At 63.0% G+C, this 56,539-nt stretch carries 53 protein-coding genes, 1 tRNA gene and 1 pseudogene (1 of these 55 cut by a window edge); 27 read left to right on the top strand and 28 right to left on the bottom strand.

The window, feature by feature from the left end:
- Positions 1-713, top strand: the 3' portion of a protein-coding gene (locus tag VG320_RS23580; protein WP_327202486.1) for a zinc-binding alcohol dehydrogenase family protein. Its footprint begins 301 nt before the window's first position; the window shows 713 of its 1,014 coding nt (coding positions 302-1,014); its start codon lies beyond the left edge, outside the window; the stop codon is at positions 711-713.
- Between the two features lie 150 nt (positions 714-863).
- Complete coding sequence (locus VG320_RS23575; protein ID WP_327202476.1) at positions 864-1,787, top strand: LysR family transcriptional regulator; 924 nt, start codon at positions 864-866, stop codon at positions 1,785-1,787.
- 30 nt (positions 1,788-1,817) lie between these two features.
- Here VG320_RS23575 and VG320_RS23570 read toward each other — a convergent pair whose 3' ends face one another.
- Positions 1,818-2,225, bottom strand: coding sequence for a nuclear transport factor 2 family protein (locus VG320_RS23570; protein WP_327202475.1), 408 nt, complete (start codon positions 2,223-2,225; stop codon positions 1,818-1,820).
- Between the two features lie 138 nt (positions 2,226-2,363).
- The gene (locus tag VG320_RS23565; RefSeq protein WP_327202474.1) at positions 2,364-3,869 is read right to left on the bottom strand and encodes an oligopeptide:H+ symporter; all 1,506 of its coding nucleotides are present in this window, start codon (positions 3,867-3,869) and stop codon (positions 2,364-2,366) included.
- A gap of 362 nt (positions 3,870-4,231) precedes the next feature.
- Between VG320_RS23565 and VG320_RS23560 the strand changes: the two genes are divergently transcribed.
- The gene (locus tag VG320_RS23560) at positions 4,232-4,807 is read left to right on the top strand and encodes an XRE family transcriptional regulator (protein WP_327202473.1); all 576 of its coding nucleotides are present in this window, start codon (positions 4,232-4,234) and stop codon (positions 4,805-4,807) included.
- A 499-nt stretch (positions 4,808-5,306) separates the two neighbouring features.
- Positions 5,307-6,827 (top strand): OprD family outer membrane porin, encoded by a 1,521-nt coding sequence (locus tag VG320_RS23555; protein WP_327202472.1) that lies wholly within the window; start codon positions 5,307-5,309, stop codon positions 6,825-6,827.
- Positions 6,828-6,901: 74 nt separating this feature from the next.
- On the opposite strand, the gene VG320_RS23550 is transcribed toward VG320_RS23555, so the two are convergent.
- Genes VG320_RS23550 through VG320_RS23540 form a run of 3 tightly spaced genes read right to left on the bottom strand, consistent with a single transcriptional unit; the run spans position 6,902 to position 9,793 of the window.
- Positions 6,902-8,083, bottom strand: coding sequence for a transporter substrate-binding and LysM peptidoglycan-binding domain-containing protein (locus VG320_RS23550; protein WP_327202471.1), 1,182 nt, complete (start codon positions 8,081-8,083; stop codon positions 6,902-6,904).
- 17 nt (positions 8,084-8,100) lie between these two features.
- A complete protein-coding gene (locus VG320_RS23545) occupies positions 8,101-9,123 on the bottom strand; it encodes a hypothetical protein (RefSeq protein ID WP_327202470.1) in 1,023 nt (340 codons plus the stop codon).
- Positions 9,116-9,793, bottom strand: a complete 678-nt coding sequence (locus VG320_RS23540; RefSeq protein ID WP_327202469.1) for a hypothetical protein — start codon at positions 9,791-9,793, stop codon at positions 9,116-9,118. The genes VG320_RS23545 and VG320_RS23540 overlap by 8 nt, the downstream gene beginning before the upstream one ends.
- Before the next feature lie 599 nt (positions 9,794-10,392).
- On the opposite strand from VG320_RS23540, the gene VG320_RS23535 reads away from it, so the two are divergent.
- Complete coding sequence (locus VG320_RS23535) at positions 10,393-11,490, top strand: aromatic ring-hydroxylating dioxygenase subunit alpha (RefSeq protein ID WP_327202468.1); 1,098 nt, start codon at positions 10,393-10,395, stop codon at positions 11,488-11,490.
- A 6-nt stretch (positions 11,491-11,496) separates the two neighbouring features.
- Here the strand turns inward: VG320_RS23535 and VG320_RS23530 are convergent, their stop codons facing one another.
- The 5 genes from VG320_RS23530 to VG320_RS23510 all read right to left on the bottom strand — a co-directional run bounded on the left by VG320_RS23530 (position 11,497) and on the right by VG320_RS23510 (position 14,456).
- Positions 11,497-11,913, bottom strand: a complete 417-nt coding sequence (locus tag VG320_RS23530; protein WP_327202467.1) for a DUF1801 domain-containing protein — start codon at positions 11,911-11,913, stop codon at positions 11,497-11,499.
- Between the two features lie 81 nt (positions 11,914-11,994).
- Entirely contained in the window at positions 11,995-12,573 is a 579-nt protein-coding gene (locus VG320_RS23525; RefSeq protein WP_327202466.1) for a hypothetical protein, read from the bottom strand.
- Between the two features lie 100 nt (positions 12,574-12,673).
- Positions 12,674-13,036 (bottom strand): copper resistance CopC family protein, encoded by a 363-nt coding sequence (locus tag VG320_RS23520; RefSeq protein WP_327202465.1) that lies wholly within the window; start codon positions 13,034-13,036, stop codon positions 12,674-12,676.
- Positions 13,037-13,059: 23 nt separating this feature from the next.
- Entirely contained in the window at positions 13,060-13,950 is an 891-nt protein-coding gene (locus VG320_RS23515; protein WP_414696105.1) for a hypothetical protein, read from the bottom strand.
- 113 nt (positions 13,951-14,063) lie between these two features.
- Entirely contained in the window at positions 14,064-14,456 is a 393-nt protein-coding gene (locus VG320_RS23510; RefSeq protein ID WP_327202484.1) for a DUF2946 domain-containing protein, read from the bottom strand.
- A gap of 141 nt (positions 14,457-14,597) precedes the next feature.
- Between VG320_RS23510 and VG320_RS23505 the strand changes: the two genes are divergently transcribed.
- The 3 genes from VG320_RS23505 to VG320_RS23495 all read left to right on the top strand — a co-directional run bounded on the left by VG320_RS23505 (position 14,598) and on the right by VG320_RS23495 (position 17,703).
- Complete coding sequence (locus VG320_RS23505; RefSeq protein ID WP_103705335.1) at positions 14,598-14,897, top strand: ArsR/SmtB family transcription factor; 300 nt, start codon at positions 14,598-14,600, stop codon at positions 14,895-14,897.
- 20 nt (positions 14,898-14,917) lie between these two features.
- The gene (locus VG320_RS23500; RefSeq protein ID WP_327202464.1) at positions 14,918-16,270 is read left to right on the top strand and encodes a pyridoxal phosphate-dependent decarboxylase family protein; all 1,353 of its coding nucleotides are present in this window, start codon (positions 14,918-14,920) and stop codon (positions 16,268-16,270) included.
- Positions 16,271-16,524: 254 nt separating this feature from the next.
- Positions 16,525-17,703 carry a porin gene (locus VG320_RS23495; protein WP_327202463.1) on the top strand — a complete coding sequence of 393 codons (1,179 nt, stop codon included), beginning with the start codon at positions 16,525-16,527 and terminating at the stop codon, positions 17,701-17,703.
- Between the two features lie 13 nt (positions 17,704-17,716).
- Here VG320_RS23495 and VG320_RS23490 read toward each other — a convergent pair whose 3' ends face one another.
- Positions 17,717-18,616: a LysR substrate-binding domain-containing protein gene (locus VG320_RS23490; RefSeq protein WP_327202462.1), complete on the bottom strand. Its 900-nt coding sequence runs from the start codon at positions 18,614-18,616 to the stop codon at positions 17,717-17,719.
- A 209-nt stretch (positions 18,617-18,825) separates the two neighbouring features.
- On the opposite strand from VG320_RS23490, the gene VG320_RS23485 reads away from it, so the two are divergent.
- Genes VG320_RS23485 through VG320_RS23475 form a run of 3 tightly spaced genes read left to right on the top strand, consistent with a single transcriptional unit; the run spans position 18,826 to position 21,786 of the window.
- The gene (locus tag VG320_RS23485) at positions 18,826-19,989 is read left to right on the top strand and encodes a branched-chain amino acid ABC transporter substrate-binding protein (protein WP_327202461.1); all 1,164 of its coding nucleotides are present in this window, start codon (positions 18,826-18,828) and stop codon (positions 19,987-19,989) included.
- 17 nt (positions 19,990-20,006) lie between these two features.
- On the top strand, positions 20,007-20,540 hold the full coding sequence (locus VG320_RS23480) for an L-2-amino-thiazoline-4-carboxylic acid hydrolase (RefSeq protein ID WP_327202460.1): 534 nt from the start codon (positions 20,007-20,009) through the stop codon (positions 20,538-20,540).
- Complete coding sequence (locus VG320_RS23475; protein WP_327202459.1) at positions 20,533-21,786, top strand: Zn-dependent hydrolase; 1,254 nt, start codon at positions 20,533-20,535, stop codon at positions 21,784-21,786. The genes VG320_RS23480 and VG320_RS23475 overlap by 8 nt, the downstream gene beginning before the upstream one ends.
- 8 nt (positions 21,787-21,794) lie before the next feature.
- On the opposite strand, the gene VG320_RS23470 is transcribed toward VG320_RS23475, so the two are convergent.
- Positions 21,795-22,760 (bottom strand): PDR/VanB family oxidoreductase, encoded by a 966-nt coding sequence (locus VG320_RS23470; RefSeq protein ID WP_327202458.1) that lies wholly within the window; start codon positions 22,758-22,760, stop codon positions 21,795-21,797.
- Positions 22,760-23,794, bottom strand: coding sequence for an aromatic ring-hydroxylating dioxygenase subunit alpha (locus VG320_RS23465; RefSeq protein WP_327202457.1), 1,035 nt, complete (start codon positions 23,792-23,794; stop codon positions 22,760-22,762). The genes VG320_RS23470 and VG320_RS23465 overlap by 1 nt, the downstream gene beginning before the upstream one ends.
- Before the next feature lie 157 nt (positions 23,795-23,951).
- Here VG320_RS23465 and VG320_RS23460 point away from each other — a divergent pair, with 157 nt between their 5' ends.
- Positions 23,952-24,455 (top strand): MarR family winged helix-turn-helix transcriptional regulator, encoded by a 504-nt coding sequence (locus VG320_RS23460; protein ID WP_327202456.1) that lies wholly within the window; start codon positions 23,952-23,954, stop codon positions 24,453-24,455.
- Here the strand turns inward: VG320_RS23460 and VG320_RS23455 are convergent.
- Complete coding sequence (locus VG320_RS23455) at positions 24,452-25,474, bottom strand: aromatic ring-hydroxylating dioxygenase subunit alpha (protein ID WP_327202455.1); 1,023 nt, start codon at positions 25,472-25,474, stop codon at positions 24,452-24,454. The two genes, VG320_RS23460 and VG320_RS23455, sit on opposite strands and share 4 nt — an antisense overlap.
- A 237-nt stretch (positions 25,475-25,711) precedes the next feature.
- Between VG320_RS23455 and VG320_RS23450 the strand changes: the two genes are divergently transcribed.
- The 4 genes from VG320_RS23450 to VG320_RS23435 all read left to right on the top strand — a co-directional run bounded on the left by VG320_RS23450 (position 25,712) and on the right by VG320_RS23435 (position 31,595).
- Entirely contained in the window at positions 25,712-26,230 is a 519-nt protein-coding gene (locus VG320_RS23450; RefSeq protein WP_327202454.1) for a MarR family transcriptional regulator, read from the top strand.
- A gap of 400 nt (positions 26,231-26,630) precedes the next feature.
- Positions 26,631-27,911, top strand: coding sequence for an MFS transporter (locus VG320_RS23445; protein WP_327202453.1), 1,281 nt, complete (start codon positions 26,631-26,633; stop codon positions 27,909-27,911).
- Between the two features lie 41 nt (positions 27,912-27,952).
- Positions 27,953-29,149, top strand: a complete 1,197-nt coding sequence (locus VG320_RS23440; protein WP_327202452.1) for a porin — start codon at positions 27,953-27,955, stop codon at positions 29,147-29,149.
- A gap of 31 nt (positions 29,150-29,180) precedes the next feature.
- Positions 29,181-31,595 (top strand): glycoside hydrolase family 31 protein, encoded by a 2,415-nt coding sequence (locus VG320_RS23435; RefSeq protein ID WP_327202451.1) that lies wholly within the window; start codon positions 29,181-29,183, stop codon positions 31,593-31,595.
- A gap of 7 nt (positions 31,596-31,602) precedes the next feature.
- On the opposite strand, the gene VG320_RS23430 is transcribed toward VG320_RS23435, so the two are convergent.
- The 7 genes from VG320_RS23430 to VG320_RS23400 all read right to left on the bottom strand — a co-directional run bounded on the left by VG320_RS23430 (position 31,603) and on the right by VG320_RS23400 (position 41,548).
- Complete coding sequence (locus VG320_RS23430) at positions 31,603-32,106, bottom strand: molybdopterin-dependent oxidoreductase (RefSeq protein WP_327202450.1); 504 nt, start codon at positions 32,104-32,106, stop codon at positions 31,603-31,605.
- Positions 32,107-32,274: 168 nt separating this feature from the next.
- A complete protein-coding gene (locus VG320_RS23425) occupies positions 32,275-33,600 on the bottom strand; it encodes a replication-associated recombination protein A (protein WP_327202449.1) in 1,326 nt (441 codons plus the stop codon).
- 86 nt (positions 33,601-33,686) lie between these two features.
- Complete coding sequence (fusA, locus tag VG320_RS23420) at positions 33,687-35,735, bottom strand: elongation factor G (RefSeq protein WP_327202448.1); 2,049 nt, start codon at positions 35,733-35,735, stop codon at positions 33,687-33,689.
- A gap of 101 nt (positions 35,736-35,836) precedes the next feature.
- Positions 35,837-36,622 carry a slipin family protein gene (locus VG320_RS23415; protein ID WP_327202447.1) on the bottom strand — a complete coding sequence of 262 codons (786 nt, stop codon included), beginning with the start codon at positions 36,620-36,622 and terminating at the stop codon, positions 35,837-35,839.
- Positions 36,619-38,166 carry a nodulation protein NfeD gene (locus tag VG320_RS23410; protein ID WP_327202446.1) on the bottom strand — a complete coding sequence of 516 codons (1,548 nt, stop codon included), beginning with the start codon at positions 38,164-38,166 and terminating at the stop codon, positions 36,619-36,621. Before VG320_RS23410 ends, VG320_RS23415 begins: the two co-directional genes overlap by 4 nt.
- 114 nt (positions 38,167-38,280) lie before the next feature.
- A complete protein-coding gene (locus VG320_RS23405; protein ID WP_327202445.1) occupies positions 38,281-40,179 on the bottom strand; it encodes a methyl-accepting chemotaxis protein in 1,899 nt (632 codons plus the stop codon).
- Positions 40,180-40,354: 175 nt separating this feature from the next.
- Positions 40,355-41,548, bottom strand: coding sequence for a retroviral-like aspartic protease family protein (locus tag VG320_RS23400; RefSeq protein WP_327202444.1), 1,194 nt, complete (start codon positions 41,546-41,548; stop codon positions 40,355-40,357).
- A 226-nt stretch (positions 41,549-41,774) separates the two neighbouring features.
- Here VG320_RS23400 and VG320_RS23395 point away from each other — a divergent pair, with 226 nt between their 5' ends.
- Entirely contained in the window at positions 41,775-42,323 is a 549-nt protein-coding gene (locus VG320_RS23395) for a DUF4232 domain-containing protein (protein ID WP_327202443.1), read from the top strand.
- Positions 42,324-42,332: 9 nt separating this feature from the next.
- On the opposite strand, the gene VG320_RS23390 is transcribed toward VG320_RS23395, so the two are convergent.
- Positions 42,333-43,040: a DUF3142 domain-containing protein gene (locus VG320_RS23390; protein ID WP_327202442.1), complete on the bottom strand. Its 708-nt coding sequence runs from the start codon at positions 43,038-43,040 to the stop codon at positions 42,333-42,335.
- 20 nt (positions 43,041-43,060) lie between these two features.
- On the bottom strand, positions 43,061-45,289 hold the full coding sequence (locus VG320_RS23385) for a hypothetical protein (RefSeq protein ID WP_327202441.1): 2,229 nt from the start codon (positions 45,287-45,289) through the stop codon (positions 43,061-43,063).
- A gap of 259 nt (positions 45,290-45,548) precedes the next feature.
- Between VG320_RS23385 and VG320_RS23380 the strand changes: the two genes are divergently transcribed.
- Both VG320_RS23380 and ligD read left to right on the top strand, forming a co-directional pair.
- Positions 45,549-46,433 carry a Ku protein gene (locus VG320_RS23380; protein ID WP_327202440.1) on the top strand — a complete coding sequence of 295 codons (885 nt, stop codon included), beginning with the start codon at positions 45,549-45,551 and terminating at the stop codon, positions 46,431-46,433.
- A 6-nt stretch (positions 46,434-46,439) separates the two neighbouring features.
- A pseudogene (ligD, locus tag VG320_RS23375) lies at positions 46,440-47,462 on the top strand (DNA ligase D); the annotation flags it as partial.
- Between the two features lie 11 nt (positions 47,463-47,473).
- On the opposite strand, the gene VG320_RS23370 reads toward ligD, so the two are convergent.
- Positions 47,474-47,944, bottom strand: a complete 471-nt coding sequence (locus VG320_RS23370) for an Lrp/AsnC family transcriptional regulator (protein WP_327202438.1) — start codon at positions 47,942-47,944, stop codon at positions 47,474-47,476.
- A gap of 120 nt (positions 47,945-48,064) precedes the next feature.
- Here VG320_RS23370 and VG320_RS23365 point away from each other — a divergent pair, with 120 nt between their 5' ends.
- The 6 genes from VG320_RS23365 (at position 48,065) to VG320_RS23340 (ending at position 51,423) form a co-directional block, all read left to right on the top strand.
- On the top strand, positions 48,065-48,796 hold the full coding sequence (locus VG320_RS23365; protein WP_327202437.1) for an AzlC family ABC transporter permease: 732 nt from the start codon (positions 48,065-48,067) through the stop codon (positions 48,794-48,796).
- Positions 48,789-49,097, top strand: a complete 309-nt coding sequence (locus VG320_RS23360; RefSeq protein ID WP_327202436.1) for an AzlD family protein — start codon at positions 48,789-48,791, stop codon at positions 49,095-49,097. The genes VG320_RS23365 and VG320_RS23360 overlap by 8 nt, the downstream gene beginning before the upstream one ends.
- Before the next feature lie 41 nt (positions 49,098-49,138).
- Positions 49,139-49,939: an alpha/beta hydrolase gene (locus VG320_RS23355; protein WP_327202435.1), complete on the top strand. Its 801-nt coding sequence runs from the start codon at positions 49,139-49,141 to the stop codon at positions 49,937-49,939.
- 126 nt (positions 49,940-50,065) lie between these two features.
- Positions 50,066-50,150: transfer RNA gene (locus VG320_RS23350), tRNA-Leu, on the top strand.
- A 111-nt stretch (positions 50,151-50,261) separates the two neighbouring features.
- A complete protein-coding gene (locus tag VG320_RS23345) occupies positions 50,262-50,525 on the top strand; it encodes a hypothetical protein (protein ID WP_327202434.1) in 264 nt (87 codons plus the stop codon).
- 109 nt (positions 50,526-50,634) lie between these two features.
- A complete protein-coding gene (locus tag VG320_RS23340) occupies positions 50,635-51,423 on the top strand; it encodes a hypothetical protein (protein ID WP_327202433.1) in 789 nt (262 codons plus the stop codon).
- A gap of 66 nt (positions 51,424-51,489) precedes the next feature.
- Here the strand turns inward: VG320_RS23340 and VG320_RS23335 are convergent, their stop codons facing one another.
- Together VG320_RS23335 and VG320_RS23330 are read right to left on the bottom strand one after the other, a co-directional pair.
- A complete protein-coding gene (locus VG320_RS23335) occupies positions 51,490-51,804 on the bottom strand; it encodes a hypothetical protein (protein WP_327202432.1) in 315 nt (104 codons plus the stop codon).
- Positions 51,805-51,977: 173 nt separating this feature from the next.
- Positions 51,978-53,396, bottom strand: coding sequence for an aldehyde dehydrogenase family protein (locus VG320_RS23330; protein WP_327202431.1), 1,419 nt, complete (start codon positions 53,394-53,396; stop codon positions 51,978-51,980).
- Positions 53,397-53,496: 100 nt separating this feature from the next.
- Between VG320_RS23330 and VG320_RS23325 the strand changes: the two genes are divergently transcribed.
- Positions 53,497-54,444 (top strand): LysR family transcriptional regulator, encoded by a 948-nt coding sequence (locus tag VG320_RS23325; RefSeq protein WP_327202430.1) that lies wholly within the window; start codon positions 53,497-53,499, stop codon positions 54,442-54,444.
- Here the strand turns inward: VG320_RS23325 and VG320_RS23320 are convergent.
- A complete protein-coding gene (locus VG320_RS23320; RefSeq protein ID WP_327202429.1) occupies positions 54,441-54,737 on the bottom strand; it encodes an ArsR/SmtB family transcription factor in 297 nt (98 codons plus the stop codon). The two genes, VG320_RS23325 and VG320_RS23320, sit on opposite strands and share 4 nt — an antisense overlap.
- Positions 54,722-55,339, bottom strand: coding sequence for a DJ-1/PfpI family protein (locus VG320_RS23315; RefSeq protein ID WP_327202428.1), 618 nt, complete (start codon positions 55,337-55,339; stop codon positions 54,722-54,724). The genes VG320_RS23320 and VG320_RS23315 overlap by 16 nt, the downstream gene beginning before the upstream one ends.
- 314 nt (positions 55,340-55,653) lie before the next feature.
- Between VG320_RS23315 and VG320_RS23310 the strand changes: the two genes are divergently transcribed.
- On the top strand, positions 55,654-56,539 hold an 886-nt coding region (locus tag VG320_RS23310), incomplete at its 3' end, for a GlxA family transcriptional regulator (protein ID WP_327202427.1).

Below are 56,539 nucleotides of genomic sequence, written 5' to 3'. Positions count from 1 at the left end.
AACTCCATGTGGTGGACGAGCGCATCGTCGGCCACATGCCTGCGAAGCTGGACTTCGCGCAGGCGGCGGCGTTGCCGCTCACGACCATCACGGCCTGGGAGTTGCTGTTCGACCGCCTGGGCGTGCCCGAAGGCCGCGAGGCCAGCGGCCAGGCTTTGCTGGTGATCGGCGCGGCGGGCGGCGTTGGCTCGATCCTCGTGCAGCTTGCGCGGCAATTGACGGGGCTCACGGTGATCGGCACGGCCTCGCGCGCCGAGACGGCGCAATGGGTCACGGAGCTGGGCGCGCATCATGTGATCGACCACACCAAGCCGCTTTCGCAGGAACTCAAGCGCATCGGCTTCGACGGTGTCGAATACATCGCGAGCCTGAACCAGACCGATCACCACTTCGACGAGATCGTGGCGTCGATCAAGCCGCAAGGCCGTCTGGGTCTGATCGACGATCCCGACATCATCGACTTCCGCAAGCTCAAGACGAAGTCCGTGTCGCTGCATTGGGAGTTCATGTTTACGCGCTCGATGTTTGGCACGGCGGATCAGATTCGCCAGCATGAACTGCTCGATCGCGTTGCACGCCTGATCGACGATGGCGTGTTGCGCACGACGCTCAACGAGCGCTTTGGCAGCATCAATGCCGCGAATCTGCGCCGTGCTCACGAGCTGATCGAAACCAATCGCGCGCGCGGCAAGATCGTACTCGAAGGCTTCTGATCGTTCCAAAGGCCTGTATGTGGCGCGTAGGCGCCGGGATATACTTCGCTTCGTCATCTGACACCGACAAATGCACGCGCGTGCACGCAGCAACGGCGCGTGCGTTTGTTGATCCTTCATACGAAGCAACGATATTTCCGGCGGTGATTCATGGACCTGGTCCAAAGCATGCGGGTCTTCATACGCGTCGTGGACGCGGGCAACTTTACCGCGGCGGCCAACGCGCTCAACACGACCACGGCCTATACCTCGCGTGCGGTGTCCGATCTCGAAGCGCATCTGCAAACGCGTCTGTTCAACCGCACGACACGCAAGATCATCCTCACCGAAGCCGGCGAGCGCTTTCTCGCGCGCTGCCGCCTGATTCTCGACGATCTGGATCAGGCCGAATCCGAGGCGCGCAATGCCACCGTGGTGCCCTCGGGACGTCTGCGCATTCATTCGATGAGCGGTTTCGGCACGCGTTATGTGGTGCCGCTCGTGTCGCGCTACATGGAGCAGCAGCCGCTTGTCGAGGTCGACCTCACGCTGCATCAGCGCATCCCCGATCTGCTCGAGGAAGGGCTCGACATCTCCCTCGTGCTCGCGCAATCGCTCAAGGAGTCGAACTATATTTCTCGCTCGCTCGGCAGTTTCTATAGCGTGATGTGCGCTGCGCCAGGTTATCTGGAACGCCACGGCACGCCGCAGACGCTCGCCGATCTCGACCAGCATGCGTGCCTGAAACTCGTGATGCCATCGGGCGAATCGGAATCATGGGTGTTCGAGAGCGATGCGGGCGAAGAGATTTTCGCGCCGCAGAAGCTGCCGTTCTCGGTCAATCTGCCGGAGGCGCTGGCGGAAGCCCTCGCATCCGGCATGGGTGTGGGCGTGTTGCCGGCTTCGACATTCGCGCGCGAACATGCGGAAGGACGTCTCGTTCGCGTGTTGCCCAATTACAGGCTCGACGTGCGCAACATCTACGCGATCTATCCTTCGCGCAAGTATCTGGATGCGAAGGTGCGCACCTGGGTCGAGTTCGTGGGCGAACATCTGCCGGCGTTGCTGGCAAGCGACAAGGCCGCGATCGGCTAGCAAGTCATTGCGCGCGCAACCTTCCTGCGTTCACGCACGGGTATTGTGCAAGCGCGGGGCGCCCATTTTGAACCAGGCCTTCGCGATCTTGCCGTCGACGACTTCGTAGACGGCGAGCACATCGACTTCGCCCACGCCTTCTGGGAAGTCGCGCGTGACGCGCTCCTGATCGATAACCGTATTGCCCACCACGCCGCGATGCACCAGATGGCCGTACAGATGCGGCTCTTCGAATCGTGTGAGATGACGCGCGCGAATCTGTCCGGCGCCGCTGGCAAGCAGGCGCGAGGGGAACTCGTAGTATTCGGCGTCGTCAGCCCAGCAGGCCATGAAGGCGTCGATATCGCGCGCGTTGTAGGCGTCGAGTTGCCTTTCGACAGGCAGCACGATATCGGCGTGAAGGGAGTCGGTGGTGGCTGCATCGATCGTGTCGGACATCGCTATTCCCCGTATGAAAGCGTGCCGACGATTCTAGCTTGCCAGGCCTACAAAAGAGAACGGGATCGATGCGTTAGCAACGATCCCGCTCAAGAGATGAGGCCAGCGACAGGTATGTCGCGTGGCCTTAAGAGGGTATTACTTCGTCGCGAGTTCGCCTTCGGCGTTTGCGGCTTGATCGGCTTGCTGCTGGTGGGCGCGCGAAAGGCGGCCCATCAGCGGCAGCAGCAGGATCGCGAGCAGGGCGCCTGCCGCGGCGAGCCAGCCAAGGCCGTCAAACAGCTTGGTGTAAAGCGGCAGCGATTCGAGCGGCGAGAGGTTGCCTTGCGGCATCTTCGCAAACGTGGCGACCACGCTACCCAGGTATTGCGACACGCCGGTGGCCACGAAGTACGCGCCCATCATGAAGCCGCTCATGCGGGCCGGCACGTAACGCGCGATCATCGCGAGACCGAGGCCGCTCACGAGCAGTTCGCCCAGCGAGTAGAGACCGTAGCCCGCCACCATGAACCACGACGACACGCGGCCATCGACGGCGTAGCGCGCGCTCAGCGCATAGACGAAGAAGCCCGCGGACACCACCACGAAGCCAAGCGCGTACTTGGCCGCGACCGGCACGTCGCCGCCACGGCTGGCGAGGCGCGAATAGAGCGTCGCGAGCACCGGGCTCATGATCATGATCCAGATGGGGTTGAGCGCCTGGAATTGCGCTGCGCTCCAGCTGAACAGCGTCGTGCCGAACAGGCGGAAGGCCGGATCGACGTTATGCACCGCGAACAGCGTGAGCGAGGTGGACATCTGCTGGTAGAACACGAAGAACAGGATCACCTGCAGCACGAGAATCAACGCGGCCACGAGACCCGCGCGTTCCTGACGCTCACACGTCATCAGCATCCAGCCGAAGATCGCGAGAATCGCCACGCCTGCCGTGTAGACGCACGTCACGGCCAGCTTCTTGTCCTGCAGCACGAACATGGTCGCGACGCCCAGCACGACGCCGCCGGCGAGGACCCACGCCAGACGGCGCCACTGGATCGGTTCCGCATCCGGAATCGAGCCGATCTGCGCGAGCGTGCGCTGCATCAGGAAGAAGTTGGCGATACCGAGCAGCATGCCGCCGCAGCAGACCGCGAAGGCCGCGTGCCACCCCCAGTGGTCCTTGATCCAGGGCGTGAGCAGCATCGACACCGTCGAGCCGATATTGACCGCCATGTAGTAGATCGTGAAGGCCGCGTCGATGCGCGATTCGTCCCCTTCATAGATGCGGCGCACGAGGTTGGCGGCGTTCGATTTGAACAGACCATTGCCCACCACGATCACGCCGAGCGACGCGTACATGTGACCCAGATGATCGTTGGGCAGGGCGAGCATGAAATAGCCCGCGAACAGGATGGCGGCGCCCAGCACCATCGAACGGCGCGAACCCAGCACGCGGTCGCCGATCCAGCCCCCAATCGAGGGCGATGCGTAGACGAGCGCGGCGAACGCGCCCCAGGTGAGGGTGGCATGCTCTTCGCTGAAACCCAGCCGCTCGACCATGAAAAGAACGAGCAGCGCCGCCATGCCGTAGTAGCCGAAGCGCTCCCACATCTCGATGAGGAAAACCGTCGAGAACGACCTCGTCCGTGAAACCGATGAATTCATTGTGACCTCAATTTGCTGCAAATCTGCTGCCGAAGTTGCTGGTGAAGCTGCGGAGATGGCGAAGGCACGCGGGTCGCGTGCGAAGCGGGCCCCCACTCACGCCGGGAGTGGTGCCGCTGGCAAAGACGGCGCTTATGGCGCCAGTTGATTTCATATCTCCTCCTCGGTTGGACTGCGGATCGCGCAGGCACCGCGTTTACAATTTCGTTTTTGTCTGATTCTCCGTCACAGTGTTGGCGCGGATCTCGCTGACGCACTGTTTTGGTGCCGGTTCATATAAGTGAAAATCCGGCAACCCGCAAGGGTATCAAACGATATTTACTTATATCAAACAATTTTTGACGATAATTTACGTTCCTGATATGGTTTCTACAAGTGGAAAGCAGGACCCGGCTGCGTTGGCGCTCGGTGAAAAGATCCGCGCACTGCGCCAGCGGCTGAATCAGACGCTCGATCAGACGGCAACGGCGGCCGGTATTTCGAAGCCGTTTCTGTCCCAGGTGGAGCGTGGTCTGGCTTCGCCGTCGCTGACTTCGCTCTCGGGCATTGCGCGGGCGTTGGGCGTGACGATGCAGTACTTCGTCGAAACGCCATCAGAGGAACGTTCGGTCAAACGCGGCGATCAACTGGAGTTTTTCGGCTTCGCGGATTCGTCGAATCTGTTCGCGCGGCTTACGAATACGGCGGGGGGGCGTCAGCTCGAGTCGATTCTCGTGCGTCTGCCCACCGGCAAGAAGCGCTCGGAAGTCACCACGCACGCGGGGGAGGAATTCCTCTACGTGCTCGAAGGTGAACTCTCGCTTGAGCTGGAAGGTAAGGAGTTTGTGCTCCAGACAGGAGACTCGGCGCATTATCAGTCCACGGTGCCGCATAGCTGGAGCAACAACGGAAGTAAGGAAGCGGTTGTCGTCTGGGTAGGGACGCCGCGCCTGTTTTGATCGAGGAGGTACCGGGGAGGTCGAAATATCCGGTGCTTTCTTGTATGAAATTGTAAGGATGTCGAAGTGAATGACCTTCATCTGCTTCCGGCGCGAATATGACGCTGGATGTCGCGGTATAGGATGACGCGCGCGGGCCGTGCGTCGTCACCTTCGCTTGAATAAAAAGACCACACTGATCTTCAGCCTGCCAGGCGTAGTCAAACGATCAGGATTCCTTTCTATTGCTCACCCGCGTACGTCGTCGCGGCTGGCAGTGCCGATGTTCCTTCTCCTGTGTGCAGGAAACAAACAATAAAACGTGGCGCAGGCAAACGTCTGCGTCGCAGCAGTATTTCGCTGCGTGGCTGACCGCCATGTCGCGGAATTGGGCTTGCCGCGCTACCGCCGGCGGCCAGGAGGATCGCACGGGCCACCACCCGACGATTCAGGTTATAACGACGTGAAGATAAAAACGATGAAAACAGATCGCAGAAAATCCAAGGCGACATCGAAGATCATGTTCGTCGCATTGGGTTTGCCGCTCGGCGTGAGCGCGCAGGCCTGGGCCGACGACACCCCACAGGCAGCCAGCGCGCCGCAGACGGTTGCACAAACGGCCGCACAAGCCAAAGCTCCTGAAAAGAAGGCGCAAAACGGCACCATCGTGGTCGCGCAGGCGAATGTTCCTGCGGCGCAGGGTCAAACGCAGAGCGGTACGACGTTGCTGGCCGCAGGCTCGCCCGATCGCACCGAAGATCGCGTCACCGTGGCCGACAATCCGAAGCAGCCGTCGTCAAGCCAGGCGCGCAGCAATGGCTTTATCGGCGACAGTCATCTGACCATCGATCTGCGCAACTACGCCGACCAGCTCGACGTGCAAGGCGGTCCGCATCGCCATGCGTGGATCCAGGCCGCGCAGGTCAACTATGAATCGGGCTTCACGCAGGGGTTGATTGGTTTTGGCGTGGACGCGTCGCTGTTTGGCGCGTTCAAGCTCGACGGTGGCGCGGGCGGGGGCAATATGGTGCACGTCGGCAAGGATGGCGGCGGCTCGAACCAGCTCGCGTGGGCCTATCCCGGCATGTACGACGTGAAGGCGCGCATCTCGGATACGGTCGTCAAATACGGTCTGCAGCAGATCGTCAATCCGTTCATGGAACCGCACGACAATCGCGCGCTGCCGCCGACTTTCCTTGGTGTGTCGGTCGTGAGCAACGACGTGGCGAATATGTCGCTCGAAGGCGGCAGTTTCACGAAGGCGGACGATCGCGGCCACACCAATCTGAGCAACCTCACCAGCTCCTATGGCGGCGTGCGTATCGACCGCCTGAGCTATGTGGGCGGTTCGTGGGATTACGCCAAGGGCGGCTCGCTTTCGCTCTACGCCGATCAGGCAGATAACGTCTGGAACCAGTATTACGCTTCGGTGCAGCAGAGCTTTGGCGATCCGTCGACGATCAAGTGGACTGGCTTTGGCAACGTCTATTCGACGCACAATACCGGCGACGCGCTGGAAGGCCACATCAACAACAACGCGATCAGCTTTTCGGTCGCGGCGCAGCACGGCCCGCACTCGATCCTGTTCGGCTACCAGCACATCCTGGGCGACCAGTTCTTCGACTACGTGAACGAGACCAACGGCATTTATCTCGTGAACTCGATGGACGTGGACTACAACGCACCGCACGAACAGTCGTTCCAGGCGCGTTATACGTTCGACGGCAAGTACGCCGGCCTGCCCGGCGCAAAGGCGATGTTCTGGTATCTGACCGGCTGGGGCGCGGACGGCTCGGCGGAGGCGCAGATCAATGCGTCGGAAGGCAGCGCGCTGCACGGCCTTTATTGGAAGAACGGCGAGCCGGTGCACGGCACGCATCACGAATTTGGTTTCGTGCCGTCGTATACGCTGCAAAGCGGGCGCTTCAAGGACACGAAGGTGACCTTCATCGCCATGTGGCACCACGGCTCGAAGTACTATTCGGATTCGAGCAACATGGAATATCGTCTCGTGATCGACATGCCGATCAAGGTGTTCTGATTACCGGATGAGCCATTAAAAAAGGGCGATGCGCATCACAACGCGCATCGCCCTTTTGCATTCAAGAGTGCGGATTAACGCACCGGAATGATCAGTTGCTCACCCACCAGAATCAGATTCGGATTGGGCAGGTTATTGCGGCGCTGGATATCGCGGTAACGCGCGCCCGCACCCAGTTGCGCGGCAGCGATGGTATTGAGCGTGTCGCCGCGCTTTACCGCATAGCTGTGCTCACCATTTCCCGCTGCGATCACATCGGCCTGATCGCTGCGGAAATACTTGCGCAGCAGGTCCAGATAAGCCGGCGACTGCTTGACGCGGCCGATCGCGCTGTTCAGGTACACGAGCAGATTCTGGTCGTTCGCGCGCACGCCGACCTTGTAGCTGATCGACGATCCGTCGAGCTTGGTTTGCGCGAATTTAAGATCGCTGCCCTTGATCGATTCCACGGCGAACGGGTAGTCGTAGATGAACGCGTCCACCTGATGCTCGTCGATGGCCTTGGTGATGAACTGGTCGTCGGCGTCGTTGACTTCGACGAATTGCGTGCCGGGGAACTGGCGCGTGACAAAGGCTTTCACGTCCGGGTCGCCCTGCAGGATACCCACGGTCTTGCCCGCGAGATCGGCCGCCGAATGCACCGCCGAACCCTTCTGTACGATCAGCGCGTAGCCGAAGTCGTCCAGATACGGATTCGTGTAGATCACGCCGGAGGGCGTGTTGTCGGGGAAGGTGAGCCCGTCCATGGCGATGTCGACGGCGGGCACGCCGTTGTCCGAAGCCAGCAACTGGCGCGGCACGTCCTTGTACGCGCTTACCTCGTGATGCGTGTCGATCTTGATCGGGCCGTTCGCGTTGAATTCCGGCTGGCCGAACAGCAGCCTGGCGAATTCGTAATTGAAGCCGTGCGGCGTGCCGTTGGTCTCGCCATAGATCGGCTCGCTGGGGTTTTCAACCGAAATACGCACGAGGTGATTCTGCAGAATCTGTTGCCGTGTGTCTGCGTTGGGCGTGAAGCTGGCGGGCATCGCCTGCGGTTGCTGCGTCTGCTGCGGCGTGGCGGCCTGTGTTGTGCTTTGCTCCGTTGGCTGCGTGACGGGCGCGGGTGTCGAATTATTGCCGACGTCGAGCGCCGAAGGCTGCGTATCGCCATGCTTGCCGATCAAGCCGTGCTGCCAGGCGTAGTACGCGCCGTAGACGATCGCGACACTCGCGACGAGGCCGAGGAAGCGCTTCGCACCAGTGGTCAACTGCATGAGGAGACTCCTTAGTCTTAGTTTTTGTAGCGGGTATAGTCGATCGGGCCGGGCGTGGGCGCCGGCGTTTTGCCCGATGCGGAAGAGGCGCCATGCGCGGCGTCGGTCAGGCGCGCGGCGGGCGTGAAGTCGATCTGCCGACTGTTGAGGTCAGCGAGCAGTTGCAGGCCGCGTTCGGTATCGGCGTCGTCGCGAATCTGCACCGCGTCGATTACCTTTACGCTGTCCTGCACATAGGCGCGCATTTCGCCCATTTTCGCGGCGGTGTCGTCGTTGATGTAGTCGATCAGCATGTCGCGCAACTCGTTGACCGTGGTCGTGCGGCTGAACGCACGCTTGAAGCCGCGCCATGCTTCGGTCATCGAATTCACCGCCTCGTATTCCTTGACCTTGAGGCGGATCTGGAATTCGGCTTCATCGTGCATGCGCCGGAAGGCGTTTTCGGCCTCGACGAGATTGTTGTAGGTCGCGCTCAATTCGTCGTAGACCTTGCCGGTGCGCTGGATCGCGGCGTCGAGCTGGCCAATGCGACGCGCGTGCGAATTGATCTCTTCCTGCGGGCGATTCTTGCGCGCCATCGCCACCGCTTCGCGCTTGAGCTGTTCCTCTTCCTGCTTGAAGTCGTCGATGGTCCTGCGCACGGCTTCGACGCGGCCTCCGCCTTTCACGCGTGCATCGGAGGCCTCGTCGATCATCTTCGTGATCTCTTTGGAGAGAATGCGCTCCGTGGCCGCCGGGTCGTACTTGATGATCGAATAGGTTAGCCCTTTCATGAGGAGCTGATACGCAAGCCACAGGCGGCTGCGCAGCGTGGAATCGAATACCAGCACATAGACGAGGCCCACGGCGATCGCGCCGAAGAACACCGCCGCCGCCGTGTTTTCCATCAGCCGGGCGATGAACGGCATCACCTTGCCCGCGCCCCAGACCAGGCCGCCGAGAGCCGCAACGCCCACCACCATGCCGACGCCGCCTTCCTTGGTGTCCCAGAACGAGCGCACGCGCCGCTTGAGCTCTGACTTTGCGATGTCATTAGCCATGTGCCGATTCTCCAAGATAGCCCTGAAGCTTCTTCACGATGCCGTCATACTTCTGCACGAGCGTCGAGCGCACCGATTCGAAATCGATCTTCGCCTTTGCAAGTCCTGCTGTCTTGCTGGTGATGGACTTGCTGACCTCGTCTTTTTTCGCGTTCTTTTCCGCGAGCTGGCGCGCGAGTATGCCGATCTCTTCGTTCAAGTGCGTTTCCTGTTCGCGCAGCGAGGCGATTTCCGCCTCTGAATGTGTGACGAACGCCGCCGCAAAGTTTTGCTGCTCTTTCGCCAGCACATCGGCATGCGAATTGACGGCGCCGAGCAAGGTGTCGAGATTGGTTTTCACGCCGAGCAGCGCGGCGCGATAGCGCTGCTGTTCATCCGGTACGGCTGCTGCAATCGACTGGCTCATTTCGGCGAAGGCGCGATAGGGCGCATAAGCCGGATTGTCCTGGATGAGTGTGTCGATACGCTTTTCGAGGTCGGCGACATCGAGTCCGCTGGACACGCCGGGCTGTCCCGCCGATGCCGATTGAGTGCTTTGCGCCGCGCCCGATGCATTGGATGCACCTGACGCAGTGGCTGACGAATCGCTTTCGGTCTCGGGGGTGGCCGCAGCGGACTCGTCCACGATGACCAGATTCACCACCTTCTTGAGACCTTCTGGAATTTTCATTCAGTCCTCTCTGGGTGTTTGCTGACAACGCAACGACTAATGCGCGCTCATTGTGCGCCGCCCACAACGAAAATCAAGAGGCTCTTGAGGTGTGGAGCTTAGGCTCTATGCACACGGCATCATCTTGAAAATATGCGCTCTGAATGAATACGAAATGCGCACAAAAGTGCAGGAGGAAACGGTTTGAAAAATGAATCGAAATGCCGTGATAAGTCATTCGGAATGCGAAATATATTGAATGTGTGATGACTGGGGAGTCCACACGACTCGTCAAGCTTCGCCCAGCCGAAGGCGTGTTGACGGCGGATAAAGTCTGGCGATAGGTAGCCGGGATCGGTACGGGTATGTCCCAACCTGGGCGGATGACGAAGCCGTGGGGCAACGCGCTACGATAGCCAGGCGGCATTGAAAAAAACACCCATCGTCCGTACAAACAGTGTGCGGGCACTCATTTTGCTACATAAAATAATTTGCGGTGCCCAGAACCGCCAGCGAAGGCCATGGCATTCCAGTACCATGGCAGGAGTCGCGCCGATTTGCCCACAAGGCCGGCGCGCCCGACGGCGGCTGGTGCCCGGTTCTGCAAGGAGACATCACGCATGCGTGCAATGCCTTATCTAGACGGCTCCACGAGCGAGGCCCCGGTGCGCGATCTTCGCCGCGTGCCCATTCATCCCGATCACTGGTATCCGCTCGCCTGGTCGCGGGAAGTCAAGGCGGGCAAGGCGCTGGGCGTGCATTTCGCGGGCGATCCCATCGTGCTGTTCCGCACGGAATCCGGCAAGGTGTTCGCGCTGGAAGATCGCTGCGCGCATCGCCAGGTGCCGCTGCACAAGGGCGTGGTCGACGGCGAGTCGCTGCGCTGCGGCTACCACGGCTGGACCTACGATTGCTCGGGCCAGTGTGTGGACGTGCCGTACCTCGGGCGCGAGCGCCTGCCCAACGGCGTGCGTGCCTATCCGTGCCACGAGGCGCATGGCATGATCTTCGTGTTTCCGGGCGACGCTACGCTCGCCAACGAGCGCCCGGTACCGACGCTCGCCTCGGCGGAGGACAAGGCGTATAAGACACGCCGCTTCGGCCGTCCGGTCAAGTGTCATTACTCGTTCATGCACGAGAACCTGATGGACATGAACCATCAGTTCCTGCACCGTCGCCAGATGGGTCAGATGCGCGCTCGCTCGCTGGGGCGCAGGCGCGGCGAAGGCTGGATCGAGGTCGACTACACCTTCGTTCGCATGGAGGGCAAGCAGCCCGCGGGCGAGGCGCTGGTGTTTGGCGGCAGCAAGAAGCGCGAAGACCAGAGCGATCAAAGCGTCATGACGATCCGCACGGAGTACCCGTTCCAGACGCTGCAGATCCATTCGAGCGACGGCACGCTCGTCATGGACCTGTGGATCAACTATGTGCCGCTTGACGCGCAGCAACGCACGAACCGCACCTTCGGCATGCTGTCGATCCGTCGTCCTTCGATCCCGTTCCTGCTCGACCTGGGCTGGCCGCTGCTGGTGTGGTTCACGGAACGCATCTTTGCGGAGGACCGCACCATCGTCGAGCTGGAGCAGGCCGCACACGACATGCAGGGCGCCGACTGGAACCACGAGGTTTTCCCGGTCATCAACGAACTGCGCGAGCTGCTGCGCACCTGCGGCGCACGCACGGTCATCCCGATCCGCGAAGTGACCGATCTGGCGTGAAGGACTTCAGGCGTCCGCTTTTCTGGTTGATCCAGCGGGCGCTTTCTTTGTCTTTGCCGCTTTCCTGGACTGATTGAATTCGATGGCAGCGCGGATCAGCGCCTTGAGCGCCCGCGCGTTGATTTTGTCGCCCTCGAAGAAGTCGATCGCGCGCCGCGCGTTGCCTTTCAGCCCCGCGTTGAACAGGCCTTCCGGGTCCGGCAGGCTCGCGCCGTACTGGAAGGTCAGTTTCACCTTGCCCTTGTGCGCGTTTGCGACCGCGATGATGCCGTCGCGCTCCCAGACCGGGCTGCCCATCCACTTCCATTCTTCGACGATCGCCTTGTCGGCCGCGAGTATCGTCTTGCGGAGGTTGGCAAACGTTTCGGCGCGCCAGTCGGGGATGCTGGCGATCAGGGCGTCGATCTGTTCGGATGGCGTCATGGTGTCTCCCTGCGTGTAAGAACTACACGATGCGGCGTGGCTTAACGCACCCGACGTGCTCAACGAGTGCCCAACGCATGCTCAGCGCACGTTGCGCGCCGCCGCCCACATATCCTGAGCGCCGATACTCGCATGCCATGCATCGAACTGCGCGCGCCACTGCTCGAAGGGCTCCGTGAGCGGATGGCGCGGATCGCCGCTCAGCGAATAGGCCATGCCTTCGATGAGCCACTTCGGCTGGGTAGCGACCGCGAGATTGCCGAGCATTTCGGCCTGCCGATAGTGAATCAGTTCGTGGGCGAGATAGAAGGACTTCCAGCCGCGCGGCGCGACGATCACGCCGAAGTCGCCCACCGTCTGCGCCGCCTGCGCGCCGATGCCGAACGCTTGCGCGCAGGCCGCCGTCGAGCAGAACACCACGCGTGGCGCATCGCGGAACGGGCCCACCGCCTCGCGCGCCTTCGCGTAGCCTTCGCGATAAAGCGTGCGCGCGGCGTCGAAGTGGGCCGGATCGTCGGTGCAGAGCGTGTCCTTGATGCAGATGATGCCGGGCACGAGCGTTGGCGCGACGACGCGCAACGGTTTGACGAGGGCGAAAGCCGCGACCGGCACGGCGACCAGCGCCGCAACGGCCATGCACAACACACGCTTGACGGTCATGGCAGGCAGCGGCGAGTCCAGGGTGGCGGCAAGCTTAGCATCGCTCCCTGTAACGCCGCTGCGAGCGTGTCTACAGCAGCCCGGCGCGGCCTTGATGCGCTTAGTGCACCGTGAAGCGGTAGTGCCCCGTGGTGCGATGCCCGTCCGCCGCGACCGCGACCCAGGTGACCGTGTACTGGCCCGCGCTCAGCGCGTTGAGCGGCACCGACATGCGCTTCTTGTTGGACGCATCGACGGCGGCCTTGTCGCGGATCACCGACTTGCCCGCCGAATCGGCGACCTGGATCGAGCTGAAGGCGGGTTCTAGCGCGTCGTCGAAATCGATCGTCACCGCGCTTTGCGCGGTCGTCACGGTCGCACCGGCGCCTGGTTCCTGGTGCGTCGGATAGGCATGCGCCCAGGCGAGTTGTGCGGCGCCGAGCGCGAGTGCAGCAGCGGCAAGACGAAAAGCAGCAAATTTCATGGCGTGATTCTCCTGATAATCGATTACTGGAACAACGGTTTGCCGATCGAATTCGGCGCCACGTCGTCGAAGAAAATGTGCGTTTGCACGAGGATGCCCACATGCGAGCCGCTCGCGCGATTGACCGGAATCTGCGCCTCGATGCCAAGCTGGCCGTAACGGTTCATCCAGATAAAGCCCGGATTGATCGTGCCGGTCGTTTGCCCCTGGCTGCGCGAAAGCGGCACTTCCACCAGCGGGATGAGGTTCGAGAACGGTTGCGGCAGGCCCAGATCGTGGACGTGCTGTTGCAGGTACGGCAGGCTGTACTGAAACGTGAAACCGTAGTTGAAGGCGTTGGGCTGGCCCGCGCCGGTGGTGAAGGACGGACCCAGCTCGCCGGTGATGGCGATCGGGCGCAGCCACGCGAGCGAATCGGGCAGGTCGCCCATGCCCTTACCCGCATAGAGGTTGGGCGAGATGGTCGAGAAGTTGTCGGCGATGGCGCGGCTGCCGGTGCCGCCCAGATCGGCGTCCACGCCGATCGAGGTCATGAACTCGTGCGCGTCGTTCACGTAGAGCTGGTACTTGAGGCCGACGCCGAAGTTGTCGAAGCCGCGCGCTGTAGGGTTGTTCTGCATGACGTAGCCGCCGCTCACGGAGAGCGCCAGGCGCGGCGTAAGCAGTTTGTCGTATTCGAAGTCGAACGAGTTGATGCTCTGGTCGCCCGAGTCGCCGGGCACGCGAACGTGGCCGAACTGGAGATCGGCTTCGTCGCCTACGCCGGGATCGTCCACCGCCATCGTCGCCGGAAAAACGCGGTCGCCCGCGATGGCATGGGCGTGCGCTGCCTGCGGCGCGATGACGAGCAAGCCGAGCGCGCCGAGCATCGCGCAGGCGAGCGCGGCGGCCGTGCGCGGGAAATGATCAGACATGATGGTCCTGGTGCAATGAAAGTGTGCGCGTGCGTTGCTGATAACGCATGACGCGCGTGCGAACACGCGGCGACACGCGCGGGCGTATCGCCGCAAGGGCGGGCACGATCAGGTCAGACCAGGGGCGGGGCGCGCGCAAGCGCGAAGGTCAGCGGCTCGACGCGCGCGAGGCGCTCGAAGCGTGCGGCAACGCGCGCATGCACGAGGCGCGTGGCCAGCGCCAGCGGCAGGGGCACGCCGGGCATCACCGGCAGGTGGGCGAGCAGGTTGCAGTAGCCGCAGTCCTGCAGGTCGGCGTTGGGTGTCTGCGCGTGGCTATTTGCGCCGCTTTTGCTGCCGTCAATTCCGCTAACGCCTTGCATATGACGCATCGACGGCATGTCGCAATGCGCCGACATCGCGAGCGGTTGAGCCGCGAGCAGATGCGAAATCACCGGGGCGAGCGTCGTCATGAGGATCGCAAGCGTCCCCAATAGACTGACCAGCCTGAGATGAAAACGACGCACGGCGCAGAGAAAAAGCGGCAGTGAAGGAGAGGGAATTATGCCATGCGCGCTGCGGCCATTGATCTGCACCATGCTTGCACAGCGTCGTGCACACATTTCGTCATTTAGCTAAACTTCAAAATGACACAGGAGATTGCATCGATGGACGACATCAGCCGTATCAGCGCGCTCGCCAATGAAAGCCGCCTTGCCATCATGCGCTGGCTGAAAGCGCCGCGCCGCCATTTTCCGGTGCAACCGCACGGCGATATCGACGAGCTGGGGGTGTGCTGCACCTTTATCACGGACAAGCTCGGCATCGCGCCAGCGACGACCACGCGCCACATGCGCATCCTCGCGGATGCCGGTCTTGTGCGTGCCACACGGGTCGGCAAGTTCACTTACTACAAACGTATCGACGCAGAGCTGAAGAAGCTCAGCCGCGAACTTTCACAACTCTGAATCCACACGAAAGGTCCAGCATGGATGAACTCGCACTACTCGGGGACGCGGACCAACGCGCCCACCGTTATCTGGCGACGGTTGCACAGCGCCGTGTGTTTCCCGATGCCGCCGCGCTAGCGGGTCTGGCGGCGTTCGACGAGCCGCTACCCGAGGAGGGCGCCGCACCCGCCGATACGTTGCGCCTGCTGGACGAGGCGGGTTCGCCTGCCACTGCTGTCTCGAATGGACCGAACTACTACGGTTTCGTCATCGGCGCGGCGCTGCCTGCGGCTGCCGCCGCCGAACGTCTGATGCTGGCGTGGGATCAGTGCGCCTCCACCTTCGATAACTCGCCGGCCGCGGCGACCATCGAACGGATCGCCGGGCGCTGGGTGGTCGAGGCGCTGGACCTGCCGCGCGGGAGCGCCGTGGGCTTTGGCACCAGCGCGACGGCCTGCACGCTGGTCGCGATCGCCGCTGCGCGGCGCGCGCTGCTTGCGCGCAAGGGCTGGGACTTCGACAGCGACGGGTTGATCGGCGCGCCCGAAGTCAGGGTTGTAATTTCGGAACTCGCGCATATCACGGTTAAAAAGGCGTTGCGCGTGCTTGGCTTCGGCATCAAGCGGCTGATTATCGCGCCGGTAGATAGTTGCGGACGCATCGATCAGGAGCGTTTGCCTGCGCTGGACGACATGACGATTCTTTGCTTGCAGGCGGGCGAAGTGAACACCGGCGAATTCGATCCGTTCGCCGCGCTGATTCCGCGCGCGAAAGCGGCGGGTGCGTGGGTTCACGTCGATGGCGCATTCGGTCTGTGGGCGCGCGCATCGGCGAAATCGGCCTTGACCGATGGCGTCGAACTGGCGGACAGCTGGACCGCCGATGCGCACAAGTGGCTCAACACGCCCTATGACGGCGCGATGGCAATCTGTCGCGACGCCGCCGCGCTGGCCGCTGCGATGAACGCCGATGCCGTGTATTCGACGGCCTCAGCAGATGCGCAGAAGAATCTGAACCTGGAGTTCTCGCGACGCCCGCGCGGTCTGCCTGTGTGGGCCGCGTTGCGCAGTCTGGGCCGCACGGGCGTAGCGGAAATGGTGGAGCGGCACTGCGCGCTGGCGGCGCGCATCGGCGAGGGGCTACGCGAAGCCGGCTACGAAGTGCTCAACCGCGTCGTGCTCAATCAGGTGCTGGTGCGTGCGCAGACCGACGCGCAAACCGTCGCGATTCGTGAAGCGGCGCAGGCATCTGGCGAGGTGTGGTTTGGCGCGACGCTCTGGCAGGGGCGGCCCGCGTTTCGCATCAGCGTTTCGTCGTGGCGTACGCAAGAGGTACATGTGGAGCGGCTGATTGCGTTGCTGGCCGAGTTGCGGGAACGGTATCCAGACTGACTGCTCTCGCACCACAACTGAGTAAATGACCGGGCTTGACTACGCCTGGTCCTTATCCTTCCGCGCGATTAGCCCAATTTCAGGAAAGGTACTTTCGCGCGCGTCGTCTTAATTCTGCTCCTGCTTGCATCGACAATCGCGACCTTGCGTGCGCACGGTCCGTGCGCGCCCCGCCTTTACCAACAACAAAACGGGTACACGGTGCATCGCGTGGTGTCTGCGCGCGGCCCGAACGCCTGCAAGACCGCCACATGATGAACAGGAAAGTCCTCACCACCTGTGCCGCGAGCCTCTGCGGCCTGAGCGCGGGTGTCGCTCACGCGCAAAGCAGTGTCACGCTCTATGGCCTTGTTGATACTTCGATATCCTATGTAAATAATCAACGTACCAACGGCGCGGGTTCATCAGGCAGCGGCAACGTGTCGATGAATAGCGGCAATCTCAGCGCGTCGCGCTGGGGACTGCGTGGCAGCGAAGATCTGGGCGGCGGTGCGTCGGCCATTTTCATGCTGGAAAGCGGCTTTTCGTCGGTCAATGGCAAGACCAGCAACGGCGGCAATCTGTTTGGCCGTCAAGCCTACGTGGGTTTGCGCGCGAACGGCTACGGCACGTTCACGATGGGCCGCCAGTACGACTTCATCCTCACCTTTGTTACGCCGCTGGGCGCAGCGGGTTCGGGATGGGGCGGCAATCTGGCGATGCATCCCTACGACAACGACGATTCGATCCAGAACATCCGCATCAACAACGCCGTGCGCTACACGAGCGAGACGTATCGCGGCTTCACAGCGGGCGCGATGTACGGCTTCTCGAACACGCCGGGCAGTTTCGGCAACAACGCGGCATACAGCGCGGGTCTTTCCTACGCGAATGGCCCATTCAAGGCCGGAGCCGCTTTCCTCAAGATCAATCGCGATCGTCACGTCGCCAACCCGGACGGCGCGGTGAGCACGACCGACGGCTCTGCGACCGTCACGGGCGGCGATCAACTGATCGTGGCCGTGGGCGCGCGCTACGCGTTTGGCCCGCATTCGGTTGGCGTGAGCTGGACCCATTCGGCCACCGACGACGTCACGGGTCTTTATCAGGGCGGTAAGATTGCCTCGCTCAAGGGCAATTCGCTGATCTTCGACAATTCCTCGATCGATGGCCGCTACGCCGTCACGCCCTCGCTGTACGTGTCGGCAGCCTACACGTACACGCAGGCGCGTTTCGATGCGGGCGCGGGTTCCGCACGACCCAAATGGAACCAGGTGGTCGCGCAGGTCGACAAGCAGGTCACGCCGCGCACCGACCTCTATCTGGAAGGCGTGTATCAAAGCGTGAGCGGCGGGCGTAATGCCGCCGCATTCGATGCGTCGGTCTATACGCTCACGCCGTCGTCGAACAGCAATCAGGTGGTGGTGGCGCTGGGCATGCGGCATCGCTTCTGATTGACGCCCTCCCTCAAGCCCCCTTCGCCGACTCCAGCAGCCACTGCGCGAGCCGCTGCGCGCCGTCGGGCATTTCCGCGTCGGCGCGCCAGCAGAGATAGTAGTGACGCCCATCGTCCAGCTCGTGGTCGAACAGCTTGCGCAACGCACCCGAGGCCAGTTCGCGCGAGATCAGCGGCGCGCGCAGCAGGGCCGCGCCCAGATCGGCCATGGCAGCGCTCAAGGTCAACTGGCCGTCTTCGAAGAGCGGGCCTTCGGTGCGCGTGACGTGGCGCACGCCCGCGCTTTGCAGCCAGTTCGCCCATGTGCTGCGATCCTCGTCGTGCACGAGCGGCACGCCCGCGAGATCGGCGGGCTTGCGCAGCGGACCATGGCGCCGTTCGAAGCGCGGCGTGCACACGGGCACCATCGCGCCCGAAAGCAGCGGCGTGCTCGTATAACCGACCCAGTCGCCGGTGCCGAAGCGGATCGACAGATCGGCGGCGTCGCTGCGGTAATTGCGGTGATTCGCGTAGAGCACCGTCACGTCCACATCGTCGTTGTCCGCCAGGAAGTCGTGCAGGCGCGGAATGAACCAGCCGATGCCGAACAGCGGAATCAGACTGACTGTGATCTGGCGGCGCGACGATCGCTCGCGCACAAAGCCCGTCGCGCTGCGCAACACCGAAAACGCCGCGCTGATCGAGCGATAGTAATCGCGTCCCTCGTCAGTGAGCACCAGCGAGCGGCCGCTGCGCACGGTCAGCGGCGTTTGCACGAACGATTCGAGCAGTTGCAACTGATGACTCACGGCCGAAGGCGTGATCTCCAGTTCGCGCGCTGCCGCGACGACCGAGCCGTGTCGCGCGAAAGCCTCGAAGGCGCGCACCGCGCGCAACGGCGGATCGTCGGCGATATGCTGAATTTTATTCATGTGTCGAATTATATCGAACGTCGTCTATCCTGAGTTGGTCACCATTTAATACGATAAATCAACGATTTGCAGAGTATTGTGGTGTCCGGGAATAATGATCGAACTAAAGATAATTTAGGCGGTTTGGCATCAAACCGTAATCTTTTTCATTATTCGAAGGCGGTACGTTATGCGCCTTCACAGTCCCCACATCGCACGCGTAACCACACATGAAAAAGAAAACCCTGTTGTTGCCGATCGCCGCGCTGGCCGCGACGCTCTTCGCGGGCGCCGCGCGCGCACAGAATGAACAGGTCGTCCTGATTGGCCTGGCCGCGCCGCTCACCGGCGGTTCCGCGCGTATCGGCAAGGATCTGGAAAACGGCGCGCAGCTCGCCATCGACGATGCCAATGCGAAGCATCCGCTCATCGGCGGCAAGCCTGTGCTCTACAAGCTCGCGAGCGCCGACGATCAATCGGACCCGCGCACGGCGGTGACGGTGGCGCAGCAACTCGTCGACCGACATGTGGTGGGGGTGGTGGGGCACTGGAACACCGGTTGCAGCGTGCCGGCCGCGCGTGTCTATCACGACGCGGGCATCGCGCAGATCGCGCCGGCCTCGACCGGGCATCAATACACGCTGCAGGGTTTCGACACGTCGTTTCGCATCATGGGCCATGACGACGACGGCGGCGCCTACACGGGCGCCTATGCGGTGAAGACGCTCAAGGCGCAGCGCATCGTGGTGATCGACGATCAGACCGCGTTTGGCGCGGGACTGGCGAACCAGTTCATCAAGGGCGTGCAGGCCAACGGCGGCGCGGTGATCGATCATCAATACGTGAGCGACAAGACCATCGACTTCAGCGGCGTGCTCACCGAAATCAAGGGCAAGCGGCCCGATCTGGTTTTCCTCGGCGGCATTGATGTTGAAGCGGCACCGCTCGTGCGCCGCATGCGTCAATTGCACATTCAGGCGCCGTTGATGGGCGCGGGTGGTTTCGTCAGCCAGACTTTCCTGACGCTCGCGGGACCGGCGGGTGAGGGCGTGACGGCACTCGAACCGGGCCGTCCGCTCGATCGCATGCCGGGTGGTCCCGCGTTCGACGCGCAGTATCGCGCGCGCTGGCATGCGCCCATCGAGTTGCATGCGCCGTTCGCATACGATGCGGCCGCAACCATTATTGCCGCCACGCAGCAGGCCAATTCGACCGATCCGAAGAAGATCGTTGCTACGTTGCATGCGATTCGCCGCGACGGCGTGACGGGCACCATCGCCTTCGATGCGCAGGGCAATCTCAAGGACCCGGCCTACACGATCTATCAGGTGCGAGGCGGCAAGTGGGCCGTGGTGGATGTGCTCGGCGGCGGCGCGAAAGCCGCTGTGAAATGAGGATTGAGGAGTTGACCATGACACAGCATGATAAGCAATCCCAGGAAAATGAAGGCGTGAACGGTGTGACGCTCGGCATCCTGGAGCGCCGCCGTATCGAAGCCGAAATCATCAAGCCGATCTATGAGATCTTGAAACGCGATTTCGGCGCGGAGCGCGCCCAGGCCGTGATCGCCGAGGCCGTGCGCGGCGCGGCCGTCGAAGCGGGACGCGAATTCGCGGCGCGCGAGCCCAACGGCACGAGCATCGCCTCGTTCGTAGCGCTCCAGGTGCTTTGGGAAAAGGACGATGCGCTCGACGTCGAGACGCTGCGCGCCGACGCCGATGGCTACGACTACAACGTGCATCGCTGCAGTTACGCCGAGATGTATCACGCGATGGGGCTGGGCGAGATCGGCCATTTGCTGAGTTGCGCGCGCGACAGCGAGTTCATTGCGGGATACGATCCGCGCGTCGAACTCACGCGTACCAGCACGATCATGCAGGGCGGCAAGCGCTGCGATTTCCGCTATCGGATGCGTGACGAACGTGCGGAGAAAGCCAATGGCTGAACAAGACCTCAAGCGTCTCGCGGCGTTGCGCGTGAATGGCGCGCGCCTGTGGGATTCGCTCGAACGCATGGCGCAGATCGGCGCGACGGAAAAAGGCGGCGTTTGCCGGCTCGCGCTGACTGAACTTGATCGGCAAGGGCGCGATCTGTTCGTGCAGTGGGCGCGCGAAGCGGGTTGTACGATCCGCGTCGATCGCATGGGCAACATCTTCGCGCGGCGCGCAGGCACCAACCCGGACGCCGCGCCCGTGCTGACCGGCTCGCATGCCGATACGCAGCCCACGGGCGGCCGCTACGACGGCATTTACGGCGTGCTGGGCGGTCTCGAAGTCGTACGCGCGCTCAACGACGCGGGCATCGAGACCGGGCATCCGGTCGAAGTGGTGATCTGGACCAACGAGGAAGGCTCGCGCTTCGCACCGGCGATGATCGCCTCGGGTGTCTATGCGGGCGTGTATCCGCTCGAATACGGCTTGTCGCGCACCGATGCGTCGGGCACGACTATCGGCGAAGCGCTGGCGCACATCGGCTATGCAGGCGACGAACCGGTGGGCGGCACGCCCATCCACGCGGCCTACGAATTGCATATCGAGCAGGGCGCGATTCTGGAGCGCAGCGGCAAGACGATTGGCGTCGTCACGGCGGGGCAGGGACAGCGCTGGTACGAAATCGAACTCGAAGGCGTGGACGCACACGCGGGCACGACGCCGATGGACTTGCGTCGCGATGCGCTGGTGGGCGCGGCACGCATGATCGCGTTCGTGGAAGCGCTCGGGCGCAGTTATGCGCCGCATGGGCGCGCCACGGTCGGCATGATAGAAGCAAGGCCGAACTCGCGCAACACCGTGCCGGGACGCTGCTTTTTCACGGTCGAATTCCGTCATCCGGAGTCCGAAGTGTTGGCGCAGATGGATGCGCAGCTTCGTGCCGAACTGGCGCGCGTGGCGCAGGACGCGCAGCTTGGCCACAAGATCGAGCAGATTTTCAATTACGCGCCGGTGCCGTTCGCGCCGGAGTGTATTGAAGCGGTGCGCCGCGCCGCGGACGATCTCGGCCTGCCGAATGCCGAAATCGTCTCGGGCGCGGGTCACGATGCCTGCTATCTCGCGCGCGTCGCGCCCACGGGCATGATTTTCATTCCGTGCGTCGATGGCCTGAGCCACAACGAAGGCGAAGCGATCACGCCCGAATGGGCCGAAGCGGGTGCGAACGTGCTGCTGCATGCGATGCTGGCAAGCAGCCTTTGAAACCACGGCTAAAGATCGAGCACGAGCAACGGCGTGAGCGAGCGCGAGCAGCAGGGCAGGAACTGATCGCCAGCGGCTTTTTCCTCTTCGGTTAGATAGGCGTCGCGATGATCGGGCTGGCCCTCTATCACGCGCGTGAGGCAGGTGCCGCACACGCCTTGCTCGCAGGAGGTCAGCACCTCCACACCATTGGACGCGAGCGCTTCGATGACGGTGCAGCCCGCCGGGACGTCGATGGTCGCGCCGCTGCTGGCGATGCGGACTTTAAATGCCGCATCGGCAGCCGACTTTTGGACTGCTGCGCCAAAAAACTCGTAGTGAAGGCGATCTTCGTCCCACTGTTGCCGGCGTGCTTCGGCAAGCACGGCATCCATGAAGCCGCGCGGCCCGCAGACATATAAATGGCTACCGGACGGCGCATTCGCCAGCGTGGCCGCGATATCGAAATGCTGCGCCGGCGCTTCGTCGTCGAAATGGAACGTGGTGCGCTCGCTGAATGGCGACGCAGCAATGCGCGAGACGAAGGCCGTACGCTCGCGGGATCGCGTGCAATAGTGAAGGTCGAAAGCTTCACCGGCGTGATATAGGCGCTCCGCCATGCACAAAACAGGCGTAATGCCGATGCCGCCCGCGATCAGTAGATGGTGAGGCGCGCCGTGCGCCAGCGGAAAGTGATTGCGCGGCGCACTGATCTTCAGCACGTCGCCTTGTTCGACCTCATCGTGAATTGCGCGCGAGCCGCCCCGGCCGTTTCCATCGCGTAGCACCGCGATGTGATAGCGCTGTGTGCTGGCGGGATCGTTGCACAGCGAGTATTGACGAATCAGGCCGCCGGGCAGATGCACATCGATATGCGCTCCCGCGCTGAACGCTGGCAACGCGCTTCCGTCCGCACTGACGAATTCAAATGCATAGATATCCTGAGCTTCCTGCCACTTGCGGGAAACCGTTGCTTTGAGGAGAGCGTCAGACATCATGCCTCCACGTTCTCAGCGGCAAGCAGCCGGTCGATGACCTTACGCGACAGCACACCGCCGGCATCGATATTCAGCTTGAGCAGTTTGCGCTGCGGCCACGCTTCCAGATTGCGCTGCTGGCGCTCCAGCATTTCCAGATCTTCTGAGAAAATCTTGCCCTGGCCTTCGCGAATCTGCGCGGTAAGCGCCGCATTGTCAGGCTGGAAATTACGCGCCATGCCCCAGAAATACCAGATCGACGACTCCGTTTCCGGCGTGATGAAATCTACCACGATCGACGAAGCCTTGTATTGCGCGGGTGCGTGATAGCCGCCGTGTCCCGCGTGCGCCACGCCCACTTCGATCATGACGTGGCTCGGCGGCGAGAAGCGGCAGATCTGCCAGCGGTCGACCGGCACGTCGTCGGCCAGACCGTTGCCGCGCAGCGCCATGCGCCAGAACGGCGGTGCCATGACGTTCTCCATGAAGCGGCTCGTCACGACTTCGTCGCCTTCGCTGGTGGTTTTGGGCGGCGCTTCGTCGATTTCCTTCTGGCCGATGCTGCTCGCGTGCACGTAGGTTTCGTGCGTGAGGTCCATCAGGTTATCGATCATGAGGCGGTAGTCGCAGCCGATGTGATAGAGGCCGCCGCCATACGCCCACGCGGGATCTTCGGCCCACGGCAGCGGATGCAATGCGGCGGGGTCGGCTGCGGCTGCGTCGCCCGGCCAGACCCAGATGAAGCCGTAGCGCTCGATCACGGGAAAGCTGCGCACCGCCGGAAAGCCGTTCACGCGCTGGCCGGGCATGCCCGTGGCCTTGCCGTGACAGCCCATTTCCAGGCCGTGGTAGCCGCATACGAGCGTGCCGTCGCGCACGAAGCCCAGAGAGAGTGGTGCGCCGCGATGCGGGCAGAAGTCCTCCAGCGCCGCGACCTTGCCTTCGGCAGCGCGATAAAAGACCATCGCTTCGCCGCAGATTGTGCGGCCCAGCGGCTTCTGCGCAATTTCATCGGGCGTGCACGCCACGTACCATGCGTTCTTGAGAAACACCTTGCGTCTCCTTGGGGATGAGTTTGTCTTCGCGCCGTGAATGGTCAATCGATCATTCCGTACACTGAATGACATTCAGTGTACTTACCGATTTACTCTCCGACAAGCGCTGCGGTATGCTGGTTTTCCCCTAACGAATTCGCAGGACGCTTTTTTCATGGCAACAATTGAGGCAGGCCGCGCGCACACGCTCGATCTGTACGACGACGCGGGCCACCTGATCCGCCGCGCGCATCAGATTGCGGTGGCGCTGTTCCTGGAGAAGATGGGGCGCGACGTGACGCCTGTGCAGTACGCCGTGCTGCGCATGCTGCACGAGGCGCCGGGCCTCGACCAGGTGACGTTGGCGCAGCGCGTGGCGCTCGATACGTCGACGACTGCGGAACTGGCCGCGCGTCTGGAAGCGAAAGGCTGGATCGTGCGCGAAATGCTGGCGCGGCGTCAGCGGCGACTTTCGCTCACGCCGGCAGGTGAAGCGTTGCTGATGGAACTGACGCCATCGGTGCAGTCGATGCACGCGGGTCTGTTCGAAGGCATGGACGACGCCGAGGCGAGCCAGTTGATTCGCCTCCTGCGCAAGTTCGTCGATCTCAACAACGAGCAGAGCCACGCGCCATTACGGCGGCATGGCGAGGCCGCCATGCAACGTCGTCCGGATTAGCCCGGCGGCGCAGTCAGACCAGCGATAATGCGCCGCGCGCGATTCGCACCGACATCGACATGAATGTCGATTTGCGGACCTGCGCCAAAACGCAGTTGATTGCGATACTGAGCCTCGATCACCACCTTGTCCTCTTCGAAAGTCAGCGCTGTTTGCTCGAATACCTGATCCATGTTGCTGCCACCGTCGGGGCGCCGGTTGGTCGACATGGTCCAGAAGTAGTGCGTCGTCGTATCCGTTTCCGGCGTCACGCCATGCAGCCCGCGCATATGGAAGCCACCGCGCGCGGGGTCGTCGAGCGATTCGGTATCGGCGTCCACTGCGCCAGTCCAGATGCGCAGATGGTTCACTTCGAATTCGATTTCCTGCCAGCGGTCGATGCGGTCCGCAAAGGGCCACGCGGCGGCGTAGGTTGCGGGCGGCTTCGACTGACGCATATGGCGCACGACGCGTACGCTATGGTCTGCGCTTTCGACGCGCATTTGCGCCTGCATATGCGTCGAAGGATCGCCGCCGATCGTGCGCAGATGCACATAGCCCAGGTGGCTCAAATCGAGCAGATTGTCGTGAATGAGCTGCCAGGGCGCGTCGTAGTGATAGACATCGCCGCGGAATTCGTAGCGCGCGTCGGCATGCCAGGGGTAGTCCGGCGGGGCCTGCAGCGGCTCGGGATGATCGGCATCGCCGAACCAGACCCAGAGAATCTGATCTTTTTCGACCAGCGTATACGCCGGCACGCGGCATTTGCCGGGAATCCTGTCTTGCCCTGGAATCTCCACGCAGGCACCGTCAGGGCCGAACAGCAGGCCGTGATAACCGCAACGCAACCCGCGCGCCTCGATTGTGCCGAACGATAACGGCAGCGAGCGATGGCAGCAGCGGTCCTCGAGCGCCGCCGCCTTTCCGTCAGTTGTGCGAAATAGTACGAGAGGACGATTCAACAGCGTTCGGGCAATCGGTCTGGCTTGATCGAGTTCCCAGCCGAACCCGGCGATATACCACTGGTTGAGCGCAAACATGGTGTCTCCCTGTTCTGGGCGATGCGAGGCATCGATATATTCAGCATGCTTAACATCTAACGTTCAGTGTACATAACATATGGGCGACGTGTTTTCAGTGACTTCCCTGGGTTGATCCGTCCAATCGGATTGAATTGGCGGCACATCTGCAGGACATAAACGTCACGGTCGATGCGTTAAAATCCTCCGATCGAGAAACGGATCGCGACGCAGCGCCGTTTGAACAGAGGACATCACATGAGCAGTACGGCATCGCGGCCAGCGACACGGGCGCGCAAGAAGAAAAAAGACGAGTTGTCCACCGACCTCTATGAGCAGCCGGGCCACCTGATTCGCCGTGCCCATCAGATCGCGGTGTCGATGTTCCATACCGTGCTCGGACCTGACATCACGCCGGTGCAGTACGCCGCGCTGCGCATTCTGCAGGACCATGCGGATATCGATCAGGTGACGCTCGCGCGTTACTGTGCGCTAGACAACTCGACCACGGCGACGCTCGCGGTGCGGCTTGAAGAGAAGGGGCTGATCGAGCGTTTCACGCCGCCCGAGGACAAGCGCGTGCGTCTGCTGCGCCTGAGCGATGGGGGCGCGGCGCTGCTAGAGAGTCTGGTGCCGTCGGTGCATGAGTTGCGCCGCCGCATGATGCAGACGCTCTCCGACGAAGAGCAGGAGACTTTTCTCGCGCTGCTCGCCAAGTTCGTCCACATCAACAACGAGAAGAGCCGCGCGCCGCTGCGCCGCGGCGATACGGACTGACGCGCGCAGCGTGCGTGCGCTTTGATCCGTGACGGCGCCTGGCAGCGGGCGCCGTTTTTTAGTTCTATATCTGCAACTAACAGCCAACTCTGGCAAACCCTCTCAGACGCTGTTTCACGGCGCAGTCCGCTTGCTTGGGCAGGTCAACGCGCGCGCCTCACACCTCTTTGCATTCTTTAAGGATGTCTGACGTCGTATCTAATCTCGATCACCTCTATTTTCGTTTCTGTTCGTTTGTCGGTCTATTTCCTATTGACTGCGTTCGAAAGCGAACATAGCATCGGTCTTCACGCAGCAGACGTACAGCGATGCTTAACGCATTTACGCCAGACGAGTCGATGATTTTTATTGAAAGTCATACGACAACGTAACAGATCAAAACAAGAAGGAGACAGGCGGTATGGAGGCAGTCTCGCAAGGCATCAAAGGATTGCGCTGGTGGATCATCGCGCTGGTTTGCATCGGCACGATCATGAATTACCTCACGCGCAATTCGCTCGGTGTGCTGGCGCCCGAGCTTAAGGGCGAACTCAACATGTCCACGCAGCAGTACTCGTACGTGGTGGGCGCGTTTCAGGTGGGCTATACGATCATGCAGCCGGTGTGCGGCATCATCGTGGATCTGATCGGGCTGCGGCTCGGCTTCGCGCTGTTCGCGGCGCTCTGGTCCGCGACCGGCGTGTTGCACGGATTCGCCACGGGATGGACTTCGCTTGGCATGATGCGTGGGCTGCTCGGCGTGTTCGAGGCAGCGGCCATTCCCTCTGGCATGAAGGCGGTGGCCGAATGGTTTCCCGACCGGCAGAAGTCCGTCGCTGTAGGGTATTTCAACGCAGGCACGTCGCTGGGTGCCTTGCTCGCGCCGCCGCTAGTGGTCTTTCTCTCGCTGCGCTATGGCTGGCAGTCGGCGTTCGTGGCGACGGGCGCGCTCGGTTTCGTCTGGGCTGCCGTCTGGTACGTGCTCTATCGCTCGCCGTCACAGCATCCGCGTATTTCCGCGCAGGAATTGCATCTGATCGAAAGCGGTCAGGCGCGCGCCGCGCCGGTGAGCCGCCGCCCGATACTCGATATTCTCGGTTCGCGGCGTTTCTGGGCTATCGCGCTGCCGCGCTTTTTTGCTGAGCCGGCGTGGCAAACCTTCAGCTTCTGGATTCCGCTCTATCTTGCCACCGAGCGTCATATGGATCTCAAGCAGATCGCGCTTTTTGCGTGGCTGCCGTTCCTTGCGGCCGATATGGGCGGGATTCTAGGCGGCTATCTTTCGCCCTTTCTCATGCGCTATTTCCGCATGCCCTTGCTTTGGTCGCGCGTCGCGGGCGTGGTACTTGGCGCGTTCATGATGACCGGTCCTGCGTGTATCGGTCTGGTTGCGTCGCCGTATATGGCCATTGCACTGTTTTGCCTCGGCGGCTTTGCGCATCAGATGTTGTCCACGCTCGTCAACACGCTTTCCGCCGATGTCTTCGATCCCGACGAAGTTGCAACGGCCAGTGGCTTTGGCGGCATGGCGGCATGGATCGGAGGGCTGAGCTTTTCGCTGGTGGTGGGGGCGCTGGCCGACAAGGTGGGATTCGGTCCGCTGTTTGCGTGTCTGGGGGCATTTGATTTGATCGGCGCTGGTCTGTTGATTTTGCTGATACGCGGACAGACAAGAGAAGCGCGACGTGCATTGCTCGCTTGATATATATCGGACTCCATATAAATATAAATACTCCAGAACAGATGAAAAATTCACACTTCTCGTATCGCACACATAGCAGCAAGGCGCTCAAAACCCTGATCGTTGCAGGCGCATCAATGGGCGCGCTCGGCGCGCACGCGCAATCTAGCGTCACGCTCTACGGCGTGCTCGACGATTCAATCGCCTACGTCAACAACCAGAAGGGCCATTCCAACGTCTATCTGCGCCAGGGGAATCTGTACGCCTCCAAATTCGGCTTCAAGGGCGCGGAGGACCTGGGCGGCGGCACCAGCGCGATTTTCGACCTTCAGGCAGGCTTCGATCCGAACAACGGAACCGCATCCTCCTCGGGGCTGCTGTTCAATCGTCAGGCTTACGTGGGCCTGCAAAACAAGACGTGGGGCACGCTCACGATGGGCCGCCAGTACACGCCGTACTTCCTGCTGGTCGGCCCGCTCGCCTCCAGCACGTATCTGACGGGTGCAACGGGCGCGCATCCCGGCGATATCGACAGCCTGGATACGACAGTGCGCATCAACAACTCGGTGACGTGGACTTCGCCCACCTGGCAGGGCTTCAGCGCTAGCGCGCTGTATGGCCTGAGCGGCATTCCGGGCAGCGTCGGCGCGGGGCAGACGTGGAGCGGGGCGGTGCGTTACGCGATCGGCGGCGTCAATCTCGCGGCGGGCTTTCTGCGGATGAACAATACCGGCCGTACCGCGGGTTTCGATTCGGGCGCAACCGGCTCGTTCGCGACATCGGCGCTCAATGCGGGTTATCTGTCGGCACGCGCGGTGCAAAACGCAGCGATCGCCGGAACGTGGACGACGGGCGCGCTGACGCTCGGCCTCACCTACACCAACGTCGAATATCTGTCAGGTGGTTATTCGGCGTTTCGCGATACCGCTGTGTTCAACACGTACGCGGCGCTCGCGTCCTGGCGTTTCACGCCGGCGTTCGATGTGGCCGCCGGCTATGCGTGGACGCTGGCCTCGAAGGCCAACGGCGTCTCGAACGCCGCGCGCTATCAGCAGGTCTCGCTCAAACAGGCCTATCACCTCTCCAAACGCACGACGCTTTACGCCTTGCAGGCATGGCAGCACGCCAGCGGGCAGACGCTCGGCTCAAACGGCGCGATTGTCGACGCCGTGCCCGATGTGGGCGACTCGCAGAACTCGACGCCTTCGTCCACACGCTCGCAATTCGTCGGGATGCTGGGCATCGCGACGGTGTTCTAAAAACTACCAGGTAATCCCAAGGAATCGCCAGATGGCATCGCTACTAGATCGTCCATTCTTCTCGCTGGTTGCTGAAGCGGGCAACCGCCTGACGCTACAAAGCGCGCAAGGCGCCACCATTGAAGTCTTCGTGCTCGAAGAGGACATCGTGCGCTTGCGCGTGCTCCCCGACGGCAAGCCGCATGGCCCGTGCACCTGGGCAATCGCGCCCGGCATGGACGATGTGCCGCTGGAAGGCCGCGAGCGGCTCGATCTTTCGGGTTTCGCGCTGCCTCGCTACGTCAGCGAGATTGCTGACGATTGTGTACGCGTAAGCACGTCGAAAATTCGCTTGACGGTGAGGCTCGATGGCGGCTTCTGCTCATGGCAGATTAATAAGGATGGCGAATGGAATGTGGCGCTGGAAGATCGTCCGACCCAGGCCTATAACTTCGGCTGGTGGGACGAGCGCGTCTATCATTACGTGCGGCGCCTGCCTGGCGAGATGTATCTGGGGTTGGGCGAACGCGCAGGCGCGCTCGATCGCGCCAACCAGTCTTTCCGCATGACCAATGTCGATGCGATGGGGTATAGCGCGAAGAGCACGGACCCGCTGTACAAGCACATTCCGTTCTACCTGACGTGGCGTGCGCAGACGCAAACGGGCTTCGGCCTCTTCTACGACACGCTCGCCGACTGCACCTTCGACATGGGTCGCGAGCTGGACAATTATCACGGCCATTATCGTCATTTCGTGGCCGATCACGGCGATCTCGACTATTACTTCATCGCGTCGGCAGGCACGCCGCTCGACGCTGTGCGTCGCTTTACGTGGATGACGGGACGCCCCGCGTTGATGCCGAAGTGGGGCCTAGGCTATTCCGGTTCGACGATGACGTACACCGACGCACCAGACGCGCAAGCTCGCATGAACGAGTTCACCGATCGCTGCGCCGAACACGACATTCTGTGCGATTCGTTTCATCTGTCGTCGGGTTATACGTCGATTGGCGCGAAGCGTTATGTATTCAACTGGAATCGCGAGAAGTTTCCGGATGTCGAAGGCTTCGTTCAGCGCTATCTGGATCACGGCGTCAAGTTGTGCGCCAACATCAAGCCGTGTCTGCTGCGCGATCATCCCGAATTCGAACACGCGCAGCGCGAAGGTCTGCTGATTCGCTCCGCCGACGGCGAACCGGCCTGGGTGCAGTTCTGGGACGAAGTGGGCGCGTATCTGGACTTCACGAATCCGGCGACGGTGACGTGGTGGAAGGCGCGCGTGACCGACGCGCTGCTGCGCCACGGCATTGCATCGACGTGGAACGACAACAACGAATTCGAAATCTGGACGCCTGATGCACTTGCGCACGGCTTCGGCAAGCCGTTCCCCGCGCGCGAGGCGAAGGTATTGCAGACCTTGCTGATGATGCGTGCGTCACGCGATGCCCAGCGCGCCTATGCACCTGAAAAAAGGCCGTTTCTGGTGTCGCGCTCGGGTTGCGTCGGCATGCATCGATACGTGCAGACGTGGTCGGGCGATAACGCCACCTCGTGGGAGACGCTGCGCTACAACCTCAAGATGGGGCTGGGACTGGCACTTTCGGGCGTCTCGAACATCGGCCACGATATCGGCGGCTTTGCGGGGCCTGCGCCTGCGCCGGAGCTGTTTATCCGCTGGGTGCAGTTCGGCGTGTTCATGCCGCGCTTCAGCATTCACTCGTGGAACGACGACGGCACGGTCAACGAGCCGTGGATGTACCCCGAACTCACGCCGCGCATCGCCAGCCTCGTGAAGCTGCGCTATCGGCTGATTCCTTACCTCTATCAATTGCTGCACGACTCCAGCGCGCGTTACGAACCGGTGCTGCGTCCCACCTTCGCGGAGTTTCCGGCGGACCCGCAATGCTATGCCGAATGCGACGACATGATGCTGGGCGCGTCGCTACTCGTGGCACCGGTGGTGGAGGCGGGGCAGATCGAGCGGCAGGTGTATCTGCCAGCGGGTGCGCGCTGGTTCGATTACTGGAGCGGCGAAGTATTCGACGGTGGACAGATCGTGACGCTGCCCGCGCCGTGGGATGCGCCTGTCATGCTGATCCGCGAAGGCGGCGTGATCGCGCTCAACGTCGCGGATCAGCATTTCGCCCAACGCGCCGATCGCCGCGCGTTCATCGTCGCGCCGATGGCAGGTGAGGGCCACGCGAGCGTGCGATACGTCGAGGACGACGGCGAGAGCCAGGCGTGGCGCGATGGCGCTTGCGGCACGTGGCGCATCGCGGTGCATGGCGCAGTGAAAACGCTTTCGATTACGGTTGATCGCGAAGGCGACAAGGCGTTTCTCGCCGATACGATCGAACTGCATCTCCCCGCGCACGAATCGCGGGCGATCGTGCTGGGCGTGGGCCGCATCGTTGCCGATACGCGCAACGGCGGCTGGCGCACGCTGACGGTGGATCTGGGCGGCTGAGCGTGTTTTAGATCGTCATCGCGCGCACGTCGATGCGCGCCAGCCGCTTGACGTGGCGCGGCGCGGGCACGAGGTCCGCGCCCGAAAACAGCAGGGGTGCGCCGTCGGCTTCGGTCAGCGGCGTGCCACCGCATTCGTAGACGACGATCGCCTGCGCGCCCACGGGCGTGTTGAACAGCTCGTGCCAGGTGAAGGGCACGGCGTAACCGTCATGCCCGATCGCGAGAAAGATCATCCGTTTGAACTCGCCGTGGACCTCGCAATGCAGCCCGGCGTGCTCGATCAGATCGGTGAGGCGCACGCCCCGATACGGCTCGACGGTGCGAATAAAGCGCTGCGTCGTGTAACAGCGGAGGTCGAAGGGCGCACAGCTCACCGAGGGGAAGGCGCGCAGCGCGTCGAGCGTGAGCGACTGCGGACGCAGCAGGCGGCCCGTGAGCAGCAGCGCGGGCGCCGCAGCGGTTGAAACGTCCGGAGCGGTCTCGGGGGCGGTGGTCTGCGCGATATCCATCGTCGGGTCTCCGGGCTGGCGTGGCCGGTCTGTGAATCGGAAAACGGAGCGTTATGATCGCATGTATATTACGCACGGCGCGACCGATTCTTCAATGCAGCTTGCTGCATGGGCGTTATGTCGATGCGATTATTTGAGCAGTGGGGTCGGAACGTTCGTTTGCTGTATCTAGTCCCCCTCCCACGCCTCCTCGTCCATCCCCCGCAACCAGTCCAGCCTCCCGGCGATTCGCGCTTCCAGGCCGCGCGGCACGGGCTGGTACCAATGCGGCTGCCTCACGCCGTCCGGAAAATAGCGTTGCCCGGTTGCAAATCCGTGCGTCTCGTCATGCGGATTCCGATAAGCGGCGCCATCGCCGCCCGCGAGCCCCAGCGCCGGCGCCGCCACACTCAAATGCGCGGGCACCGGCCGCGCGCCATCGTGCGCAACAAACCCGCGCGCGTGCATCAGCGCGACACCGCCCGCGTTGCTCTTCGCCGCGCAGGCCAGCAGAAGAACGGCTTGCGCGAGCGCCAGATCGCCTTCCTCGCCGCCGAGCATCTCGCTCGCCTTCACGGCATCGCTCGCGTAGCGCAGCGCGCGCGGATCGGCGAGACCAATATCGTCCCAGCCGATCGCGATGATGCGCCGCGCGAGATAGCTGCGCTTCACGCCGCCGTCCAGCATGCGCGTGAGCCAGTACAGCGCGGCATCGGGGTTCGAGCCGCGCACCGACTTATGCAGCGCCGAGATCTGGTCGTAGAACTGCTCGCCGCCCTTGTCGAAACGCCGTGCGCCGCGCGTGAGCAGGCTTGAAACGAAGGCTTCGTCGATACGGCGGGCGCTTGTGGCCGCCGCCAGCGTGCGGATCTGTTCGAGCAGGTTGAGCAAGCGGCGCGCGTCGCCATCGGCGTAATCCAGCAGCGCGTCGGCCGCGCCTGCATCGAAGTCGAGATCGGCCAGTGCCCGCTCGCGCGCACGCTCGAACAACTGGCGCAATTCGCCCGCATCGAGCGGATAAAGCACATGCACGCGTACACACGCGAGCAGCGCGCGGCTGACTTCGAAGCTCGGGTTTTCCGTGGTCGCGCCAATCAGGATCACCTGCCCTGCGCGCACGAAGGGCAGCAGGGCGTCCTGCTGACTGGTGTTGAGACGATGGATTTCGTCGATGAAGAGAATGGTGCGGCGCCCCGTGCGAGCGAGGCTGTCCTGCACATCCGCAAGCGTGGCGCGAATCGCCTTGATGCCGTCGAGCACCGCCGACAACGCGACGAATTCGCCGTCGAACGCCTGCGCGGCGAGCCGTCCAAGCGTGGTCTTGCCGACGCCAGGTGGCCCCCAGAGGATCATCGAATGCGCTTCGCCCGACGCGAACGCGCGTTGCAGCGGTTTGCCCGCGCCCAGCAGATGCGCCTGGCCGATCACGTCGTCAAAGCGCGTAGGGCGCAGGGATTCCGCGAGCGGCGTACGTGAGCCCGGCGGCTGCGCGTGCGATGCGAACAAATCGGCCATGAAGCGCGAACCTCTCCCGTACCCTGAAGCGCCAAGCGGAGCCTGGATTATGCCGCGACTTTCATCTCATTGGGCCTCATTGCCCTTCACTCCACCTCGCCGCCGCGCGCCTTATGCTGGGCCGCGAGTTTGTCCTGCTGCGCAGGCGGCACGGGGTCGTAATGGCTCAACTGGATGCTGTAATTGCCATTGCCGCCCGCCATTGCGTTCAGGCGCGACTGATAGTCGTTAAGCTCCGCAAGCGGCACCTTGCCCGCAATCACCATGGCGTTGCCGCTTACGGTGCGCGTGCCGTGTACCTGGCCGCGCCGTGACGACAGATCGCCGATCACATCGCCCATCGCGCCTTCGGGCGTCATGACCTCGATATCGACGATGGGTTCGAGCACCATCGGCTGAGCCTTGAGCACGGCATCGATAAAGGCCTTGCGCCCCGCCGTGACAAACGCCACTTCCTTTGAATCGACTGGATGGCTCTTGCCGTCGAACACCGTCACGCGCACGTCCTGCATCGGAAAGCCCGCGAGCGGGCCGCTCTCGATGACCTGCTGGATGCCTTTTTCCACGGCGGGAATGAACTGCGTGGGAATCGCGCCGCCCTTGACCGCATCGACGAATTCGAATCCCGCGCCGCGCGGCAGCGGCTCCACGCGCAGCATCACCTCGCCGAACTGGCCCGCGCCGCCGGTCTGCTTTTTGTGTCGGCAGTGGCCTTCGGCATGGCCGCCGATGGTCTCGCGCCACGCGATGGTCGGCGGTCTGGTGATCACTTCAAGCTTGTGCTGGTCGGTAAGCCGCTCCAGCAGATAACGCAGATGCAATTCGCCCAGCCCGCGCACCACGGTTTCGTTGGTGCCCGCCGGATGGCTGATGACGAGACACGGGTCTTCGGCGGCAAGCTTTTGCAGCACGTCCCAGAGGCGCTGTTCGTTGCCGCGCCGCGAGGGCTCGATCGCCAGACCGTAGATCGGATTCGGAAAATCAGGCGGCGTGAGATGGATGTTGCCGTCCTCGGGCGCGTCGTGCAGCACGTCGCCGAACGCGATGTCATCGGCTTTCGCCACGGCGCAGATGTGGCCTGGGCCCGCGCGCGCGATCTCGGTGTGATCCTTGCCTTGCAGCATCAGCAGATGCGCGACCTTGAACGGCTGGCGGCCATTGCCGATATAAAGCTGGCTATCGCGCGTCACCGTGCCCTGATGAATGCGGAACAGCGCCACCCGGCCGATATACGGGTCCACCACCACCTTGAAGACGTGCGCGAGCACGTGTTTATCCGCGCGCGGCTCGGCGCGCACGGGCTCGGTTTTATCGGCGCTTTCACGGTAGAAAAGCGGCGGATTGCCTTCGGTTACGTTGGGCAGCAGGCGCACGAATACATCGAGCAGTTGCGCGATGCCCGCGCCCGTCGCCGCCGATGTGAAGCACACCGGCACCAGATGACCCTCGCGCAAGGCGCGCTCGAATGGCTCGTGCAGTTGTTCCGGACGAATCGCTTCGCCCTGTTCCAGATAAAGCTCCATCAATTCGGCGTCGAGTTCGATCACCTGATCGACGAGCGCATTGTGCGCCGCTTCCACAGAATAAAAATCCGCCTCGCCGGACGGATTGAAGAAGCAGTCGACCACATCGGTCGCGCCTTTTGCAGGCAGGTTGATGGGCAGGCACTGTTTGCCGTAGGTCTCCTGAATTTGCGCGAGCAGGGCCGGCAGATCGACCTTTTCGCCGTCGATGCCATTCACGACGATCAGGCGGCAGAGCTTGCGCGCCTGCGCGGCATCCATCATGCGGCCCGTGGTCATTTCGATGCCGGTGCGCGCGTCGATCACGATGGCCGCGGTTTCCACGGCTGGCAATGCGCCAATTGATAGGCCCGCGAAGTCGGGATAACCGGGGGTGTCGATCAGATAAATGCGCGTGTCGCGATAGTCCAGATGCGCGAGCGCGGAATTGAGCGAGTGATGATATTTGCGCTCGAGCGGGTCGAAATCGCACAGCGCGGTGCCGCGGTTCACGCTGCCCTGGGCATGCAGCGCGCCGCCCTGGTGGAGCAGGGCCTCGGCAAGCGAGGTCTTTCCGCAGCCGGCGTGACCGACCAGCGCGACTGTGCGGATGGCTTCGGGAATGTAATCCATGATCGCCATCGTCCAGTAGTGGATGTTCGGGCATTATTGGCGAAAATCAGCCGTACTGCCAACCAGGTTCGCTCGGCGTGCTTTCGCTGCGCCGCAATATTTCAAGGGGTTTCCGCGTTGCCAGAACGGCCGCCCAGGCGGTCGATAAGGACCGTGAGGAGATCGATCGGCAGCGGAAACACGATGGTCGAGTTCTTGTCGGCGGCGATGGTGGTCAACGTCTGCAGATAGCGCAACTGCATCGCCTGCGGCTGCAGCGCGAGCCGTTGAGCGGCTTGCAGCAGGTGTTCGGAGGCCTGCAATTCGCCTTCGGCGTGGATCACCTTGGCGCGGCGCTCGCGTTCGGCTTCAGCCTGGCGTGCAATCGCGCGGATCATCGTTTCGTTGAGGTCCACGTGCTTGATTTCGACGGTCGAGACCTTGATGCCCCACGCGTCCGTTTGCGCGTCGAGTGTCTTCTGGATATCGGCGTTCAACTGTTCGCGCTCGGCCAGCAGCGCGTCGAGTTCGTGCTTGCCGAGCACCGCACGCAAGGTGGTCTGCGAAAGCTGGCTGGTCGCTTCGAAATAGCGCGCGACCTGAATGACGGCTTTCTCCGGATCGACCACGCGAAAATAGACCACGGCGTTGACCTTCACCGAGACGTTGTCACGCGTGATGACGTCCTGTGGCGGCACGTCGAACACAATGGTGCGCAGGTCGATGCGCACGGCCTGCTGCACGACCGGCAGGATAAACACGAGGCCCGGCCCCTTGACCTTCCAGAAGCGGCCCAGCATGAAAACGACGCCGCGCTCGTATTCGCGGAAGATGCGGATCGCGGAGACGGCGAGCAGCACCGCAAGCAATATCAGCAGACTCGAAAAGCCGAAGGTGAAACCGATCATGGCGATGCTCCTCCCGGATGGGGTCCGTTATGCGGCGCATTTTGTGGGGCTGTGTCGCTGAGCGGCGCGACCGTGAGCACGAGGCCGTCGCGCGCCGTCACGCGCACGCGCGCACCTGACGCGAGCGGGGCCGCGCAAGCCACGCGCCAGCGCTCGCCGCGCACGCGCGCCCAGCCAATGGCCATGTTTGCGCCTTCACGCTCGATGTTCAGGCCATCGTCGATGATTTCGCCCACGCTGCCCACCATGGCCTCGGAACCGGTCACCACGGGCCGCCGCCGCGCGCGCAGCGCGACGGTGGACACGCCCGCCACGAACACCGCGCCGCCCAGCGCGAGGCCCGCAATCAGCGGCAGCGGCACGCCGTAGCCGGGCACATCGGTATCCATCAACATCAGCGCGCCAACGGCAAACGCGACGATGCCGCCAAAGCCGAGCACGCCGAAAGTAGGCAGGAACGCTTCGGCGACAAGGCAGCCCAGACCGAGCAGTACCAGCCCCAGGCCCGCATAGTTCACGGGCAGTAGTTGCATGGCGAACAGGCCCACCAGCAGGCAGATGCCGCCCGCGACGCCGGGCAGCACGAAGCCCGGATTGGCGAACTCGAAGAACAGGCCGTAGACGCCGATGGTCAGCAGGATCAGCGCGACGTTCGGGTCGGCGATGATCGCGAGAAAGCGGCTGCGCCAGTCGGGCGCGACGAACACGAGCGGCGCGTGCGCGGTCGCCAGACGCACATTGCCCGCCGGAGTGACGACGACGCGGCCATCGAGCTTGCGCGCGAGATCGGCGGGATCCTGGGCGATCAGGTCGATCACGTGCTGGTCGAGCGCTTCACTGGCGGACAGACTGAGCGCCTCGCGCACGGCGCGTTCGGCCCAAACGGCGTTGCGCCCGCGCAATTGCGCGAGGCCGCGAATGTAGGCGGCCGCGTCGTGGGTCATCTTGCGGGTTTCGGTGGAGGCGGTGTCGGCGGGCAGGGGCGCCGACGCGCTGGACGCACCCGAAGCCCCGGAAGGTCCGGGCATGGCGGGCATGCCCGGCGTTCCGGGCGAACCCATGCCAATCTGCACCGGCGACGCTGCACCGAGATTCGTGCCCGGCGCCATCGCCGCGATGTGGCTTGCGTAGACGATGTAAGTGCCCGCACTCGCGGCGCGCGCGCCGCCGGGCGCGACGAACGCGGCCACCGGCACCGGCGAGGCGAGGATGGTTTTGATGATCTCGCGCATCGCGGTATCCAGACCGCCTGGCGTATCGAGCTGGAGAATCGCGAGCGCCGCATGCTGACGGGCCGCGCGATCCAGCGTGCGGACGATGAAATCGGCGCTGGCGGGGCCGATTGCGCCATCGACGGTCATCACCACCACGGCAGCGGGCGCAGCCGCCCACGCGCCGATGCGCGTGGCCGTCACGCAGACGGCCACCAGTGCCGCGAACAGCGCGACACGCATTGCCCGCGCCGATAGCAGCGCGTGCGCACGGCGAGGATGAGGCGGCAGCGTGTCGTGCTCCGCCGCCCGGGTGGGGCGATGAGCGCGCATCGGAACGTCCGGACGGGCAGTGGGGTGGCCCGATATTTAAAGCTTAGGCGCTTTGTGAACGTTGTGCAGAGGGTCTCAAGCGGGTCTCAGCTGGTCTCAACCGGGTCATAACCCTTAGGTCAGCGCGTGCTCCTCACCCACCTTGAACACGGCCACCAGCCGGTCCAGTTCGGCGGCCTGTTGCTTGAGGCTCTCTGCCGCCGCCGCGCTTTCTTCGACTAGCGCCGCGTTCTGCTGCGTGACCTGATCGAGTTGCTGCACCGCATCGCCGATCTGGCCGATGCCCGCGCTCTGCTCGACGCTGGCGGAGGTGATCTCGCTCATCATCGTGCTCACGCCCTGCACCTGCGCGACCACGTCGCCCATCACGCGGCCCGCATCGGCGACGAGGCGCGAACCAGCATCGACGGTGCCCGCACTGTGCTCGATCAGCGCCTTGATTTCCTTGGCAGCCTGCGCGCTGCGCTGGGCGAGATTGCGCACCTCCGAGGCCACCACGGCGAAGCCGCGCCCCTGCTCGCCCGCGCGCGCGGCCTCCACCGCCGCGTTGAGCGCGAGGATATTGGTCTGGAACGCAATACTGTCGATCACGACGATGATCTCGGAGATCTTGCGCGAAGCCTCGCTGATCTGCTCCATCGTGCTGACCACCTGGCCGACCACCTCGCCACCCTGCGAGGCGGCGGTGGAGGCGGTGCTGGCCATCTGCGCGGCGGTGCGCGCGGTGTCGGTGTTGTTTTTCACGGCGGCGGTGATTTCCTCCATCGACGCCGCCGTGCGTTCGAGATTGCTGGCCTGTTCCTCGGTGCGCTGGCTCAGGTCGGCGTTGCCCATGGCGATCTGCGTGGAGCCAATCGCAATCGACGTGGAGGACGCCCGCACGCGGCGCACCAGCGTGCCCATCGACGCCACGAAGCGGTTGAAGGCATCGGCCAGTTGCCCGACTTCGTCGCCGGTCTCGACCGTCATCTGGCGCGTGAGATCGCCCTGACCGTCGGCGATTTCGGCGAGCAGCATGGCGGCGCGGCGCACCGGCGCGGCAATCGCGCGGCCCACCAGCAGGATCACGCCGAGCGCGGCGGCGAGGCCCACCACGGCGGCGATCAGCGTGGCGGTGCGGATGGTGCGCTCGAACGGCCCGAGCAGTTCCGCCTGCGGCACCTCGACCACCACGTAGGCGTTCAGTTCGGGAATGAACGAGGTTGCGATATAGCGCGTGCCGCCGGGCGCGGGGTAGGTTCGCGACACGTAAGCCCTGTCGGCCAGCAGCGCGGCGGCGGTATCGGCGGGCATGCCGGGCGTGTCCTTGAGGAAATGCTTGCCGTCCACGAGCGACGTGTCGCGATGCATCATGATCGCGCCGTCCGGGTGCACGAGATAGGCAAAACCCGTCTGGCCGATCTTGTAGCTGGAGATGCCGGCCGCGAGCGCATCCACGGATAGCGCCATGCCCGCGACGCTGGCGGCGTCATTCGCATTCGTCGAGTTCGAGGCGGCGCCTTGCACGCGTGCATTGATGAACATCATGTAGCCGCCCACGGCGACATCGCGGTCCATGTTCACTTCATACGGTTTGCCGCTGGCGAGAAAGGCCTTGAGCCAGCCGTCCTGCTCGCCGACTTTGCGCTGCAGACCGGCTTCCGTGTAGTAGTTGCCGGTTTTCGCCGAAACCCATTGCACGCTGGCGGCTTTTTCCTCGGCCTTGATGTTGGCGGCGAGGCGCGTCCAGTTGGCCGCGCCCGCTTCGGGCTCGCCGTCGGCTTCCCATTGCTGCAGGAAAGGATCGAGCGCGATGGCGCGCGCGGCCGTGATCGGGCCCGCGAGTTGCCGCTGCACGTCGGCGCGGATGCCGTTGACGGCGGTGGGCAATTCGTCCTGCACGACGCGCTCGCGCACCGTATCGCCGATCAGCCAGATGCTCAGCCCGCTGGAAATGCCGATGAAAATCAGCAGGCAGGTGGTCATGCTCAGAACCAGCTTGTTCTGGATGGAGAGTTTGCGCCAGATGGACATGAAAGTTTTTCGTCAGCTAAGGAACCAGGACCCGTGCAGACGTTATCGGTCGTTTGGCGGCAGAACTTCATGGGGGAATGCGTATAGGAGGTATATGCCGGTAACGGCGATGGCGGAGGGCGCTCTGTGTGTCGGCGCCCTGCGGTGGGTTGGTCGATGCCGCCCTTATTGATGGCTATCGGCCCATGAATGACGGCAAGGCGTTCACGGGCACCATACCCGCTGGTGGCGGCGCAAGGCGCGATTGCTCCACGATGTGCGGGATGCTGCGGTAAGTCATATGCGAATGGGTGGAGAATTGTGCGATTGGGGCAGGCGGCGTAGTGCCGCCCTGATTGATGATGGCGGCCGTTTGTTCAGAGCCGGGCGTGTTGGCCCAGGCGGCCAGCAAGCTCTGCGCCGTGCGCGGCTGAACGTCGCCCGCGTCGAGTTGCATGAACACCCATCCCGTCGAATAAGACAGCCACACACGGCGCCATTTCATAAAATCCATGCCGAGCAGCATGTCCTCCGGGAACGTCGCATCGCTGACCTCCAGTCTGACGTTCTGAAATTCCCGCGTGCCGATTTGAACCGAGTCGAAACGATGGATAGCGAGGGCAATCGCCGCGCCGTTGAGGCCGTGGCCGGTGCGCTGCGGGTCCTGCTGGAGTTCGCTTGTGTCAAGTCCCGCGCGCTGCGCGCCGTTGTGGCCGATGAGGGACGGCATCGCGCCGGTGCCGAGCACCGCCAGTATCGGGCGGTGGTTGAGCGCCATCTGCATGATGAAGCGATGCTGGCTCGTGTAGATCGGCGAATAGCTCTGGTAATCGCCTTGCCACGGGGCGAAGCGGCCAAGGCAATTCTGCGCCGTATAGAGCGTCATGGTATGGCGCGGGAAATCGAGTTCGACGTCATAGCGCGACAGGACGTTAGCGCCCAGCACGCCGGCAGGCACGACGCCGTTATGCGCCGCGAAAGCATGCGCGCCGAAAGTCGGCGCGCGCAGGTCGCTCCATTGAGCCGGACCGAGCTTCAGTGATGCGATCACGCGCGGGTACACCGGCTCTCCTTGCGGCCCGACGCCCGAGAGCGTTTCTGCCTGCGCCATGGCGAGAGGCAAGTTGAGCGCATCGGCGGCTTCGGGCGTCAGTGTGGTTTTTGCCGCGCTGGTATCGACTACCAGTGCTTGTTCAACGCCGTTGATTTGTACGTTGACGAGGTAGTGGCCGTTGCTTTCGATGAGCGGAAGGGTAGCGTCGGCGTGAAGCTGGCAGGAATTGATGGAAGCAGAGGGCGTTTCGGAAGTTTGTTGCTCAAACAACGAAAACGGCAATGAGCACGCGCTCGCGACGGCAAGCGCGAAGGGAATCCGGATCGTGTTGTTCATTCTTGAATGCTGGCGGGTGTGCGTTTCTGGATTCGGCGAATTCTCCGTAGTTATTGGCGAAAAGGTGCGATTGATGAGACTAATGTGATTACCGTCAAAAGCGCACGCTGCTTTAGTTCTGCTTTAGTCGGTGTTATTTTTGATATTTACAGCGTTTAATCGATATAAATGAAATTGTCGAGTATGCGTCAGCGAAATGAAATGACAATCTTGTCGAGGAGGAGACGTGCCATCGATTGAATTAAAACGCGTTACCAGCCAATGCCTGGGCGTGCTGCTCTTCGCGGCGCTATCGCTGCTGGCCGCGAGCGCAAGCGCAAGCGCCCAGACCGCGCCCTGTCAGCCAAAGCAACTTGCTCTGAGCCTCGACGATGGCGGCGGCGATTTCAACGGCATGTCGCACGGCGGCACCTATGTCGTGCTGCGCAATCGCAGCGGCCGAGCATGTCGGATTCCCGCGCGGCCGGAACTCAGTCTGCTGGACGCGGACGGCCAAACGCTGCCAGCCTCATTGCAGGCCACGCCGGGCATGCATCCGGGCCCGGTGCTGCTGCCCGTGGTCATTCCCGTGCATGGGAGCGTGAAAGCCAGCTTGCGCTGGGTAACGGGCGAGGTGTTCGACGACACGCAATGTATCGACGCGGCGTCGCTGCGCGTGAGCATTGGCGATGGCGCACTGACCGCGCCGCTGCGCGCCCATCTTTGCGGCCCGCGCGTGCAGGGGCCGCAGTATCAGTTCGTGCCGTTCCAGCCCAAACGGCCGCCAACGAAATAGCGCAACCATTCAGGGGTTGCGCAAGAAAACCACATAACCCCGGAACCACGGATTCTGCGCAAGATACGACGGCGCGTCCCACACGCCGTCCTCGATGATGCCGATGCGAAACGGCAACTGCAGTCGCGCGACACGCGGCAGATAGGCGTCATAGCTCGCGATTGTGTGTCGGCCCTGATAGGTCTGCACAACCACTTCGTCGACGATGTGCTTGAGCTGGTTGACCTGCTCCGTGTCGATCCGGCTGCTCCAATCGAGTAGCCCGGTGATGCTCAGGCGGCAATCGGCAGGCAGCGTCGCGCGCAGCGTGCGCAGAAAATCCAGGTAGTCCTGAAGATGCAGCGTGCGCGCGTCGAAGTCGATCTGAATGCCGTTGATGGTGTGCCCCGACGCGCGCCAGCGCGCGAGTTGCGCGAGCATGATTTGCGTGACGCGAGGGGTCCAGCGCAGCGTATGTGCGCGATACGTCAGCCAGATGCGGGCCTTCGGCGCATCCGGCGACGCGACGCCCTGGGCGATGAAGCGCACTTGCGATTCGTCGCCGGGTGCGGCTTCGATCTGGCCTTGCAGCACGTAGATCGTGCGCGCGTCATGCAGGACCGCCTGCGGTTTCACGCCGGCCCACAACCAGAACGAATCGTATTGCGTGGCGTCGACCGTGCCGGCCGGCGCCGCTTGTGCGCTCGCCAGCATGGCGGCGCACAAGCAAGCCTTCATCAATAGATTCACTGGCAACGTCACCAGTAATACTTCTGCGCCTGCGCCCACTGGCTGCGCGGATAAGCGGTCTTGAGCGTATTGAACCAGCGCTTGCGCGTGCTGGTCGGCAGCTTGTTGCCGCCGCAGTCGCTGTAGCCTGAGGGCGCGAAGCAGTTGATCGCGCGATAGAGCGCATAGGCGCGATCGTCGGCGCTGGCCTGGGTGTTGTTCATCACGCTCTGATAGCTGGCGATGCGCTGATACGGCGCGCCCTGGAATTGCGACGGCATGCTGCCAAGCGTGGGCGGCGGCGCGGCGGCCCCGCTTGCGGCGTCCGGGCGCGGGAAGGCCGGATCGAGCAGCGCCGAATCCTCGCCAAGACCCGCAGCCGCCGGATGGCTGCGTACGAACTCCGCGAGACAGTTGAGGCCTTTGCCGTCGGTGGGGTTCATCTGCAGCGTCGCCGCGATGTCGCGCGCCGAGGGGCAGGCATAACCATCGCTATTTTTCGCGCCGGGCTGGGTGAACGGCTTGAGCGTATCGGCGGGCGTTGCGGGCACCAGCGCGAGATCGGCGAGGAAATCGGCGTAACGGCTGCGCGTAAATTCCTTGTAGAGCAGCGTGTTGAGCGCAATGTCGCGCAGTGTGCCGCTCACCGCCTTGTTCTGAGCCTGCGCGCGCAGCAGGTCCGCATTGGCCGCACGTTGCAGCAGCGTCGCGCGGATCGCCGCATTTTGAATCGGCGAATCGTCGGCAAACGCGCGATCGACAAGACCCGCTTGCTCCAGGTTGATCGCGAGCGCCAGTTCGAGCGCTTCGCGCTGCAGCCGCAGCTTCGCGAGCGGGACCAGATCGCTCCAGAGTTGGCGCGCCTTGTCGGCCTGGCCGCTGTCTTCGAGCGCAAATGCACGCAGCGCCTGCTGGCTCAAGCCAAAATAACCGAGCGAGCCGGGCGACGCACTCGCGCCGGGCGTGTCCGGCAGCAGCGCAAGCGCCTGATCCGGCTTGCGATCGACATAGACGTGATACGAGGCCAGCAGATAGTCGTGCAGCGCGGGCATGCGCGCGAACACCGGCTTTTGCGCCTGCAATTCGTCGAGCTTGATGGTTTTGGATTGCGAGGAATCGTCGCTGCCCTGCGTACGCATGCGCATCAGGTCGACGATGGCGAGCACCGCGGGCGATTGCACGTTCGCCACGTCGGGATTGTCCATCAGCAGCTTGTTGTCGAATTCGTTGGCGAGCTGCCCGATCGGCACGTTCGCGTCGTCGGCGGTCCAGGTGGCGAAGGCGCGGCTGTAGCTGTCGGCCTGCGCCTGGGCGTCGCCGCCAAGCCAGGCGACGCGCCGCTGCAAACCCTCAGCCGAAGCCGCGTAGAGTCCGTGCGGATAGACCTTCAGATAAGCGCGAAAGACCGTGCGCGCGGCGTCGAGCGAGACCTGCCTGACATTGCTGCGATCGAGTTTCGTGGCGTCGCCGCCGAAGCCGAATGCCCCCGCCTGAGCGGCGTTGAGCTGCGCGCGCCCCGCCATGTAGAGCGAGGCCTCGCGCAGCCACGGATCGCTGCTGTGCGAGGCGCTGGCGAAGGACTTCGTCGCCGCAAAAAAGTCGTAGCGATAGAACGCGTTGGCACCTTCCAGATAGGTCGCAAACTGCTGGCCGAGCGGACTCTTCAGGCCGGTCGGCTTGTGCCAGGCGGCTGCGCTGGCGCCGTTGCTGTTGCCATTGCCATTGCCGCTGCCATCGGTGCTTGCGGCGCATGCCTTGGCCATCTCGACGCGCGCGGCGCGCAGGCGGGCGGCTTCGTCGGCGGGCAGGCCTTTGGCCGCGCCCAGCGCATCGTTGAACTCCTGATCGCCTGTCGTGACGCTGCGGCAAATGCTGCCTTCGCCGTCGGCATAGGACGCCGATTGTCCGTTGGCGTCGGCGTCATCGTTCGCGTTGCCCGACTTCTGGCCGATATCAATCCAGCCCGAGTAGTCGTAGAGGAAAGGTACGACCAGCTGGTTCGGGCGATCCGCGACAGGGACTTTGCGCGGGTCGGGGAAAGCCTGCGAAAGCCGCTTGCTGTCGGCCATCAGCAGCATCGCGTTGATGCGCGTGTCGTTGCCGGGGCTCAGGATGGGCAGCCCGCCGCATGAATAGCCGGGCTGGCGCAAGGTGGCGGTGGCGTAGCAGCTATCGTCGCTGCTTGCGTGGGCAGCGGTGGCGGACAGCAGCGGTAGCAGACCCGTAAGGAGTCTTGCGATGAGGTGTCGATGCAGCAACGTGGTTCTCCGCGTTTTTTCTTGTGCTGGTGTGCAGTCGTGCGAGCGAGGGACAAGCCGGAGCGTGCCCAATATGCATGTCTTTCAGCGCACCTCTAAAAGGGCGCGAAAATCGGCGCCTCGTACTATAGCCAAAGCGGCCAATGTGCGGTTTGCGAGTGCGCGTGGTTTGCTAACGCTGCAGGGCCGCCCGGGCACCGCGTTTGCTGTGAGGTTTGTCCTCTGTGCCAACAGGCCGGCTGCGAGAAGGAGAGCGATCATGCCGCGTGCGATCTGGAAGGGCGCCATCAGCTTCGGGCTGGTGTACGTGCCTGTCGAACTCGTTCCGGCGACACAGAGCGAACACACAGGCTTCAATCTGCTGGAGCGCCGCAGCCTCGACCCAATCGGCTATCGTCAGATCAACAAGCGCACCGGCAAGCCCGTGGAGCGCGAAAACATCGTGCGTGGCTACGAGTACGAGAAGGGCGCTTACGTGGTGATCTCCGACGAGGAAATCCGCGCCGCGAGTCCTGATGCCACGCAAACGGTGGACATTCTCGCCTTTGTCGACGCGGCGCAACTCTCGTTCGTCTATCTGGACACGCCGTACTGGCTCACGCCGGATCGCCGCGCGGGCAAGACGTATGCGCTGCTGCGCGATGCGCTGGCGGCGAGCGGCAAGATCGGCATCGCCAATGTGGTGCTGCACAGCAAGCAGCATCTCGCGGCGGTCATTGCGGCGGGTCCGGCGCTGGCGCTGCAGACCTTGCGCTGGTCCACCGAGGTGCGCGATTTCGACGACATCAAGGCCTTGCCGAAGAGCGCAAAGAGCGAAGGCGTGAGCAGCCGTGAGTTGCAGATGGCGCGCAAGCTGATCGACGATCTGAGCACCGAGTGGCAGCCCGACGCGTATCACGATACGTTCCGCGACGCGCTTCTCGAGCTGGCCGAACGCAAGGTCAAGCAGGGCAAGGCGCACGACGTATCGCGCGTGAAGGCGCCCGCTCAGAAGGCGCACGGTGCAGATATCGTGGACCTGACCGAACTGCTCAAGCGCAGCCTTGGCAAGCGCAAGAGCGCTGCGCGTGATGACGGAGAAGCCGCTGCCGCGTCGCCACCGCCGTCGCGCAAGACGGCGAGCCGGCGCAAGCGCGCGGCTTAGGTTGCAAGGAATCGCGGTGGATTCGTGATCCCTGTCCGACTTAATATCAAGGATTGCGAATCAAATCGACGCTTCGATGAAACACCGGGGCCGCCCGTCAAGATCAAAGCGCACACAAAATCGCGCACCGCAGAAGGAGAAACCGAAGTGGCCGGCATCCGCATCACCCATCCCGAGCGCGTGATCGATCAAGCCAGCGGACTGCGCAAGATCGATCTCGTCCATTACTTCGAGGCCGTTGCGCCCTGGCTGCTGCCGCATCTGCAAAAGCGGCCCGCCGCGCTCGTGCGCGCGCCTGGCGGTGTGGACGGCGAGCTGTTCTTCCAGAAGCACGCGAGCAAGCTGCAGATCCCGCACGTGACCCAGCACGAAGGACTCGACCCGGGCCACGCCGCGCTGATGACTTTCGAAAGCGCGGACGCCATCATCGGCGCGGCGCAAATGGATGCCATCGAATTTCATACGTGGAATGCGCAGGTGACGAGCATTGAAAAACCCGATCGCCTTATTTTCGATCTCGATCCCGACCCGGCGCTCGGCTGGGAGCGCATGATCGAAGCGGCGCAACTGACGCGCGATCTGCTCGACGCGCTGGGCCTGCGTGCGTGGTGCAAGACGAGTGGCGGCAAGGGCCTGCACGTCGTCGTGCCGCTCGCACGTCACGCGCCATGGGATGAGGCGAAGGACTTCGCGCACGCGGTGGCCGTGCATATGGCGACTACGTTGCCCGATCGATTCAGCGCGAAGATGGGGCCGAAGAACCGCACGGGCCGCATTTTCGTGGACTATCTGCGTAACGGGCGCGGCGCGACCTCGATTGCCGCTTACGCGCCGCGCGCGCGGCCGGGCCTGGGCGTTTCCGTGCCGATCCGCTGGGACGAGCTGGAATCGCTTACCGGTGGCGGGCAATGGACCGTGGCGAACCTGCACGAGCGGCTCGAAAAACTGCGCGCCGATCCGTGGGAGGGCTACGACAACGCGCGCCAACGCATCACGGCGACGATGCGCAAACAACTCGATTCAGCCTGACCCGGCCAGCCTCACATTGGAATCTCCGATGTGAGTTTGATTTTCTGCATCGGAATATCGGTTTTAACGCTTTGCACGCCGGGAATACGCGTCAGATATTCCATCAAAAAGCGGCGATATTCGTCGAGATCCGCGGCCACGATACGCAGCAGAAAATCGCAGTCGCCCGCCATCAGGTGACACTCCACTACGTCGGGGAAATGGCGCACTGCCTCGGCGAAGCTGTCCACCGTATGCGCGTCCTGGCCTTTGAGCCACACTCGCGCGAACACCGTCAGCGCCTTGCCGACCTTGGCCGGATCGAGCACGGCCACGTACTTTTCGATCACCCCGGCGTCCTCCAGCAGCCGCACGCGCCGCAGACACGGCGAGGGCGACAGCCCCACCTGCTGGGCGAGATCCACGTTCTGCAAACGGCCGTCGCGTTGCAGGGCGTTGAGGATGCGCCGGTCGATGGCGTCGAGCTTGAGCTGGCTTTCCATGTCGATATTTCGCTGATTTGTGGCATTGAGTGCCAAATTCTCCCGTCTGCATGGCCACAACGCAACCCGATTCGAACGCATTCAGCAGAAAATATCGCCTTTGCAGGAATTGTAATTATCATGAGCAGTGTGCCTACCTCCGCCGCCTCCGCGCGGCGTTCCATCGATACCTCCGAAGTCGCGCGCGGCATGCGTGCGGCGCTGCCCATCATGATGGGCTTCATCCCGTTTGCGCTGGTGCTGGGCGCCCAGGCGGCGCAAAAGGGCCTGAGCAATATTGAAGTTCCGCTGATGACCGGCGTGAATTTCGCGGGCGGCTCCGAATTCACGGCGGTACGCCTGTGGACCTCGCCGCCGCATATTGCGCTGATCGTGGCGATGTCGTTTCTCGTCAACGCGCGTCACATTCTGATGGGCGCGGCCTTCGCGCAATATATCCGCCACGTGCCACTGCGCCGCGCGCTGCCCGCGCTGTTCCTGATGTGCGACGAAAGCTGGGCGATGGCGATGGCCGACGCGAAGTCGAACGGCCACGGCCGCGTGAGCATGGCCTATTACATGGGTGTGGCGATCAACCTCTGGCTGACGTGGGTGTCGTTCACGGCCTTGGGCGCGGTGCTCGGTCCGGTGCTGGGCGACGTGCAGCGCTATGGTTTCGACATGGCCTTCACCGCCGTCTTTCTGGTGCTGCTCAAGGGCATGTGGAAGGGCGCGCGCGCGAGCCTGCCCTGGCTCGTGAGCCTCGCGGCGGCGGCCGTAACCTATCTGTATGTGCCGGGCGCCTGGTATGTGGCAGTGGGCGCTTGCGCGGGCCTCGTGACGGCCGTGCTGCGGGAGCCGAGCCATGCCTGAAGCATCCACGTTGATGACGCTCGCGACCATCTTCCTGATGGCCGTGACGACTTACCTCACGCGCATCATTGGCTACGTGGCGCTGCGCGATCGCACGCTCAGTCCGCGTATGCGCGCGGTGATGGAGAATGTGCCGGGCTGCGTGCTGATTTCGGTGATCGCACCGGCTTTCGTGTCGCGCAATCCCGCCGATCTCGCGGCACTCGCCATCACGCTGTTCGCCGCGACGCGGCTTTCCTTGCTGCCTACGGTGCTGATCGGCGTGGCGGCAACAGGCATACTGAGGCATCTGTTCGGCTGAGTGACTGGCCGAACTCCATCGACCACGAACACCGCATAACAATGATCGAGACACAGGCGTTGACGCAGGACCACTGGATCGCGGGCCCTACCGGCAAGCTGTTTGCGCGTAGCTGGCAGTATGGAGAGCCTGAGCGGCGCGCGCCGATCGTGCTGCTGCACGACTCGCTGGGCTGCGTCACGCTCTGGGGCACGTTTGCGCAGACGCTTGCGCACGCAACCAGACGGCGCGTGATCGCCTACGATCGCGCGGGTTTTGGCGCTTCGGATGCGCGTACCGACCGGCTGCACGCAGGCTTCGTGCGCGACGAGGCGGCGCGCTTTTTCCCGGCGCTATGCGAGCAGCTGGGCGTCGAGCGCTTTATCGCTTTCGGTCATAGCGTGGGCGGCGGCATGGCGGTCGAATGCGCGGCGCAGCATGCAGGGCAGTGCGATGCGCTTATCACCGAAGCCGCGCAAACCTTCGTGGAGGACCGCACGCTGGCCGGTATCCGCGCCGCGCGCGCGCAGTTTCGCGATCCCGCTCAGTTCGCACGTCTTGCGCGCTATCACGGCGACAAGACGCAATGGGTGCTGGATGCGTGGATCGAAACCTGGCTGTCGCCCGAGTTTGCCGACTGGTCGCTCGATGCGGTGCTGCCGCGCGTATCGTGCCCGACGTTGGCGATACACGGCAGCCTCGACGAATATGGCACACAGGTGCATCCCGAACGCATTGCGGCAAGCGTGAGCGGACCCGGTCGAGCGGCGATCATGGACGGCGTGCGTCACGTCCCGCATCGCGAGCAGGAAGCGCAGGTGGCGGCCACGGTGGCGGAATTTCTGCAGACGCTGGACGATTGAACGGCCCGGCGGTGTCGGTTTGCATCGGCTTTTGAAGCGCTTTTCACACGGCTGAAAAAATTTTTCGGATTTTTTTGGCGAGGGTCTTCAAAAACCGGAAAAGAGTCGATACAATGCCGATCCCTTGCCTAGGTGGCGAAATTGGTAGACGCACTATCTTGAGGGGGTAGCGCCGCGAGGCGTTCGGGTTCGAGTCCCGACTTAGGCACCAGGATTCAAAAAACCCGCGAAAGCGCAATGCTCTCGCGGGTTTTTTCATGGGCGATTGCATTGCGCTCATCGGCACATCAGGCACACAGCGGCACAAAGCACGGAGTACACGTTGGGCAGGAAAAAGAGTGCGGAGAAGTTGAAGGTCGTCGCCGTGCGCGTCGATCCGGCCATCGAGCGCAGATTGCGGCTCCTCGCTGAAACCAGCGGACGCAAACCTTCGTATTTCCTGCAGCAGTTGATCGAAGGCGGCCTGGGCGCATTGGAAGAGGCGTGGTTGCCTGCCGACGTGCTTGCGCAGGTGCGCGCAGGGACGGTCCCCGAACCGGCGAACTCGCAATCGGTGCCCGATCTGTTTGATGATATCGAGTCGTAATCCCGCGCCATTCAAGGCCGCGTAAGGTCGCGTTAAGGTTGTGTTAAGGCGCTATTGAATAGAGTCGACAGTTTCCGTTCTCACCATCGTCTGGATGGAGACTGCGCCAATGAATTCCACCGCCAATATCACCTTCACGCCGGAGCAGGCCCTGAGCAAGGTGCCCGCGCTCACACTCGGTTTCTGGATCATCAAGATCGCTGCGACCACGCTGGGAGAAACCGGCGGCGACTGGGTCACCATGTCGCTGAATCTGGGCTATCTCGTCGGTACGCTGATTTTCCTCGTGGCATTTATCGCGCTGGTCTTCGCGCAGGTGCGCGCCGAGCGCTTCAACGCATGGCTCTACTGGGCGACGATCATCGCGACGACGACGCTTGGCACCACGCTCGCCGACTTTTGTGACCGTTCGCTTGGCATTGGCTATCCCGGCGGCGTGGCGGTAATCGTCACCTTGCTCACGGTGAGCCTGGCCATCTGGTATCGCACGGAAGGCACGGTTGCGGTAGAAAGCGTGGCGACGCCGCGCGTGGAGTGGTTCTACTGGATCACCATTCTCTTTTCGCAGACGCTTGGCACCGCACTGGGCGATTGGGTGGCCGGCGATGACCGTGGCGGCCTCGGGCTGGGATTCGAAATGGGCGCGGCCATCTTTGGCGTGGGGATCGCTATCGTTGGGCTGCTGTGGCTGGGCACGCGCGTTTCGCGCACCTTGCTGTTCTGGGCCGCTTTCGTGCTGACGCGCCCGCTGGGTGCCACGCTGGGCGACCTGCTCGACAAGCCGGTGGCGCAAGGCGGCCTGGAAGTGAGCCGTCTGTACGCCTCGGGCATTTTGCTGGCCTTTATCGTCGCCTGTATCGTGCTGATTCCGCAACGCGCGGCCCGGCGCGCATCCTGATTCGCTTCGCGCGAAAATAAAAATGGCTCCCGCTTCAATCAATGCAAGCGGGAGCCGGTTCACTTCTCAATGCACCTTGTTGGCCTGCTCTTTGGCCAGCAGGCGTTGCGCCTGCATATCGCCGCGACCGGCCTCCTGCGCCGTCTGAACCGAGGTCTCGGTGGCCTCGGCCAGGGCCGCGCGCGCGGCATTGCTGATCTTGACCGAATAAGACGCCGACGATGACGTGGATTGTGCCGCCGTCGTCGAGCCCTGCGTTTGCGTTGCGCTGGACGATTGGGCAGTGGCGCTGGTTTGCGCCGACTGTCCGCCCGTCGTGGTGGTCGCGGCCGCAGCGACATTCGTCGCCATCGGCTGATTGGAAACAGCCTGAATTGCCATCGATATTTCTCCCGATCAAGTGTGGTGCCGGAATACGGCATTTGCTTTATCGGCGGCGCTTTAAAGGTGCTTTAGAAGTATATTTTTTGTAACGGCAGCAGTGCTTAAGGTGCAGATAAGCTCTGCTTTAAAGCATGATTTAAATCGCAAGTCTGAATAAAAACGACTGGCGTTCAGGCCGCCAATATCGCTTTCGGTTCGAGAAACGCCTCGAGTCCATATTTGCCATATTCACGCCCAATTCCGGATTGCTTGAAACCGCCGAAGGGCGCCGCCGGTTCGTGTGCCAGCGTGTTGACCAGCACGCGGCCGGCGTCGATGCGCGCGGCCACGGCGCGAGCGCGCGCCGCATCTCGCGAACACACATAAGCCTGCAAACCATAGGGCGTATCGTTTGCAATGGCGATGGCATCCTCGGTATCGCGATACGCGATGATGGACAGCACCGGCCCGAAGATCTCCTCGCGCGCGATCGTCATGTCGTTGCGCACGTCGCTAAAGAGCGTCGGGCGCACGAACCAGCCTGACGTCGTGCCTTGCGGCCGGCCCTCGCCGCCCGCGAGCAGACGCGCGCCCTCGTCGATGCCGATGCGGATATAGCGCTGCACCCGCTCCCATTGCTTCTGGCTCACCATCGGGCCGATGCTCGTACGCGGATCGCGCGGATCGCCCGACTGAATCTGCGCGACGGCGGCGACGATCTTCTGCTCGAATTCGGCAAGCCGCGCTTGCGGCACCAGAATGCGCGTTCCGGCAATGCAGGCCTGGCCGCTATTCATGAACCCCGCCTGCAGCGCGAGCGGGACGACCTCGTCGAAATCCGCATCGTCGAGCACGATAAACGGCGATTTGCCGCCCAGTTCCAGCGTGACGCGTTTGAGCGTTTGCGCTCCGGCGCTCAGGATCGATTTGCCCACTGCCGTCGATCCCGTGAAAGAGAGTTTGGCGACATCGGGGTGCGCGCTGATTTCCGCGCCCACCGTTTCGCCGCGTCCCGTCACGATGTTGAATACGCCTTTGGGAAGCCCCGCTTCATGCAGCGCTTCGGTCACGATGCGCGTCTGGATCGCGCTCATTTCGCTGGGTTTGACGACGGCCGTGCAGCCTGCAGCCAGCGCGGCGGCTAGCTTGCCGCAGATAAAGCCCGCGTCGCTATTCCAGGGCGTGATCAATCCCGCCACGCCCAGCGGTTGCATGACGACCTCCGCCGTACCGGCGCGGCTCACGAACGCATAAGCTTTAAGTGTGTCGGCGGCTTGCTTGAGCACGTCGCTCGCGTGCTGCGCCATCCAGCGGCCGCGTGAGACCGGCGCACCGTATTCTTCGATGATCGCTTCGAACAGGGCGTCTTCTTTCGCGACGACGGCTGCGTGCATGCGCCTGAGCATCGCCACGCGCTCGGCTTTATCAGTGCGCGAGAACGCGGGAAAGGCGCGCTTCGCGGCGGCGACGGCGGCGCGTGCGTCTTCGGCATCGGCCAGTCGGACACGGCCGATCACTTGCTCCGTCGCCGGGTTGTGGAGGTCGAAGTATTCTTCGCCGTGCGGTACGACGAAGGCGCCGTCGATATAGATGTGCTCGATGGTCTGCATGTTCTGTCTGCCAGTGCGTTGTCCAGATCGCAAGATAGACCGATGCGATTGACCTGACTAGCCGTACAATCCGGGATGACCTATTGAATGATCCAGGATAATGAAAACCTCCGGACTGACCGAGCTGGAAGCCGTGCTGGCCGTGGCGCGGCGGCGCAGCTTTCGCGCTGCGGCGGACGAGCTGAGTGTGTCGACCTCGGCGCTCAGCCATGCGGTCGCAACGCTGGAAGCGCGCATCGGCGTACGGCTGTTCAATCGCACCACGCGTAGCGTGTCGCTTTCAGAAGCGGGCGCGCAATTCGTGCAGACCGTAGCGCCGGCGCTCGCAACCATCCAGACCGCGCTCGACCAGGCGGGAAGCTTTCGCGACACGCCTTCGGGCACTTTGCGCATCAACACATCGGCGGGCGCGGCGCGGCAGGTGATGCCGGTATTTATCGCTTTCCTGCAGCGCTATCCCGAGATGAAGCTCGATATCGTCACGGAAGGGCGGCTGGTCGATATCGTCGTCGAAGGGTTCGATGCAGGTATCCGGCTGATCGACAGCGTGCCGCAGGACATGATCGCCGTGCCGTTCGGCGAGCGCCAGCGCTTTGCATTGGTAGGCAGTCCGGAGTATTTCGCGCGGTATAAGCCGCCACGCACGCCTGCCGATCTGGCGCGCCATCGCTGCATTCGTAGCCGCATGCCGAGTGGGATGATCTATCAGTGGGAATTCGAAAAGCGCGGCCAGGTCGTGCGCGTGGACGGCGAGGGCGCGATCACGCTGGACGAACCCAACCTGATGCTGGATGCGGCGCGCGCGGGCCTGGGGCTGACGTATCTGACCGAATGGAATGTGAGCGCCGATCTCGAAGCGGGTACGCTCGTGCGCGTGCTGGAGGACTGGACGCCTGCGCTGGACGGCCTATGTCTGTACTATCCGGGCCGCCGCCACGTACCGGCCGGATTGCGCGCGCTGATCGAAACGATACGCGAGCACGCCGACGCGAATCAGGGGCGCGTAGTCAGAAAGCCGGCGCGCATCAAACCAGATTCGCGATCCTAAAGATTTAGTCGGATCTGCTCGGCGAAAGCGCCGATCAGCGTTTCATTGCGAGCGTGGAAAGTCCATTGCCCTACGCGCGTCGTGACGAGCAAACCGGCTTCGACCAGCACGGCAAGATGGGCAGACACGGTCGATTGGGCGAGGCCGCTGCGCTGCTGGATCGCACTCATGGCGACACCGTGGCCGAAGTCGATCTGGTCGCGCGCAAACGTCTCACGCGGCGCCTTCAACCACGCAAGAATCTCGCGGCGCAGTGGATTGGCGAGCGCTTTATGAATCAGGTCGGCGTCCATCGAATTGTCCCATTCAACGAATCCGACGGCGCCGCAGCCGGCATCTGCAATCCTAACGACCCGGCGATATGACCCGCAGCCTGGGCGCCGAGGTCTTCCCTCACCAGCGCCAACGCGAGATGAAGCCCGGCGCGCGCACTGCCCGAAGAATACAGATTGCCGTCTTTCAGGCACGCTTCGCTGGCGAAAACATGTGTCGCCGGATATTCGGCAGCGAGCCGTTTCACGTAACGCTCATGCGTCGTTAGCCAGCGCTGCCTGGCCAGTCCCGCGCGCGCGATCAATAACGCGCCGCCGGACAAGCTGGCAAGGCGGGGCGTAGCGGGCCCGGCGTTGCGCAGCCACTCGACGATCTTGTGTTGATCGGGAGTCGGGCCACCGGGCGGTGAACCCGGCACCACGACGATATCGAACGCGCCTGTAGCACTGGCATAGCAGCCTGTCGTCCCAACGGCGGCGCCGCTGGAGGCGATGACGCTTTCGCACGACGGCCCAAGCAGTTGCGGCTCATAAAACGTCTGTCCACACCAGCGATTTGCCTCATGAAATACGTCCATTGAATCGCTGACTTCCAGCAGTTGAAAACCGGCGTAGAGCATCATCGCGACTAACATGCGCAATTACCTCGAGTGAGTGGAGTTGACGCCTCGCACAAGGCGTTGCAACACCCGTGCAGTCTAGCGGCCGATGCCGCTGCGCGCGGGGGGCGATGGTGCGTTCAACGGCCAGATAGCGCGCGTTTCGGGCCACGCGGTGTTTTCGCGGTGTTTCCGCGGCGTTTCATTACACAGGCGCAAAAGTCTTTTTACAGGGCCAGACTCCAACGCACGCGGGCGTTGCGTTAATCTGCGTCACGGTCATCGCAATGGCCGCAAGCAACACCGCTCATACCCTCTCAATCGACCAAGGTTCCAGCATGAAAGTCGCCATTGTGGTTTTCGATGGTGCGCAGGCGCTCGACGTCGCCGGCCCGCTTGATGTGTTCGCCGAAGCGAATACCTTTCTTGCCGCTGATCAGCGTTACGAGGTCTCGCTTGTCGGCTACGAAGCGGGCGCCGTGACCTGCTCGAACGGCATGCAACTTGCCGTGTCGTGCGGCTTTGCCCAATCCGACGCGCAATGGGACCTGTTGCTCGTGGCGGGCGGCCCCCAACTGCCCGATGCCGAACTGTCGTTGCCATTTCTGACCTGGCTGCAACGCCAGGCGCGCAGCGCGGGCCGCTACGGTTCGGTCTGCAATGGCGCCTTCGTGCTGGCGCGCGCGGGACTGCTCGACGGCCGCGATGTGACGACACACTGGGCCGATGCCGGGCGTTTATCCGACGAATATCCACAAGCAAACGTGCAGCCGGATCGCATTTTCGTGCGCGATGGGCGGCTTTTCACATCGGCGGGCGTCACGGCGGGCATCGACCTGTGCCTGTCGCTGGTGGCGGAAGACTGGGGGCACGAGCTGGCGGTGTGCGTCGCCAAGCGTCTGGTCGTCTATATCCAGCGCGAGGGTGGTCAATCGCAGTACAGCCCCTACATGAGCGCGGGCAAGGACGAGGACCCGATACTCACCCGCGTGCATCGTTTCGTGAGTGAGCACATGACCGAAGCGCTGTCGATCGACGATCTGGCGAACGCGGCGGCGGTGAGCCGGCGCACGCTCTCGCGCGTTTTTGCGAAGCACGCCAAGGTGACGCCGGCAGTCTACGTCGAACAGGTGCGTGTCGACTCGGCGCGCAAACTGCTGGAAGAATCCGACGTTCCGCTCAAGACCGTGGCGTTCCAGTGTGGTTTTCATAGTGCCAGTCATA

Origin of the sequence: Paraburkholderia sp. (assembly GCF_035948235.1) — a bacterium.
In the GTDB taxonomy this organism is placed as follows: domain Bacteria; phylum Pseudomonadota; class Gammaproteobacteria; order Burkholderiales; family Burkholderiaceae; genus Paraburkholderia.
This window is presented reverse-complemented; position numbering and strand designations above follow the sequence as displayed.

Excerpts from the sequence above, each read along its gene's own strand:
- VG320_RS23480 (WP_327202460.1), top strand. The coding sequence starts at position 20,007 with ATGACACAGCATGATAAGCAATCCCAGGAAAATGAAGGCGTGAACGGT.
- VG320_RS23555 (WP_327202472.1), top strand. The coding sequence starts at position 5,307 with ATGTTCGTCGCATTGGGTTTGCCGCTCGGCGTGAGCGCGCAGGCCTGG.
- VG320_RS23320 (WP_327202429.1), bottom strand. The coding sequence starts at position 54,737 with ATGGACGCCGACCTGATTCATAAAGCGCTCGCCAATCCACTGCGCCGC.
- VG320_RS23450 (WP_327202454.1), top strand. The coding sequence starts at position 25,712 with ATGAGCAGTACGGCATCGCGGCCAGCGACACGGGCGCGCAAGAAGAAA.
- VG320_RS23525 (WP_327202466.1), bottom strand. The coding sequence starts at position 12,573 with ATGACCGTCAAGCGTGTGTTGTGCATGGCCGTTGCGGCGCTGGTCGCC.
- VG320_RS23550 (WP_327202471.1), bottom strand. The coding sequence starts at position 8,083 with ATGCAGTTGACCACTGGTGCGAAGCGCTTCCTCGGCCTCGTCGCGAGT.
- VG320_RS23490 (WP_327202462.1), bottom strand. The coding sequence starts at position 18,616 with ATGAATAAAATTCAGCATATCGCCGACGATCCGCCGTTGCGCGCGGTG.
- VG320_RS23470 (WP_327202458.1), bottom strand. The coding sequence starts at position 22,760 with ATGTCTGACGCTCTCCTCAAAGCAACGGTTTCCCGCAAGTGGCAGGAA.
- VG320_RS23530 (WP_327202467.1), bottom strand. The coding sequence starts at position 11,913 with ATGACGCCATCCGAACAGATCGACGCCCTGATCGCCAGCATCCCCGAC.
- VG320_RS23330 (WP_327202431.1), bottom strand. The coding sequence starts at position 53,396 with ATGCAGACCATCGAGCACATCTATATCGACGGCGCCTTCGTCGTACCG.
- VG320_RS23400 (WP_327202444.1), bottom strand. The coding sequence starts at position 41,548 with ATGAACAACACGATCCGGATTCCCTTCGCGCTTGCCGTCGCGAGCGCG.
- VG320_RS23380 (WP_327202440.1), top strand. The coding sequence starts at position 45,549 with ATGCCGCGTGCGATCTGGAAGGGCGCCATCAGCTTCGGGCTGGTGTAC.
- VG320_RS23560 (WP_327202473.1), top strand. The coding sequence starts at position 4,232 with ATGGTTTCTACAAGTGGAAAGCAGGACCCGGCTGCGTTGGCGCTCGGT.
- VG320_RS23515 (WP_414696105.1), bottom strand. The coding sequence starts at position 13,950 with ATGTCTGATCATTTCCCGCGCACGGCCGCCGCGCTCGCCTGCGCGATG.
- VG320_RS23540 (WP_327202469.1), bottom strand. The coding sequence starts at position 9,793 with ATGAAAATTCCAGAAGGTCTCAAGAAGGTGGTGAATCTGGTCATCGTG.
- VG320_RS23535 (WP_327202468.1), top strand. The coding sequence starts at position 10,393 with ATGCGTGCAATGCCTTATCTAGACGGCTCCACGAGCGAGGCCCCGGTG.
- VG320_RS23335 (WP_327202432.1), bottom strand. The coding sequence starts at position 51,804 with ATGGCAATTCAGGCTGTTTCCAATCAGCCGATGGCGACGAATGTCGCT.
- VG320_RS23485 (WP_327202461.1), top strand. The coding sequence starts at position 18,826 with ATGAAAAAGAAAACCCTGTTGTTGCCGATCGCCGCGCTGGCCGCGACG.
- fusA (WP_327202448.1), bottom strand. The coding sequence starts at position 35,735 with ATGGATTACATTCCCGAAGCCATCCGCACAGTCGCGCTGGTCGGTCAC.
- VG320_RS23475 (WP_327202459.1), top strand. The coding sequence starts at position 20,533 with ATGGCTGAACAAGACCTCAAGCGTCTCGCGGCGTTGCGCGTGAATGGC.
- VG320_RS23360 (WP_327202436.1), top strand. The coding sequence starts at position 48,789 with ATGCCTGAAGCATCCACGTTGATGACGCTCGCGACCATCTTCCTGATG.
- VG320_RS23565 (WP_327202474.1), bottom strand. The coding sequence starts at position 3,869 with ATGAATTCATCGGTTTCACGGACGAGGTCGTTCTCGACGGTTTTCCTC.
- VG320_RS23575 (WP_327202476.1), top strand. The coding sequence starts at position 864 with ATGGACCTGGTCCAAAGCATGCGGGTCTTCATACGCGTCGTGGACGCG.
- VG320_RS23445 (WP_327202453.1), top strand. The coding sequence starts at position 26,631 with ATGGAGGCAGTCTCGCAAGGCATCAAAGGATTGCGCTGGTGGATCATC.
- VG320_RS23505 (WP_103705335.1), top strand. The coding sequence starts at position 14,598 with ATGGACGACATCAGCCGTATCAGCGCGCTCGCCAATGAAAGCCGCCTT.
- VG320_RS23370 (WP_327202438.1), bottom strand. The coding sequence starts at position 47,944 with ATGGAAAGCCAGCTCAAGCTCGACGCCATCGACCGGCGCATCCTCAAC.
- VG320_RS23365 (WP_327202437.1), top strand. The coding sequence starts at position 48,065 with ATGAGCAGTGTGCCTACCTCCGCCGCCTCCGCGCGGCGTTCCATCGAT.
- VG320_RS23315 (WP_327202428.1), bottom strand. The coding sequence starts at position 55,339 with ATGATGCTCTACGCCGGTTTTCAACTGCTGGAAGTCAGCGATTCAATG.
- VG320_RS23325 (WP_327202430.1), top strand. The coding sequence starts at position 53,497 with ATGAAAACCTCCGGACTGACCGAGCTGGAAGCCGTGCTGGCCGTGGCG.
- VG320_RS23520 (WP_327202465.1), bottom strand. The coding sequence starts at position 13,036 with ATGAAATTTGCTGCTTTTCGTCTTGCCGCTGCTGCACTCGCGCTCGGC.
- VG320_RS23440 (WP_327202452.1), top strand. The coding sequence starts at position 27,953 with ATGAAAAATTCACACTTCTCGTATCGCACACATAGCAGCAAGGCGCTC.
- VG320_RS23500 (WP_327202464.1), top strand. The coding sequence starts at position 14,918 with ATGGATGAACTCGCACTACTCGGGGACGCGGACCAACGCGCCCACCGT.
- VG320_RS23570 (WP_327202475.1), bottom strand. The coding sequence starts at position 2,225 with ATGTCCGACACGATCGATGCAGCCACCACCGACTCCCTTCACGCCGAT.
- VG320_RS23410 (WP_327202446.1), bottom strand. The coding sequence starts at position 38,166 with ATGCGCGCTCATCGCCCCACCCGGGCGGCGGAGCACGACACGCTGCCG.
- VG320_RS23455 (WP_327202455.1), bottom strand. The coding sequence starts at position 25,474 with ATGTTTGCGCTCAACCAGTGGTATATCGCCGGGTTCGGCTGGGAACTC.
- VG320_RS23435 (WP_327202451.1), top strand. The coding sequence starts at position 29,181 with ATGGCATCGCTACTAGATCGTCCATTCTTCTCGCTGGTTGCTGAAGCG.
- VG320_RS23355 (WP_327202435.1), top strand. The coding sequence starts at position 49,139 with ATGATCGAGACACAGGCGTTGACGCAGGACCACTGGATCGCGGGCCCT.
- VG320_RS23390 (WP_327202442.1), bottom strand. The coding sequence starts at position 43,040 with ATGAAGGCTTGCTTGTGCGCCGCCATGCTGGCGAGCGCACAAGCGGCG.
- VG320_RS23545 (WP_327202470.1), bottom strand. The coding sequence starts at position 9,123 with ATGGCTAATGACATCGCAAAGTCAGAGCTCAAGCGGCGCGTGCGCTCG.
- VG320_RS23340 (WP_327202433.1), top strand. The coding sequence starts at position 50,635 with ATGAATTCCACCGCCAATATCACCTTCACGCCGGAGCAGGCCCTGAGC.
- VG320_RS23415 (WP_327202447.1), bottom strand. The coding sequence starts at position 36,622 with ATGATCGGTTTCACCTTCGGCTTTTCGAGTCTGCTGATATTGCTTGCG.
- VG320_RS23405 (WP_327202445.1), bottom strand. The coding sequence starts at position 40,179 with ATGTCCATCTGGCGCAAACTCTCCATCCAGAACAAGCTGGTTCTGAGC.
- VG320_RS23460 (WP_327202456.1), top strand. The coding sequence starts at position 23,952 with ATGGCAACAATTGAGGCAGGCCGCGCGCACACGCTCGATCTGTACGAC.
- VG320_RS23425 (WP_327202449.1), bottom strand. The coding sequence starts at position 33,600 with ATGGCCGATTTGTTCGCATCGCACGCGCAGCCGCCGGGCTCACGTACG.
- VG320_RS23430 (WP_327202450.1), bottom strand. The coding sequence starts at position 32,106 with ATGGATATCGCGCAGACCACCGCCCCCGAGACCGCTCCGGACGTTTCA.
- VG320_RS23495 (WP_327202463.1), top strand. The coding sequence starts at position 16,525 with ATGAACAGGAAAGTCCTCACCACCTGTGCCGCGAGCCTCTGCGGCCTG.